This window comes from Metapseudomonas cellulosilytica, assembly GCF_049334135.1.
Classification (GTDB): Bacteria; Pseudomonadota; Gammaproteobacteria; order Pseudomonadales; family Pseudomonadaceae; genus Metapseudomonas.
Window position 1 is genome coordinate 55,845 of the sequence record NZ_JBHZGN010000003.1, and the last position, 56,921, is coordinate 112,765.

Below are 56,921 nucleotides of genomic sequence, written 5' to 3' on the forward strand. Positions count from 1 at the left end.
GACCGCCGTCGTGGCCGCCGCCGTCGCCGGCCTTGCCGCCGTCGTGGCCGCCACCGTCACCGGCATGGCCGCCATCGTGACCACCACCGTCTCCGCCGTGACCTCCGTCACCGTGGCCGCCGCCGTCACCACCGTGACCGCCACCGTCTCCACCGTGGCCTCCTCCACCACTGCTGCCATCCCTGGCAAACGCGTACGAACCTGTCGAAATGTAATCAGGCATCAACACTGTCGATGCCGAGAGGACTCCACCGATAGCCAGAGCCAGTAGGCATTTTTTGATAGGCATAATGTGCCTCCGTCTAAGTTCTCTTGGTTATCCCCCTCCCGACGAAAAGTCGACAATGTAGGGTTGAGGCGGGTCGCGCGGCGGAAGTTCATAGTCGGTAACGTTTTTCTGCCGAATGGCCCCAGGCCCGCATGCGGTTCGTTCCAGCTATGTCCGCGTTAAGTGTTGCTAGAGCGTCCTGAGCCAAGCTGATTTCGAGCGGGATACCCGTTGCGCAACCAGGCCCTTTGCACCTGGTACTCATCGAGATTGCGGTGGATGCGCAAGGCTCGCTCGCGGAGCCAGGTGCCCAGAGGAGCATTGCGCTCACTATTGTCACAAAATTTTAAGATGTGACATTATCTGTCTCCGATTGTGGATTTGTGACATTGCGGGGCGGCCCACAAGACCGCAGGCCATGACACGCAACGGAGCGAGATGAAATGAGCAAAGCACTATTGGGCCCCATCGATCAGGTCGGCTACCTGGTCGGCAATCTGGACCAGAGCATGGATCGCTGGGTGCAGCGGCTCGGCGTCGGTCCCTGGACGGTCTTTCGCAATGTCGTCCTGGACGGACGCTATCGAGGTGAGGCCGTACAGGTGGAAATGAATGTAGGGCTGGCCTACCAGGGGGATGTCCAGATCGAGCTGATCGAGGTTGTCCAGGACAGCGCGTCGCCGTACCGCGATGCTCAAGGGCGTCCGTTGCTGGGCCTGCACCACATCGCCTGGGTGGTCGACGATCTCGACCGGGAACTGGCTCGCCTGACGAGCAATGGCCTGCAGGTGGTGTTCGAAGCCCACAACCCCGCGACACGGGTTGCTTACCTGGAGGATTCGGCGGAGCCCGGCGTGCTCTTTGAAATCATCCAGGGCGCAGGGATGCGCGACCTGATCCGACACGGAATCGCCGCCACCGCGAGCTGGGACGGCAGCCAACCCATCCGCACAATCTGAGAAAACGACATGACCCATCGACTTGAAGGCAAGGCCGCCCTGGTGCTCGGCGTGGCGCCCGGCAATGTCGGCGAAGCCATCGCCCGCCGTTACCTCGACCAGGGCGCGCGCGTCCTGGTCGCCGGCCGCCGCGCCGATGCGCTGAATGCCGTCGCCGCCGACCTGGGCTGCGAAGCCCTGGTTTGCGATATCACCGTGGAAGACCAGGTGAACGCCTTGGTCGCCGACGCGGTGCAGCGCCTGGGCGGTCTCGACATCGGCGTCAACGCCAGCGGCTGGGGGTTGCTCAAGCCGTTCCTGGATCACAGCCGGGACGACCTGGAGCAGATGAACGCGATCCAGTTCACGGGGCCTTTCCAGTATTTCCAGGCACTGCTGCGGCACATGCCGGCAGGCGGTTCGATCATCCAGATCTCGTCGGTCACGGCGACCATCATGTTCGATCAGCATGCCGCCTACATGGGCACCAAGGCCGGAATCGACCACGTGATCCGCTGTATCGCCCATGAGTTCGGGCATCGCGGCATCCGCGCCAACTCGATCGCGCCCGGCGGCGTGGCCGATGCGCCGATGTCCGGCGGCGGTCTGCACCATCCGGGCATTGCCGCGCTTTACCAGCGTGAAATCCCATTGGGGCGTAGTGGACTCGCAGCCGACGTCGCGGATGCCGCGCTGTGGCTGGCGAGCGACGAATCCAGCTTCGTGACCGGACAAGTCATCCATGTGAGCGGCGGCCAGACCCTGCGACGCAACCCGTCGATGGTCGAAGTCATCGCCGCAGCAACATCCAGCTGAGGAGCACTGCAATGAAGCGATTGGAAGGCAAGGTGGCATTGATCACGGGCGGCGCCCGAGGCCAGGGCGAGGCGGAAGCCCGGCGCTTCGTCGCCGAGGGTGCGCGGGTGGTGATTGCCGATGTGCTGGATGCGGAAGGCCAGCGGGTTGCATCCGAGCTGGGCGATGCCGCCTTGTTCCAGCACCTGGACGTCACCCGCGAGGAGGACTGGAGTGCCGCGGTGCGCGTGGCGCAGCAGCACTTCGGCAAACTCGACGTGCTGGTCAACAATGCCGCGATCCTCAAGATGGCGTCCCTTGAGACCTGCTCGCTGGAGGACTATCGCCGGGTGATCGAGGTGAACCAGGTGGGCTGCTGGCTGGGGATGAAGGCCGTACTGCCGGCGATGAAGGCCGCAGGCGGTGGGGCCATCGTCAATGTCTCGTCCACCGCGGGCATGGAGGGGGTGGCCTGGGGCACGGCCTACGTGTCCAGCAAGTTCGCCGTGCGTGGCATGACCAAAGCCGCCGCCCTGGAGCTCGGCGCGTACGGCATCCGGGTGAACTCCGTCCACCCCGGTGGGATCGACACGAACATGGCGCGGCCGCCGGAGATGGCCGACATCGATCCGTCGACGATCTACCGCGGCCTGCCGATCCCGCGTATCGGGCGCCCGGACGAAGTGGCGAATCTGGTGCTGTTCCTCGCCAGCGATGAATCGAGCTACTCCACCGGCTCGGAGTTCATCGTCGATGGCGGTCTGCTGGCGGGCAAGACCTTCAACTGATTCGTCGCCCGGACTGACAAGCCTGGCCCGCGTTGCCGGCCAGGCTTGTCAGCGCCCTTCACGGCACCAGGACACGCTTCTGTGCGCCAAACCATGGGAGAATCGCGTCTCCATGTAGAGGCGGGGAGGGTTGCATGAGTCGGAAGCTGCGCTGGGGAGATGCCAGCCGGATGGAGAGTGTCGGCGAGGGTCGCGCGCTCATCCTGAAGGCGGCGCTGGACGCCATGGTTGAAGATGGTTTCGACAGTTTCTCGATCGACGATGTCGCCATGCGCGCCAACATCTCCCGCCGAACCCTTTACCGTTACTACGGCAGCAAGAAAGAGCTGATCCAGGCAGTCATCAGCGTCGAGAACAGCGTTTTTTTCGAAGAGATGCAGCGCAGCCTCGCCGAGTTCGAAGAGGATTTCGAGGCTTACCTGATCGAGTGCGTGTGCTTTTCAGTCCGATATCGCGATCAGCACAACGGCGGTTTCCACCACAGTTACCTGGCCAAGAGCGTCAATCCGGAAGTCTCCGCCTATATCCTCGAGAACATTGCGCCGATGTGGCACAACCTGCTGGAAGGGCCCTACAGGCACTACATCAAGCGCCTGTCATCCACTCCTGCCGCCCTGGAAGACATCATCGAGCTGATAAGCCGCCTCGGGTTGAGCTATTGCCTCGCCCCCGTGGAAGAGGATGACATCAGGCGCCATATTCGACTGATCCGCCTTGTGCTGGACGCCCCGCGATAACTCGGGTGAAGGGGCCCGGCCAGCCCCCTCGAACCCGGTACGCGATCACTCCGCGAATGCGCCGCCAATCACTCGGCGAGCGCGGCCCCCGAGATGTGTTTGGCCGCCTGGTACGCGAAGGTCATGGCCGGCCCCAGCGTCGATCCCGGCCCCGGATACGCCGGCAGGATCGATGCCGCGCAGTTGCCCGTGGCATACAGGCCACGGATGGCCTCGCCCTGTTCATTCCTGACCTGGGCGTTGGTGTCGATGTCCAAGCCGCCGTTGGTACCGAACTCGCCGAGGTGGATTCGCACCGCATAGAAAGGCCCACGACCGATCGGCGCGAGACAGGGGTTGGGCTTCACCGTTGGGTCGGCGTAATAGCGGTCATATTCGCTGTCGCCCCGCCCGAATTCTTCGTCCTTGCCGGCTGCGGCGAACCGATTGAAACGCTCGACCGTCGCCGCGAGTCCGGCAACGTCGATACCGACCTTGAGTGCCAGTTCCTCGAGCGTGTCGGCCTTGCTCAGGAAGGCTTCGTCGAAATAGGACTTGGGAATGCGCCAGTCCGGCATCAGCTTCGACGTCAGGATCGGGCTGACGATGTATTTCCGCCGGAAATCGGCGTCGAAGATGATCCACAGGCGGCTCGTATCCGTTCCCGCCTGATGCAGGCGATGACATTCCCGCACATACATCTGGTAGTTCATCGATTCGTTGGCCACCCGCTTGCCGCCTTTCTCCACAACGATGCTGCCGGGATAGGACTTCTCCATGATCGAGGGGTACGGATAGGGGATACCCGGCACGCGGAAGGTCGGTACCCACCACGCCCCCTGCATGCGCGCCAGGCGCGCGCCATGGCGTTTGGCGATCTCGATCGGTGCGCCGCAATTGCCCTTGTGCGTGGTCGTCCAGCTGGTGTGGGTGGGGGCGGGAAGGTAGGTCTCGCGCATCTGCTGGTTGTGCTCGAAGCCGCCGGAGGCCAGTACGACGCCACGACGGCATTGAATCGCCCGCTGGCGCCCCTCCGTCTTCACGATGATGCCGGTGACTTCACCGCGCTCCACCACCAGATCGACCATTTCGCTCTTCAGATCGAGCGCAAGCTTGCGGTCCTCCATCGACCACAGCAGGCGTGCCACACCGGCACTGCCACAGGTGGCCCGGCGCGACCGGTGCGTGCGCAGTCGCTGCGGCAAGTCCAGGACGTACTGCGCCAGCAGCTTGGCGGCCAACAGGCGCCAGCCCGGTGCCTGCACATTGAAGCTGTGCGCCTCGGTCTGCGTCATCGGTACGCGGCCGAGCATTTTCAGGATCGGGTGATGATCGCGGAGGTACTGGCCCCGCCGGCGCAGCTTCGTGATGTTCACCGGCTCGGGCTCGATGGAACGATGTCCCGGCCGCGACCCCGGCAGCGTCGAGAAGTAATCCGGATAATGCGCGAGCGACCGGTACCGCATGCGCGTACGTGCATGCAGGAAGCGCAGCATCTTCGGCGCATTCTTCAGGTAGGTCTCGATCATCTCCCGAGGGACGGTGCCTTCAGGATCGGTGGCCAGCACGTAGGCCAGGGCGTCTTCGTAACTGTCCTGGATGCCTTCGGCCTCGGCGTAGGGGTTGCCGGGAATCCAGACACCTCCACCGCTCAACGCGCTCGTCTCGCCAGCCTGGTCCGAGGACTCGATGACCAGCACGTCCTTGACGCCCATTTCGTACAGGCAGAGTGCGGCAGCCAGCCCACCATTGCCCGATCCCACTACCACCACATCACGGCTTTCTGTCCAGTTCATAGGTCTACTCGATTCAGCTCGAGGCCTAATATAGGAACCTGGTCTGGACACCCGGAATGAGTGATTTCGCATGACCCAATGCAAAAATGCCCGTGGCCCGCTCCGCTGGGATGACCTGCGGTTCTTCCTCACCGTCGCGCAAACGGGCTCCCTCCTTGCCGCAAGCAGAAGCTTGCACGTCGACCGAACCACGGTTGCTCGCCGCCTGGATGCGCTGGAGCGCTCCATCGGCAAGCGGCTCTTCACCGCTGAGGATGGCGTTACCCGGACGACCGAGGCGGGACGTGCCGTGTTGAAGGCATCGGAGCGCATCAGCGACGAGATCCGCGAACTTGAACGACTCCTGTACGGGAGCGGTGAGGCCATTGAAGGGACCGTCAAGATCGCGATCGCCAAAGGATTGGGCGACGCGTTCATCCCGGACGTCCTGGCCATCCATGCCATACACCCCGGGATCACCATCGAGATCGTCAGCGTCGCGGATCCGATGCGCGTGGTGATGGAGCGCAAGGCTGATCTCGGCATTGGCGATGCGTACGAACGCCCCGAGCGACTCGACACTGTGCTGCTGGGCAATATGGAAGTCGCCATGTATGGCGCCGCAGAACGAAACGGTAGGCCCCCGACCACCTGGATCGGTTGGAGCGAATACGCACCCAAGCCCTTCATTGACTGGGTCAACGAACATGTCGGCGAGGGCACCTCGATCAGTACGCGGGTCAACAGCTGGGAGACGATGCGAAGCGCCGTCCTGACCAGCGATGCGGCCGCGCCGCTCTGGTGCATGCTGGCCGATGGCGATCCGCGCCTCGTACGGCTCAGCGACGCCAGCGCCCATTACATCGCCCTCTGGCTGGCATCCCCGGATGGCCTCAAGAGGCAGGCGGCCCACGACGCGACTTGGCGTTTTCTCCACGAGCGAATATCCCGGCGCGTAGCGGATGCGGATCGGTCCTAGTCCACCGGGACGAAGCCATGGATTTCCCCACCGCCCTACATTGGCACCCTCAGCCCATGTAATGAGGAGACACCCATGAGCAGCAGCGAAGCCGAGATCGCCAATCTGCTGTACCGATACGCGGAGTTACTGGATGGTGGAAACCTGGAAGGTGTCGCCGAGTTGTTCCGGCATGCGCAAATCAAACTGCAGCAGGGCGACGAGCGGGTCGGCGCGGATGAGCTCCTCGGCATCTTTCGTGAGCAGGTAAGGCTCTACCCCTGCGGTACGCCCCGTACCAAGCACCTTGTCAGCAACCCGATCATCGAAGTCGATGAGGCGTCACACCGCGCCACTGCAAGGTCCTACTACACCGTTCTGCAGGCAACCGATAGCCTGCCACTCCAGCCCATCGCCACTGGTCGCTATCACGATGCATTCGAACGCATCGACGGTGCATGGCGCTTCTCGTTCAGGGACTACTCCATGCTCGACATGGTCGGCGACTTGAGCGGTCACCTGAACGGCATGGCCAATTCCTGACAGACCCGGCTCCGGACGCTTCCGCAGGGGCGATGACCTCGAAACCCAATTGGCCAAGTTCGCGGCCGTGATCGATGTGCAACTCGGTACGTTGCGCAATCTGGTTCAAGGCTCGGCCATGGAGGCTTACCGTGAAATGGGTAGGCGACTGTCAGAGCCGAAGGGGGAATGAGCGATGCAGGAATCTGTCCACCCTACAATGTCCCGAGGTTCATTCGAGAGCGCAGCATTCAGCCAAGCATGAGGGGGTTCACATGTCCGACGCACGCTATGTTCCGCCCAAGGTGTGGCAGCACCTCGCGCCGTCCGGGGGCGAATTCGCCAGCATCAACCGGCCGGTTGCGGGCCCGACCCATGACCGCGAGTTGCCGGTGGGCAAGCATCCGTTGCAGCTCTATTCGCTGGGCACGCCCAATGGGGTGAAGGTGACGGTCCTGCTGGAAGAGCTGCTGGCGCTGGGGCATGCCGATGCCGAGTACGACGCCTGGCTCATCCGCATTATGGAGGGCGATCAGTTTTCCAGCGGCTTCGTCGGGATCAACCCCAACTCGAAGATTCCCGCGCTGGTGGATTACAGCCAGGAAACACCGATCCGTGTCTTCGAATCGGGTTCGATCCTGCTGTACCTGGCGGAGAAGTTCGGCCGGTTCCTGCCCACCGATCTGGCGGGGCGTACCGAAACCCTGAACTGGCTGTTCTGGCAGATGGGATCGGCGCCCTATCTGGGGGGCGGTTTCGGGCATTTCTACGCCTACGCGCCGGAGAAGCTGGAGTACCCGATCGATCGGTTCACCATGGAGACCAAGCGCCAACTCGATGTGCTGAATCGCCGTCTCGCCGATCACCATTTCCTGGCGGGTGACGCCTACACCATTGCCGATATGGCGGTTTGGCCGTGGTATGGCCAACTGGTGCGGGGGAACCTGTATTCGGCGGCGGAATTCCTGTCCGCTCATGAATACACCCATGTGCTGCGCTGGGCCGAGGAGATTGCCGAACGACCCGCGGTGAAGCGCGGCCGGCGAGTCAACCGCACCTGGGGAGAGCTGGAGGAGCAGTGCCCGGAGCGGCATCAGGCGTCTGATCTGGACCCGGTCTGAGGCCATTCCCGGCGCCATTGGCGGTTCCCTCCGCCAACGTCTGCGCCAGCAGAACCCCGCCCTGCAAGCGAGCCGGAACCTGGAGCAGGCCGGCGGTGATCAGTTGCTTCTGGAGCACGGCGTTTCCTGACCATGACAGGGCCTCGCCGGGCTTGCCCCGGCGAGGCCCTGATGCGGTCAGAACGAGTTGGCGAGGTCGATGCCGGACTTGCCGGGCGCGAGGATGTTGTTCGGGTCCAGGGCGCGCTTGATGGCGTGTTCCACCTTGCGCTTGACGGTGCCGTAGCTCTGCGCCACGCGCTCCTGGAACGCGGTGTTGACGCGGTACACGGCATAGCCGTGCTTCTCGAACTCATCCAGCAGCTCGTGGAAGCAGGCGTTGGCGCGCCGGGTTTCCTCTGGGTTGCTGCGGTCGTAGAGCACGTCGATCACATGGTGCATGTCGCGCCAGCCGACGATGAACTCGCCGACGTAGTCCAGGCCGTGCTTGTTGAGGATCTTCTTGGCCAGCGCCTGCTGCTTGTCGCACTCGCTGCCACGGGCCTGGCTGACCGGGGCGAACCACATGGAACCACCGCCGCCACGCCAGTTGTACAGGCCGAATTCCTGCAGGTTGGGTACGCCGGACATCAGTTGGGCGCGGTACTTGAAGGGCTGGGTATCACCGGCTTCTTCCTGGGTGACGATCTTGCCTTTGCCGAGCTTGGCCAGGGCGCCGGTGACGATCTTCCAGTTCACGTCCACCTGTTCCTGGGTGCCGTAGAGGGCGGCGTAGACGTTCCAGGCGCCGAGGTTCTTGTCCTTCTGGATCTGCTTCAGGATGGTGTCCGGGGTCGCGCCCGGCTCGGTGGTGTAGTCCGAGCGGCGGGTGTTGCAGGTGGAGGCTTCCCAGAGCACGCCGGCGATCACCACCGAGTTGGGGATGACCTGGGCGATGCGCAGCGGGCGGATGAATTCGACGATTTCGCTGATGTCGGACTCGTTCTCGAACTTGATCTCGAAGGGCTTGAAAACCGGCGGCTTGGGCATCAGCCAGAAGCCCATCTTGGTGCAGATACCGTAGTTGGCCTGGGTGAACATGCCGTCCAGGGTCGGGCCGTAGCCCCACTTGAACACCTGCCAGGCGTTGTCGCCCTTAACCCCGCCCATGCCGGTGCGGTAGACGTCGCCGTTGGCCAGCACCACTTCCATGCCGCACTGCATGAGGAAGTGCTCGCCGTAGGGGGTGTAGCCGACGCCACGGTCCATGGTGTTGCCCAGGGGGCCGGCGATGGCGGACGGCGCGGAGAAGGACAGCATCAGCGGGATGTTGTTCTCCTGCAGGTAGTCGTACAGCTGCTGGTAGGTCACGCCGGGCTCCACCAGGGCGGTGCACAGGTCGGGATCGACGTGGATGATCTTGTTCATCTTCTTCAGGTCGAGGATCACCTGTCCGCGCTGGCCGGGGGCCGCCGAGCCGTAACCGAAGTTGCGCCCGGTGGAGATGGTCCACACCGGAATGCCGTGTTCGTTGCAGATCTTCACCACCCCCTGCACCTGCTCCACGCTGGTGGCGGTGACGGCGGCGGAGGGCGCGTGTTCGGCATTGTCCACGGCCATCATGATCTTGTTGTAGGGGATCAGTTGCTCGTCCTTGACCAGGACGTTGTCCTCGCCCAGCAGCTTGCGGAACTTGGCCAGGGCTTGCTGGAAGTTGGCGTCATTCACGCCACGGGGAAGCAGGGTGTTCTGGGTTTGCTCGGTCATCTGTCAGCTCCTTCAAGCCACGATCGAGAACGAAACGAATTGGCCGGCGAGCGCCGGCTGATGGCTGGCGATGCGCGGGGCTGCCGTGCTGTCGGCGGTGCCCAGGCTGGCCAGGCTGTGGCCGAGGCTGGCCGCCCATTGCGCGGAACCGCCGCTGCGCCTGGCGCCGGCCAGCTTCAGGGGCCGACCGCCCAGCGGGTTCTGTTCGCTCAGGCTGAAACCGCCGCCGCAGGCGTGCAGCTGCTGGCCCAGATGCAGGGCGCAGCCCTGGGCGCTGTCGGCGCTGAGCAGGTGGTGCCGGGAGGCGCCGCCGGTGGCGCTGTGCTGGCCGAGCCACTGCACCCGTGCGCCGCTGCTGCGGGCCAGGTCAAGGATCAGCGCGGCGCTGGCGTCATCCACCAGGCCGATGATGCGTTGCGGCTGGCCGCTGCGCAGGCGCTTCTCCAGGCCCAGGATGAAGTCCAGGCCGAGGCCGGTGCGCTGCACTTCGGCTTTACCGGCCGCCGGGCTGGAGCCGACCCCGGCCAGGAAGGCCTTGCCGGCAGCCTCGCCATCCACCAGCACCAGCGTGGGCAGCGGTTGGGCCTGGCCGCCCAGCATGGCCTTGCTCATCGCCAGGCTGGAGACGCCCATGGCGGCGCCGGCCAGGCCGCCCAGGGCCATGCCCTTGAGCAGGGTACGACGTTCGATGTTCATCGCCGGCACCTCAGGGTTTGGCCGCGGGGGCGGGCGACTTGGCGATGTACTCGCCGACTTGCTGCAGGGCCTTGTCATCGATGAACGAGGCCGGGAAGGCCGGCATGGCGCGGAAGCCATTGCGCACCACGGCGGAGATGTACTGCGGCGGCAGCTGGCGCCCGGTGATCACCGGGCCCACCTGGTGTTCGTGGCAGTGGCCGCAGACCTTCTGGTAGACGTTCTCGCCGCTTTTCCAGGTGCCGTCGCCATCGGCGAAGGCCTGGCCGGCGAGCAGCGCGAAGGGCAGTGCAAGGCCGGCCAGCAATGGCCGTTTCACAGCTTGGCTGTTGAGGAGTGTGGACATTTCGTACTCCGTTTTTTATTGGGTGGGTGCTGGGTGGTGTAGATGCGGCCGTATCAGAACGGATAGGGCCGCGGGCTGTGTTGCAGGGTGATCCAGTGGTCGGTGGTGAACTCCTCGATGGCCCATTCGCCGTTGAAGCGACCGAGGCCGGAGTTCTTCTCGCCACCGAAGGGGGCGTTGGGTTCGTCGTTGACCGGGATGTCGTTCACGTGGGTCATGCCGGCGTGGATGCGCTGGGCGAACTGCACGCCGCGTTCCAGGCTCCCGCTGAACACCGCGCTGGAGAGGCCATATTCGCTGCGGTTGGCCAGCTCCAGGGCGTGTTCGGCGTCGCGGGCGGACTGGATGCCCACCAGCGGGCCGAAGATTTCCTCGCGGGCGATCTCCATATCGGCGGTGACGTTGCCGAACACGTGGGGCGGCATGACGTTGCCCTGGGGCTCGCCGCCCACCAGCAGGGTGGCGCCTTCGGCCTTGGCGGTGGCGACCTTCTCTTTCAGACCGGCCAAATGCCGGGCGTTGATCACCGGGCCGACCACAGTCTCGGGCTTGCTCGGGTCGCCGTAGGGCAGGGTCTTGACCCGCTCGACGAAGCGCTGGGTGAAGGCGTCCACCAGGGGCGCCTCGACGATGATGCGGTTGACCGCCATGCAGATCTGGCCCTGGTGCAGGAACTTGCCCACCACGGCGGCGTGCACCGCCTGCTCCAGGTCGGCGTCGGCCAGGACCACGAAGGGGCTGTTGCCGCCCAGTTCCAGCGCGACGTGCTTGAGGTGCTCGCCGCCGCTGGCGATGCGGCCGATGTTGCGGCCCACCTGGGTGGAGCCGGTGAAGGAGATGAACGCTGGAACCGGATGCTCGACGAAGGCGTCGCCGATTTCCGCGCCCGAGCCCACCACCACGTTGAGCACGCCAGCCGGCAGCCCGGCCTCCTCGAAGATGCGCGCCAGCAGCAGGCCGCCGGTGACCGGGGTGTCGCTGGCCGGCTTGACCACCACGGCGTTGCCCAGGGCCAGGGCCGGGGCCAGGGAGCGAGCGGTGAGGTGCAAGGGGAAGTTCCACGGGCTGATCACGCCGATCACGCCCAGGGGCGCGCGGTACACGCGGCTCTCCTTGCCAGGGATGTTGGAGGCGACGATGCGCCCGTGCACGCGATTCGGCAGGCTGGCCGACTCCAGGGTGATGGCGCGGGCGGCGCCCCATTCGATTTGGGCCTTGATACGGGTGCTGCCGGACTCGCGGATGATCCAGTCGATGATCTCCTCGCGGCGCTCATCGAAGATCTTCACCGCGTCCAGCAGGACCCGGGCGCGCTCGGCTGGCGCCTTGGCCGCCCACTCCCGCTGGCTGTTGCGGGCCATGCGGTAGGCCGCGTCGAGGTCCTCGCGGCTGGCCAGGGTGATGCTCAGCAGCCGCTTGTCGTTGTAGGGGTCGAAGACTTCCAGCTGGCGACCGGTACTGCCGGCGCGCCATTGCCCGGCGAGGGGCTGCAACTCGAGGTTCTGGTAGGCAGGGCGGGTGGTGTCCATGGGTTCTCTCTTGTTTGAGCGGAAGGCTGCCGGTGGCAGTGAACCGCTGAGCGTATGGGTGCGTGGCGACACCTCAGGCGTGACGCGCGGGCGGCTGGCCTGTGGCGGTACGGTCGGGGATCAACAACGAAGCCGTGGTGCGGGCGGTCGAGCGGGATTGGTTGGCGATGGGAAGCAGTTCATGGGGCCGTAACCTGCGTTGTTGTTGTGGAGGTGCACGCGCTAGGCCATTAACAACTACCGTGCCAGTCCTGTTATTTTTTGTTTTTTTCTTTTAAAACAATGAGATATAAATTTTTTGAAAGAATGGCGGAGTGCCGTGAAGGGCTTTGCTGAGGCTTGGCGCGGAATTTTCTGCAGAGAAGTCGCCGCTGGCGCTGAAACTTCCCCGGAGCGCTGCGCCGGAGACTGTGCGGTTATCGGGTAATGGCCTGCGAAGGAGCCGGAAGGCCAATTGACCGGCCATTTCACGAGGGCATACTGAATGGCTCCTTTCCTGCCTTCCGCCCCTGACCATGACTCGCAAAACCTCGAGCAATCCCGGCCGCGCCATGGGGGATGAATTCCTCAAGCAGTTGCTCGGCCGGCAGAAGCGCCTGATCGTTGACCGCGCCAACCAGTTCGGCAGCACCGGGCTGCCGACCGCCGAGCAACTGGCGGAGACCGTCGCCTTCGCCCCCCAGGACGGCAATATCTGGCTCTGCGGCCAGCGCATGATGCTGCTGCAGGGGGCTGCCTTCGGCGCAATCCGCCACGAGTTGGTGGAAGCGCTGGGCCTGGACAAGGCGCGCGGCCTGCTGACCCGCATCGGCTGGCAGGCCGGCGCGCGGGATGCCGCCCAGGTCAGCGCGCAGTGGCCCGAAGGCGACCACGCCAGCCTCTACAGCGCCGGCCCGCGCCTGCACATGCTGGAGGGCATGGTGAACGTGGAGGTGGTGCGCTTCGACATCGACTCCAGCGTCGGCCATTTCTATTCGGAGTTCTTCTGGCACAACTCCCTGGAGGCCGACGAGCACATCGCCGCCTACGGCCTGGGCAGCGAGCCGGCGTGCTGGATGGAGGTCGGCTACGCCAGCGGCTACGCCTCGTCCCTGCTGGGGCGCCTGGTAGTGTTTCGCGAACAGGAGTGCCGCTGCATGGGCCATTCGGCTTGCCGCATCGTCGGCAAGCCGGCGGAGCTGTGGGATGACATCGACCTGGACCTGGCCCACCTGGACGCCAGCGACTTCCTCAGCCGCAGTACCTACGGCTCGGCCGACGAGACCGAAATGGCCGAGTTGGAGGAGCCGGCCGGGGACCAGGCCATGGTGGGGATTTGTGCCGCCTTCGTCGCCGCCAGCCAGCAGCTCTACCGCGTGGCGCCGACCCAGGCGACTGTGCTGCTGACCGGTGAATCGGGGGTGGGCAAGGAGCTCTTCGCCCGCACCCTGCACCAGGCCAGCCGGCGCAGCGGCACGCCGCTGGTGGCGCTGAACTGTGCGGCGCTGCCGGAAACCCTGTTGGAGGCGGAACTGTTCGGTGTGGAGCGCGGCGCCTTCACCGGCGCCGACCGTTCCAGGCCGGGGCGCTTCGAGCGGGCCAAGGGCGGTACCCTGTTCCTTGACGAGATCGCCACCCTGAGCCTCAGTGCCCAGAGCAAGATCCTGCGGGTGCTCCAGGAGGGCGAGATCGAGCGGGTGGGTGGCACCACGGCAATCCCGGTGGATGTGCGGATCATCGCCGCCACCAACCTGGACCTGCGCCGCGAGGTGGAGGCCGGGCGCTTCCGCGAGGATCTGTTGTACCGGCTGAACGTCTTCCCCATCCACCTGCCGCCCCTGCGCGAGCGGCGCGAAGACATTCCGCTGCTGATGAGCTACTTCCTGCGCACGTTCAGTGCGCGCCATGGGCTCAAGCCCCTGGGCTTCAGCACGCGGCTGGTCAACGCCCTGCTGACCTACCGCTTCCCTGGCAATATCCGCGAGCTGCAGAACCTGATCGAGCGTGGCGTGATCGCCGCAGGCAATGGTGAACTGATGGACCTGGTTCACCTGGCCGAGGCGGGCGAGCCGCTGCGTTCCAACGGTATCGGCCTGACCGTCGAAGGCCGCCTGGACGCCCCCGCTCGCGAGGTCCCGGTGGGGAGCGAGGCGCCGTCCGGCGAGCGCGTGGTGGTGGAGCCGGAGCTGGCCGACCTGCAGGCCTTCCTCAGTGGCCGCGAGCGGGTGCTGGGGACTTCCCTGAAGGAGATCGAGCAGCGCCTGGTGCACCTGGCGCTGGAGCGCACCGGCGGCAACCTCACCGCGGCGGCGCAAATGCTGGGCATGAGCCGTGCCCAGATCAGTTACCGGCTCAAGGGGGAGTGATCCCCCCTGGTCGGTCACGGGTGGCTCAGAGGGGCATGGTGAACTTCAGCCAGTAGGTCTGGCCCTCGGCGCGGTTGCGCACGCCGCTTTCGTCCTGCCACTTGGCGCTGAGGAACCAGCCATCGCCGCTGTATTGCACGGCAGGGCCGATGGAAAAGCTGCGGCCACGGTTGCCATCGTTGGCGTCCACCAGGGCGGCCGCGGCGCAGTCGGAGACGCTGCACTTGTCGTCGCTGATCTGCTTGTAGGCATGGCCGCCCACACCTACGACCCAGCCGTTGCCAAGGCCCCAGCCCAGGGTGTAGTCGGCGTGCAGCTCGCGGCCGGACTGGTAGTGGGTGTCGCGGTTCTCGAAGTTGTAGTCGTGCATCAGGCGCACATCGGCGTTGAAGCCGTTGGGGTCGCTGTAGGTCATCGCGTACACCGCCTGCACGGTGTAGTAGTTGTTGCCGAGGTTGATCAGGTCGTCCTTGTCGTAGCTGCCGGTGGGGGCCACGAAATCGACGCCGACGGCGGTGTGGAACTTGTCGCTGTGGTGGAAGCCGACCACCGGACCGAAGTGCGCGTCGCCGATGCCGCGCTTGTGGTCGTGGGGGCCATTCTTGACGTTCAGGCGGATGTCGTTGAGCGGCAACAGGGCGTGGAAGCCGAGGTTGCCGCCGAGCACCTGCTGTTCGGTGACCCAGACGAAACGCGGCACGATGGTGGTGACCCGCAGGTCGATGTCGGCGGCCTTGTCGCCGGCGTTGTCGCGCAGGGAGTCGGCCAGGTAGTTGCCGACGAACACCTGGCCGTAGGTGCCGGGCGGCGGCAGGATGCCCATGCCGTAGATCTCGATGCCCATCGGCCAGGACGACAGGCCGCCTTCGGTGGCTTGGGCCAGTTGGGTGCTGCCGGCGAGCAGCAGGCTGGTGGTGCAGGCAATGGCGGGGGTGCTGAAGGATTTCTTATTCATGAAAGGCAGCCTTGTTGTTATTGGGTGCGAGCAAGGCTGGTGACTTGCTCGAAAACTGCCCTAAACAATTAGCGTGCCAGTCGTTAAGTTCAGGTTTTTGCCGACGATGGCTTCCTGTTCGCGGCTTTTGTCGCTGGTTTGGCCAGGTGGCCTTTGGCGTCGTGACAGGCTGTTAAGAAAATTCCGCAGACTGGAGAATTCTCGACGCCGGCCCTAGGCATCGGAGCCGTCCTGGCCGCCGGCACGGCGGAAGGCATTGGGCGACTGGCCATTGAGGCGGCGGAAGAAGCGCGAGAAGTAGGTGGGGTCCGTGAAGCCAAGGCTGTCGGACACCTGGGCGATGGTCATGTTGGTGTAGATGAGGCTGCGCCGGGCCTCCAGCAGCAGGCGCTGGTGGATGATCTGCAGCGCGCTCTGGCCGGCCAGTTGGCGGCACAGGTTGTTCAGGTGGACGCTGGACAGGTCCAGGCGGTGGGCGAAGGTCTCCACCGTCAGGTGCTCGCGGTAGTGCCGCTCCACCAGCTTGATGAAGCGCCCCAGCAGCTGCCGGTTGCGTTCGTCGCGGCCGCTGGGCGGCGTGATCTGCTGGCTGCGCCGGCTGATCCAGACCATCAGCACGTTGACCAGGGAACTGAGCACCAGCTCGCGGGACGGCGCGCTGCCTTCGTACTCCCTGAGCAGGGCGGCGAACAGGGTATTGATGTAGCGGCGGTCGGCCCCCACCGGGTAGCAGCCCGAAGAGGCCAGCACCGTCAATGGCGCCCCCAACTGCGCCTCCAGTTGTTCCACCAGCGGTGCGCCGAGGGTCAGCACATGGCCCTCGATGCTTTCGGAGAACTGGAAACCATGGACACAGAGTGGCGGGGTGACCTGGATCGAGGGTTCGAGGATGTCACTGCGCCGGCCTTCCACCTCCACCACCGCCTGGCCGCGCTGCACATAGAGCAGCTGGAACAGGTCGGCGTGGCGGTGCGGCTTGATCTCCCAGTGGTGCAGGCTGCTGCGTTTTGGAATGGATTCGCAGTGCAGCAGGTCCGGGGTCGGCCAGGCCTGGTTTTCGCCATAGAGCTTGAATACGGGAACGCCTGGAATGCTGGTTTTCATGGGCTGGCCTGGGGCTGCGGGGCTGTTCAAGGCTGGTCGATAATCGGACGGTGTTTTCAAAAGTGCAATTTCTAGAAGGATTCTGACCTTCTTTTTCGATTTCTGTCAGCAAAAATGCAGGGGAACCTAAACCCATGTGCTTCGGGCCCATGCCTGCGCCCTTGGCCTGAAGCCCTTTTGCGAGACAACAACAATGAAAACTCAGGTTGCCATCATCGGTGCTGGCCCCTCCGGATTGCTGCTCGGCCAACTGCTGCACAAGGCCGGTATCGACAACATCATCGTCGAGCGCCAGACCCCTGATTACGTGCTCGGCCGCATCCGCGCCGGGGTGCTGGAGCAGGGCACCGTCGACATGCTCCGCGAGGCTGGCGTCAGCGAGCGCATGGACGCCGAGGGCCTGGTGCACGAGGGCGTCGAGCTGGTGTTCGATGGCAAGCGCGTACCCATCCACCTGACCGAACTCACCGGTGGCAAGAGCGTGATGGTCTACGGCCAGACCGAGGTCACCCGCGACCTGATGGACGCCCGCGCCGCCAGCGGTGCACCGATCATCTACTCGGCCAGCAATGTCGAGCTGCACGAGCTCAAGGGCGAGCGCCCCTATGTCACCTTCGAGAAGGATGGCCGGCTGCAGCGCATCGACTGCGACTACATCGCCGGTTGCGACGGCTTCCACGGCGTGTCGCGCAAGAGCATTCCGGCCGGTGTGCTGACCGAGTACGAGCGGGTCTATCCGTTCGGCTGGCTGGGATTGTTGTCCGATACCCCGCCGGTCAACGAGGAACTCATCTACGCCCACCACGAGCGCGGCTTCGTGCTGTGCAGCCAGCGCTCCCTGACCCGCAGCCGCTACTACCTGCAGGTGCCGCTGACCGACAAGGTGGAGGACTGGTCCGATGAGCGCTTCTGGAACGAGCTGAAGGCGCGTCTGCCCGGGGAAGTGGCCGAGCGCCTGGTGACCGGTCCGTCCCTGGAGAAGAGCATCGCGCCGCTGCGCAGCTTCGTGGTGGAGCCGATGCAGTACGGCAAGCTGTTCCTGGTGGGCGACGCCGCCCACATCGTGCCGCCCACCGGCGCCAAGGGCCTGAACCTGGCCGCCTCGGATGTGTGCTACCTGTACCGCATTCTGGTGAAGGTATACCGCGAGGGCCGTACCGACCTGTTGGAGAAGTATTCCGAGCTGGCTCTGCGCCGAGTGTGGAAGGGCGAGCGTTTCAGCTGGTTCATGACCAACCTGCTGCACGACTTCGAAGGCAACAAGGACGCCTGGGACCAGAAGATGCAGGAGGCCGATCGCGAGTACTTCCTCAACTCCCACGCCGGCTTGGTGAACATCGCCGAGAACTACGTCGGCCTGCCTTACGAAGAGGTCCTCTAGTGCGACCCGCCCCGCCGCCCGCCGGCGGGGCCGAACCCAACCTGGAGCATTAGTTCATGGGCATCTTCGATTGGAAGCACTGGCTGGTGCTGTTGCTGGTGGTGCTGGTGTTGTTCGGCGGCAAACGGCTGAAGAACCTGGGGGCCGACCTGGGCGAGTCGATCCGCGGCTTTCGCCGCTCCTTGGCGGCAGAGGACAAGGGCGAGCCTGACTCCGCCGAGGTTGATAGCGCCGCACACATCGCGGAACAGAATCCGTCCCAGCCCCGGCCCTGAGACCACGTCCCTGAGTACCCGCGCCGCGATTGCCGGCGGTCCTGGGCGTCCTTCTCGCCAGCTGCCGTCTCGCTCTTGGACGGCGGCACCCCGCAGTGTGACCCCTTGTCCAGGGTGGTCTGTTCCGGCGTCTGCTTTCGTTACCGCCCTTGCTCACGGAGCCACCGGCTTTGCGCGAGGCCAGTTTTGAACGCTGACTTGCCTGGCAAACGTCGGCAGGGGAGATGTCCTGGCGCCAGGGCTGCCCATTAGCGACGGCTTCGGCCACCTTCGGGTGGTCTTTTTGCATTGGCGGGTAATACTTCTCTGCAAAGGTGGGCGTGTTGCTGGTGGCGCGCGCCGCGGGGAGGTGTGAGGTGAAAAAGCTATCAATTGTGGGTGCCGGTATGGTGGGTGAGGCAGCGGCTCAGATCATCGCCCGGGAAGAGTTCTGTCGTGAGTTGGCGTTGATTGATGTGCAGGGTGAGTTGGCAAAAGGCAAGGCGCTGGACGTCTGGCAGGCGGCAGTTGAGTCAGGTTCCGATACCCGGGTTTACGGCGGGTCCAATGCCGAATTGCTGCAGGATTCTGACCTGGTGGTGATTACCGCGGGTGTGCCCCGCAAGCCTGGCCAGTCGCGCCAGGATGTATTGAGTATCAATCTGCCAATTCTCGATAGCATCATGCTGGATATTAATCGTCATGCTCCGGCGGCGACGGTGTTGGTGGTGTCGAACCCGGTCGACGTGCTGACCTATCGGGCTTGGTCTCTCAGTGGGCTGGGACGCGACAGGGTGTTCGGGCAGGCGGGGGTGCTGGATACAGCGCGCATGAAGTGTTTCATTGCCGAAGAGACAGGGTTTTCTGCTCGGGATATCACGGCGCTGGTGCTGGGAGGGCATGGCGATAGCATGGTGCCGCTGATGCGCTACTGTGCGGTCGGTTCGGTGCCGCTGTCTCACTTCCTGTCCAGTCAGCAGATAGAGCGGATTGTGGAGCGCACACGTCAGGGTGGCGGCGAGATTCTGGGTTTGAAGAAGCTGGGGAGCGCCTGCGATGCGCCGGGCGTGGCAATTGCACAGATGGTGGATGCTATCGCCAATGGGCGAAACCGCATTTTGCCGACGGTCGCGATTCTCGAGGGCGAGTACGGGCGAACAGGTATTGCCATGGGTGTCCCCTGTGTGCTGGCAGCGGAGGGGGTTGTGCGGGTGATCGAGTTGCCTCTGGATGCGCAGGAGCAGGCGATGTTCGACCACTCTGCAGATCAGGTGGTGCGTGATATTGCTGAAATGAAAGCTTTGTGAGCGGGGTATATGAGGGGGCGCAAGGGGGATCGTGTCCCGGGAAGTGGTTGACTGAAAGCTCAGCCTAGCGAGTTCACCGGGGACCTGTTCGCGCCGGTTCAGTCTGTGCGTGCGAGTGCGGCCATGGCCGTGATGGATGCCATACCTGGACGATAAATGAGCTCCGGCGCAATCGAGTAGCCATGAGGCCTGTCGCTTTCTCCAACTTCGCAGACAATCATTGCGACAAGATCAGTGAGCAGAGCGCGGGACTCTATTATTTTGTCGAATAGCTTTTCGTTCTGACGCAAATACTCCAGAAGTGCATCCTCTGGAAAGTCATCTGCAGCCTTGTTGGCTGTGCGCCACATCCATCGGCTTTCGCCCGGTATTGATAGTGGTCGAACAGTTTAATTGGGCCAGCCAATTTTTTCGGAAAACGAATGAATATTTTCTTTGGTGCTGGAAGCGTAAATATGGAATCTTTTATTCATTGGGAATACTTCATTCTCGGGCATCAGTTCATCTCGCACAGATGAAATTCCGTCCGTGGTCTACGTATGGCCGGTCGGATGTACTTGCTGGTTCTGGATACGAGGCGGTTATCGGACGCGGGCTCATCCTTGAGGATGAGCCCGAAATTGAAGAACGGCCCGAAGAACGGAACGTGCTCCATGCAACCTGCAAGAAGTTTCTCCTGCCATGGCCGATCAATCAGGCAGGTTGCTTTCTTTCCATACCCTAGCGCGCGGTGATCACCGCGAGCTTGGTGATTCCCGCCCGCTCGATGGAGGCCATGGCGCGGGCGACGGCGCCGTAGTCCACCTGGTCGTCGGCCTGCAGCTGCACGCGCAGTTCCGGGTCCTTGGCCTTGGCGGCCTCCAGGTTGGCCTGCAGCAGGTCGGGCTGGATCTCGTCCTTGTTGATGAACAACTTGCCGGCGCCATCGATGCTCACCACCAACGGGTCCTTCTGCTCAGGCGGGGCCACGGCCTCGGTCTTCGGCAGGTTGATCGGGATGGCGTTGGTCAGCAGCGGCGCGGTGACGATGAACACCACCAGCAGCACCAGCATCACGTCCACCAGCGGGGTAACGTTGATCTCGGCAAGGACTTCGTCGTTGTCCTGGGTGGAGAAGGCCATGTCAGGACGCCTCCTTCACAGAGCCCGCGGCGCGCGCCGGGGCGGAATTGACGATCAGCTTGAAGGCGCTCTTCTGCGCCAGCAGGTAGAAGTCGTGGGCGAAGTCGTCGAGGTCGGCGGCGGTGAGCTTCAGGCTGCGCAGGAAGTAGTTGTAAACCAGCACCGCCGGCACCGCGACGGCGATGCCCACGCCGGTGGCGATCAGCGCCGCGCCGATGGGGCCGGCGACGGTTTCCAGGCTGGCCGAGCCGGCCGCGCTGATGCCTTTGAGGGCTTCCATGATGCCCCAGACGGTGCCGAACAGGCCGATGAAGGGCGAGGTGGAGCCGATCGAGGCGAGCACCGCCAGACCCGATTCGAGGGAACGCCGCTCACGCTGGATCTGCTGGCGCAGGGCGCGTTCCAGGCGGTCCTGGTGGTTGATCGCCTGGCTCAGGTCGCCGGGCTGGCCGCCCTGCACCTGAATCGCGGCGAAGCCGGCTTGGGCCACGTGGGCGGCGGCGCCGGAATGCTGCTGCAGCTGCTCGGCGGCGCTGTCCAGGCTGGTGGCGCTCCAGAAGCGCTTCTGGAACTGGCGGTCGCGATGTTTCAGGCGGGCGAACTGGATGCCTTTGACCAGGGCCAGGCCCCAGGTGACGACGGAGAAGCCGATGAGCAGCCAGATCACCAGGTGCTCGATGGAGGCGAAGGGGTTGGTTAACAGGTCCATGGAGAAATCCTCTGATCAGTTCAATTTGAAATCGATGGGCACGCTGACCCAGCCGTCGCGGGCGACCTCGCCCTGCTTGGCCGGCACGAAGGTCCAGCGCTTGACCGCGCGTACCGCAGCCTCGTCGAGCAACTCGCGGCCGCTGCTCTTTTGCACCTGCACCTCGCTGGGCAGGCCGCTGGCCAGCACATGCACCCGCAGCAGCACGGTGCCTTCCCAGCCACGCCGTTGGGCGAGGGCGGGATACTCGGGCGCCGGGTTCTTCAGGTAGCCGGCGTTGGCCGAGGGCGGTGTCACCGGAGCCGGTGCCGGGGGTGTCGACGGCGCAGGCGGCGCCTCGGCCTTAGCCGGTGCCGGGGGGGCTTCCACCGGCTTGGGGGCCGGTTTCGGCGCGGCCTTGGGCGGCTGCGGCTTGGGCTTGGGTTTGGCGACCGGCTTGGGCGGCGGCGGCTTCACCGCCAGCTCTTCCACCACTGGCGGTGGCGGCTCGACCACGGGCTGCGGCGGCTCCGGCGGTGGCGGTTCCACTACCGGCGGGGCCGGGGCGGTGAACTCGATGGTCATGGGCGGAATCTGCGGCGGCACTTCCGGTAGCGGCGGCGTGGGCTTCTGGCCCAGCCAGTGCAGCACGGCGCCGTGCAGGACCAGGGCGAAGGCGCCCAGCAACCAGGCTTCGCGGCGGCTGAGCACGCGGCTGTTGGCGGGGCTGCGGAAGACCGTGCGGTCCAGCGCCTGGCGTACCGGGACGCCGAGGTCACGGACATCGGCCGGCCGATGCCCTTTCGACCAAGGGGATTCCGCAAGGGGAGAGGCTTGAATAGCGTTGCTCATCGCCTGACAACTCCTGTCGACGGCAAGGGATCAGGCAATCTTCCGGACTGGCGCCGGGGTGGCTCCGAAGATCGGTGCGGCGCGTTCGGCGGCCAGGGCGATGCGGGCCCGCAACGCCTCGCTGGCGATCTGGTAATTGTCGAAATCGGCCTCGGAGGCGTAGACGCCGATGGGCAGGGTCAGGGCCTGGAAGAAGCTGAACAGCGGACGCAGCTGATGGTCGAGGACCAGGGCGTGACGATCGCTGCCACCGGTGGCGGCCAGCAACACCGGAGTATCGATCAGCGCGCCCTGGTCGATCAGGTCGAACAGGTGCTTGAACTGGCCCGGGTAAGAGCCGCGATAGACCGGCGTGGCGACCACCAGCAGGTCAGCGTTTTCGATGGCACGCAGTTCGTGCTCGATGGTCTCCGGCAGCTCCTTGCGCGACAGCGCGCCGCCCACGGAGCGGACGATGTCGCCCAGTTCGATGAAGCGTGCCTCGATGGGCAGCAGGCGTTTCAGCTCGGCCACGATGGCCTCGGTCAGCGCCAGGGTTCGGGAGGGACGGAAGGTGCTGCCGGTGACGACGACCAGGTTGATGGGGTTGCTCATGATGGGGTCCTGAGTTTGCTACGCAAGGTCCCTCAGGCTTGAGCAAGACCCGTACCAATGCCCAGGGCCCAGTAAATACGCGATGTCCAGCGGGGCACTGCAGTATTTCCAGCAGTGGCTGCTGGAATACTGCTGGATAGGCAGCAGGCCGGTGCCGATCGTCCTGCGTGTGGTGCACCGCTGGCGGGACGGGCTCAGTGCCCGACCAGTTCTTCAAGAAGCTCTTCTTTCAAATGCTGCAGGAGTGGCGAATTGCGCTCGCGCGGATGCGGCAGGTCGACCCGTACCTCGTGGCGAATCCGCCCCGGACGGGGATCCATGACGATGACCCGATCACTGAGGAAGAGTGCTTCCTCGACGTCATGCGTGACCATGATCATGGTGCTGCGCTGCTGCACCCAGATGCGCTGAAGCTCGCGCTGCAGATGCAGGCGGGTCAGTGCATCCAGGGCACCGAAGGGCTCGTCGAGCAGCAGCACCTTGGGCCGGGTGATCAGCGCCCGGGCAATCGCGGCACGCTGGGCCATACCGCCGGAAAGCTGGTGTGGGTAAGCCTGTTCAAAACCGGTCAGGCCCACCAGCGCCAGATGGTCGGCCACCAGCTCCACCTTTTCCCGCTTGTTCAAGTGCTGGTTCTTGAGGGCCAGGGCGACGTTCTGTTCGACGGTCTTCCAGGGAAAGAGGCGGTGGTCCTGGAACACGATGCCGCGTTCCAGGCTGGTGCCGATGATCTGCTCGCCGTCGAGCAGGATCTGCCCGTCGTATTCGCTTTCCAGACCAACGATCAGGCGCAGCAGCGAGGATTTGCCGCAGCCGCTGGCACCGACGATGCTGACGAACTCGCCGGGCAGCACGCCGAGGTTGATCCGCTCCAGCACCGGCAGCTCCTTGCCGTCGATCCGGTAGGCCTTGCTCAGGCCTCGGATTTCCAAGGTGCCGCGCTGGGTCAGGTCGGTGTCGAGCAGTCGGGGGGAGAGTATGGCAGTCATCGGGTTCACCTATCGGAGATTGCGCCAGCGCAGCAGGTGCCGGCTCGCGCGGGAAAACAGCTGGTTCATGGCATAGCCGAGCAGACCGATAGTCAGCACGCCGATCACCACGACCTCCATGCGTGCGCCGGTCTCGGCGTTCATCATCAGGTTGCCCAGGCCTGCGCCGGTGGAGAGGAACAGCTCGCAGCCGATCGAGCTGACCCAGGCGAATGCCAGGGCGTGCAGCACGCCGTTGGCGATGCTCGGCAAGGCTGAGGGCAGCAGCACGTGGATGAACCGTTGGGTGCGACCGAGGCCGAGTACCAGGCCGGCCTCGTGGAGGCGCTTGTCCACGTGGCTGAAGCCCTCGAACGTGTTGAGCACCATGGGGTAGAAGGCGGCCAGGGAAACAATCAGCACCTTGGAAAACTCGCCGCTGCCGAACCACAAGGCAATCAACGGGATCAGGCCGAGGATCGGTACCTGGCGCAGGGTGTGGTAGAGCGGTGCGAGCACGCGCTCGACGATGGGCGAGAGGGCCATCAACGCGCCGACGACGAAGCCGCCGAGCACCCCGTAGAGGAGTCCCGCACAGGTGCGCTGCAGGCTGGCGAGCACGCTCAGCCAGAGTTCTCCGCTGTTCAGCAGTTCGACCAGGCCGCTGCCGATCCTGCTCAACGGTACGAAGGCGTAGGCATGGCTGGCGCTCTGCCGCGAGGCGAACTCCCAGGCGCCGATCAGCAGCAGCGGCAGTACCAGGCCGCGCAGTGGGCGAAAGAAGCGGACGAAGTCAGTCATGTGCGGGGTTTCCAACGGAACAGGCGTTTTTCCAGGAGGCGCAGGCCGTGGTCCAGGGTGAAGCCGATCAGGCCGGTGACCACCACGCCAACCATCACGATGTCGATGCGCAGCATCTGCCGACTCATCTCGATCATCTGACCGAGGCCGCTGTCGGCGGCCAGCAGCTCGGCAGCCACCAGCACCATCCACGAGCGGCTGAGGCTGATGCGCAGGCCCGTGAGGATCGGTGGCGCGGCGGCGGGGAAGGCAACGTCCCGGAACAGGCTGGGTAGCGGCAGGCGATAGACGTCGGCCACCTCGAAATAGCTGCGCGGAATGCCCTTGACCCCCTCGCAGGCGGCCAGCGCCACCGGGAAGAAGGCGGCCTTGGTGACGATCAGTACCTTGAAGGTCTCCTCGACGCCAAAAAACAGGATGAACATCGGGATCAGGGCGATCGACGGGATTTGCCTCAAGGTATGAAACAGCGGCGCGCAGTACGCCTCGACCGACTTCGACAGGGCCATCACGGTGCCGAACGCCAGGCCGCCGGTGGCGCCGAGGACGAAGCCGATGGCCAGGCGTGACAGGCTGCTGCGCAGGTGCTCATGGAGTTCGCCGCTGCCGAGCAGTTCGACGAAGGCCTGGTAGACGTGCTGTGGCGGGACCAGCAACTGGGTCGGGAACCAGCCGGCGTTGGCCACCAGCACCCAGGCTGCGAACAGGGCCAGCGGCGAGGCGAACCAGCTCAGGCGATTGAGGGACGGCAGGAGAAAGGAAAGCGACATATTCGACCTTCGACGGGATGACGATAGCCCGGCCGCGGGGCCCGGGACATGGCTGAAGCAGCAAGCATGCCAGCCCCTTGGCGGCCCGGCGGCGGGCAGTTGGCGAGGCGCTGGCGGGGCGATTGCTGATTGCCGGCCAGCGTTTGCTGATGGACTGCTGCTGGCGCAGCAGTCCGCGTCAGATCGCCAGTTTCACTTTGTCCAGCACGGACTCCAGCGGACGGGGGTCGATCCAGTCGTGGACGTCGAATGTCTGCGCAATGAAGCCGTGGCGTTCGAGGAAGTCGGTGATGTCCTGCAATGCGGTCAGGGATCGCTCCTCGAGCTTGGTGAACAGCCTCTGGTGGGCATCCTCACCGTAGGCTGCCGCCACCCAGTACTCGCTGGTGTTCAGCTCGCGGGCGAGGAAGCGCCGGGTTTCCTCGGGGTGGGTCCAGGCCCACTGCTCGGCGCGCAACACGGTGTCGATGATCAGCACGGCGGCATCGAAGTGTGTGTCCAGGAGGTGTTGGTCGACCGTCAGCGTGCGCGGGGTGCCGATGTTGCTGCGAATCAGCGGGTCTGGGTGCGAGCCGGTGTCGACCACCACGTGCAGGCCGAACTCGTCGGCGAGCTGGATACCGTGCGCGCCCTTGAGGAAGATCGCGTCGATATCGCCGCGCAGCAGGCCGATCAGTTCGTTGTTGCGCCGGCGCACCCGGTTGCCCTTGAGCGCCACCTGGGCGCCGAACACATGGCGCACCGGCTCGTCGCTGTAGGTGCCGCCGTAGGGGTAGTCCACCAGCTCGACGTCGGGGATGGCCAGGCCCTCCAGCTTGAGGGCGTTCTCCAGCCCGCGCAGGGCCTGGGCGCGGCTGAAATCGATCTGCACGTTAGCCCATTTCGGCACGCCGAAGCGGCGGTTGCGCAGGTCGCGGATGGTCTTCACCCCGCTTTCCGGCGAGCTGACGATCAGCTGCACTTCGTCGCTCCAGGACAGGCCGAGGGCGCGGGTGGTCTGGCCGCTGGCCCGGGCCCAGAGGGCCGGGATGTTGCCGCCGTGGCGCACCGAGTTGCGCAGGTGATGATCGAAGTGGGCCTCGCGGATCTCGCGGTCGGAAGACTCGCGCAGAGCCTGGATGTTGGTGCCGTAGGGGCGGAAGGCCTCGGCCAGGCGGCCGGATTCGACGGCGATGCCGAGTCCGGTGGGGACGGGGCTGTGGGTGTACCAGAGGGTATCGAGGCGGGCGCTCATAGAAACTCGTGAACCTGTGAAAGACTGGAACCCCTCCCGCCTGGACAGGCGGGAGGGGGGACAAACTCAACCCGCCAGCGCCGTGCGGCTGCGCAGGGCCTCCAGCGGGCGCGGGTCGATCCACTCGCGTACGGAGAAGGTCTGCGGGATGAAGTTCCAACGCTGCAGGAAGTCGGTGAAGTCCTGCAGGGCGACGATGGAGCGCTCTTCCAGCTCGGTGCGCAGGCGCTGGTGGGCGTCCTCGCCGTAGGCCTGGGTGACCCAGTATTCGCTGCTGTTGGTCTCGCGGGCCAGATAGCGGCGGGTGTCGTCGGGGTGCGTCCAGGCCCATTGCTCGGCGCGGACCACCGACTCGAGGATGCCCACGGCGGCGTCAAAGTGCTGGTCGAGCAGGTTGAGGTCGACGCTCAGGGTGCGTGGCGTGCCGTTGTTGGCCCGCACCAGCGGTTCCGGGTGCGAGCCGGTGTCGATCACCGTGTGCAGGCCGAACTGCTGGGCCAACTGGGCGGCACTGGCGCCCTTGAGGAATATTGCGTCCACCTCGCCGCGCAGCAGGCCGACCAACTCGGCGTTCTGCCCGCCACTACGGCGACCGCCGAAGGTGGTGATGCCGTTGACCTGCTGCGCCGGTTCGTCGCTGAAGGTGCCGCCGCGCAGGTAGTCGACCAGCTCCACGTCCTTGACCTCCAGGCCTTCGAGTCGCAACGCGTTCTCCAGGCCGCGGATGGCCTGAGCACGGGTGAAGTCGATTTGCGCATTGGCCCAGTTCGGCAGGCCGAAGCGGCGACCCTCGAGGTCCTTGACGGTCTTGATGCCGCTGTCCGGGGTAGTGAGGATCAACTGCACCTCGTCAGCCCAGGACAGGCCGATGACCCGTGTCTCGCGGCCGCTGGCGCGAGCCCAGATGGCCGGAATGTTGCCGCCGTGGCGTACCGAGTTCTGCAGGGTGTGGTCGAAGTGCGATTCGCGCACCGCCTGGTTGTCGGATTCGCGCAGCGACTTGATGCGCGTGCCCTGGCCAGCCAGGGTTTCCTCCAGCCAGCCTTTCTGCACGGCAATGCCGAGCCCGGTCGGGACGGGACAGCGGGTATACCAAAGCGTATCGAGTGGTTGACTCATGAAGCTCGTCTCCAGGTTGAGCGACGGCCACGTTGGCCGGGTGAGTGATGAGGGTGGCGCGGACTCGTCGGGTCGTTCCTGACCCGCAGACCGCTGCCAGGGTGAATTGCAACCCCTGTGCCATACCCCTGCTGGTGCGCGCGAAGCCCCGTCCTCCGGGGCTTGCGGACGTTCCTGGGCGTCTCGCGGCGGTGCTGCTTGCTGCCCTGGCAGCAGCCGATAAGCACTCCTGCCGCGATTGCCTGATCAGGCCGGGACATCGGCATCGGCCCCCACGTGCTGCTCGCCGCCGGCGCTCTGCCGGTAGGCCCGGTAGAGGGCGGCATAGGTGCCCTGGCGCTCCAGCAGGCCGGCGTGGTCGCCGTGCTCCACCAGCCGGCCGTCGAGAATCACGGCGATACGGTCGGCGTCGCGGATGGTGGCGAGACGGTGGGCGATGATGATCGCCGTGCGTCCCTCGCAGAGCCGCCGCAGGGCACGCTGGATACGTCGTTCGGTTTGGATGTCGACGGCCGAGGTGGCCTCGTCCAGGACCAGCACCGCCGGGTCGGCGAGATAGGCGCGGACCAGGCAGACCAATTGGCGCTGGCCGTGGCTGAGGTGGGCGCCGAGGGGACCGACCTCGGTGCGATAGCCATGCGGCAGACGCTCCAGCACCTCGTCGGCGCCCAGCTCGCGGGCGGCGTCGATCAGCTGTGCATCGTCGGCCTGGGGCGCAGCCAGGCGCAGGTTGTCGAGGATGCTGCCGGAGAACAGCACGTTGTCCTGCAGCACGACGCCGACGCTACGGCGCAGTTCGTGCTGGGCCAGTTCGCGGACATCGATGTCGTCGATCAGCACCGCTCCCCGCTGCGCTTCGTAGAAGCGCGTCAGCAACTGCACCAGGGTGCTTTTGCCGTGCCCGGACGGGCCGACGATGGCCAGCACCTGGCCGGCGGGGATGTGCAGGTCCAGATCATTGATCACCGGGCGTGCCGCGTCCGGATCGTAGGCGAAACGCACCTTGTGGAATCGCACGTCGCCGCGGGCGCGGGGCAGGGCGCGCGGCTGCGCGGCGTCGACGATCTCCGGGCGGGTGTCGAGCAGCAGGAAGATTCGCTGCGCCGAAGCCGAGCCGGTGGCGTAGCGCTCCAGCAGGTCGACCAGCTCCTGCAGCGGGCCAAGGAACAGCATGACGTAGAACAGGCTTTCAGCCACCTGGCCGACGCTTACGCTGCCGTCGGCCATGCCGCGCGCACCGACCAGCAATAGCAGCGCAATGCTCAGTGCGGAGAGCACGCCCGTGAAGGGAGCGAACCAGCCGGAGCGCAGGTTGCCGTTGATCAAGGCCCGATTGAAGTCGTCCAGCAGGCGCCGGTAGCGTGCGCGGTTGGGGACTTCCTGCACGCACTGCTGGATCATCCGTGCGCCGGCCACGGTTTCCACCAGGTGCGCGGTAAAGCGGCTACGGTTCTCCGCGACCCTGGCCCAGTTTCGCTGGGAGATGCGTTTGAAGCTCCAGGTGGCGAGGAACAACAGCGGCACGGTGGCGGCGAGGCTGAAGAAGAACAGCGGCGAGATCAGCCAGAGCATCACCGAGGCGCCCAGGCAGCGCAGCAGGGCGCCGAGGAGTTCCGGTGGCCCCTGGATCAGCAACGACTCCAGACTGTCCACATCGCGGTCGGCCCGGGAAATGATGCGCCCGGCCTTGGTCCGGTCGAAATAGCCGATGCTCAGTGCCTGCACGTGGGTGAAGACGCGGATGCGCAACTGGTTGAGCACGCGGATCGCGGCGCTGCCGGCGATGTACTGGGATATCCCGGCCAGTACGAAGCGCGCCGCCCAGGTGGCGGCCAGGCCGAGTGCCAGCCAGGCCAGCAGGGTCTGGTCCAGGGTCCAGGCATCGCCCTGTTCGACCAGCCCATTGTCGAGCAGCTCGCGGACGAACCAGGGGCGCAGGAACACCGCAAACACCAACACCAGTTCGAGGGCGATCACCGCGAGAATGTGCCGGCGCACCGGGCCGAGCAGCGGCAGCAGGCGCCTGAACATGCTGCGGTCGAGAGCCTTCCTGGCGAGCATTTCCTCGATCTCGATGTCACTGAGCGCCTTGCCGGGTAATGGATTAGCCATGGTCGACTCCCAGCAGGTCGCGGTAGATGGCGTTGCGCCCGACCAGTTGCGCATGGCTGCCGGTATCGGCGATGCGGCCGTTCTGCAGTAGCAGCACGCGGTCGGCGAGCAGGATGGTTGAGAGCTTGCTGGAGATCACCAGCAGCGTCGTGGCGCGTCCATGGGCGTGGCGCAGGGCGCGGATGTTGGCCAGAACGCGCTGCTCGCTGAGCGCATCCAGCGCGCTGGTGGCGTCGTCCAGGCAGAGGATGTCGGGGCGGGCAAGCAGTGCCCGGGCCAGGTTGATGCGCTGGCGCTGGCCGCCGGACAGGGTCACGCCGCGATCGCCGAGGGCCGTATCCAGGCCGCGCGGCAGACGTTCCAGAACGTCCTCGGCGGCGGCCATTCGCAGCGCCCAGTGCAGGTCCTCGTCGCTGGCGTCAGGGGCGGCAAGGCGCAGGTTGGCGGCCAGGGTGTCGGAGAACAGGAAGCTTTCCTGTGGCACCACCTGCACGCGGCGGCGCAGGGTGTCGAGCTGGAGTTCGCGCACGTCGTGCCAGCCGTCCTCGTCCGAACCGACCTCCACCCGTCCTTCCTGGGCGTCGGCCAGGCGTGGCAGCAGGCTGGCCAACAGGCTCTTGCCGGCACCGGTGCCGCCGACCAGCGCCACCACCTCGCCGGGCTCGATGCGCAGCGAGCAGTGTTCGAGGATGCTGCGACCGCCACCGGGGGCGTTGACCCCGACCTCGCGCAGGCGCAGGCCGAGCGGCCCTGTGGGCAGTGGCGCCGCGCCGCCGACGATTGCCGGGCGAGCGTCCAGCAACTGCCAGATACGCTCGGCCGAGGAGCGTGCGTCGGCGAAGACTTGCATGACTCGGCCGACGCCCTCGATGCGAAATACCAGGGTGGTGGCGATCAGCAGTGAGCTCACCAGTTCACCCACGCCGAGATGACCGTCGCGTACCAGCAGGGCGCCATAGCTGAGAATCCACACGTGCCCCAGCGCGACCACCACCTGCGGCACGGGAATCCGCGTGCTGGCGAAGGCCAGGGCCAGGCGCGCCTGTTCGGCGAAGAAGCCGACCTGCCAGGCGAAGCGCTCGATGCGGCTGGCCTCCAGGGCGAACGACTTGATCACCCGCACGCCGCCAATGCCTTCGCTGAGGTCCTGGTTGACCCGGTCATAGGCGGCGCCGACCTCGCGGTCGAGCACCACCAGGCGACCGGTCTGGCGGACGAAGATCCACAGGCCGATGCCGGTGAGCAGCAGCGGTACCAGGCCCAGCAGCGGGTGGTACCAGGTCAGCAGGCCAACGGCGGCCAGCACCACCAGAGGCGTCTCCACCACCTGCCGCCAGAAGCTGATCAGCGCATCGCGCAGCTTGTCGGCGTCGCGGGTGGTGCGGGTGATCATCTCGCCCATGCCGTGCTGCCAGTGATACCCCAGGTGCAGCTCCTGGACTTGCTGGAGGATTCGTTCGCGCAGGCGGGTCAGCAGTTCCTGGCTGAGCACCAGTGCCAGTGCGGCGGCTGCGTACTGCAGCACCCCGCGCGCCAGGGCGACGGCCAGCAGCAGCCACAGCCAGTGCCAGGCCACGCTGGCATCCAGGCCGCCGTCTGCCTGGCGGACCACGGCGAGGCCGGCGTTGACATCGTTGACGGCGTGGCCGACCAGCCACTGCTGGAGCGCCAGGCCGGCGTTGCCGGCAATGAACAGCAGTGCGGTGAGCAGGAAGCGCCAGGGCATCTCGCGGTAGATCGCCAGGCTGCGCAACAGGGGGTAGTGCTTGATCATCGGGAGCTCGCGACAAGGAAAGCGAAAAAAGCCCCGCCGTGCCGAGGCATGGGCGGGGCCGTGTGGAGGCGTAGCAGGGGTCAGCCGACCGCCTTGAGACCTTCACGGACGCTGGCGGGCTGGCTGGCATGCACCAGGGGCAGCACTTCCTGGCCGATGCGCAGGGCCTCTTCCAGGTGCGGGTTGCCCGCCAGGATGAAGGTGGAGAAGCCGGCGTCGCGGTATTCGGCCAGGCGTTCGGCGACGTTCTCGTGGCTGCCCACCAGGCCGATGGTCGGGCCCGGCTTGGCCTTGCCGAAGCCGGCCCAGAGGTTGGGGCCGATGATCAGGTCCTCGAAGCGCTCGGAGTTCTGGTGGTAGGCGGTCTGCCGGGCCGCACCCACCGAGTCGGAACCGCTGGCGAAGTGTTTGATGAACTCGCTGGTGCGTGCGTCGATGCGCTCGTACTGGCGGCGCAGCTCGCTCCACGCGGCCTCTTCGGTCTCGCGGGCGAACAGGTCGATACGAATGCCGAAGCGCACCTCGCGGCCCCGCTTGGCAGCCAGCTCGCGGACGCGCTCGATGTGAGGCTTGAGCTTGTCCACCGGTTCGGCCCAGTTCAGGTAAACGTCGGCATGCCTGGCGGCGACGTCCAGGGCGGCGTCGGAGAAGCCGGAGAAATACACGCCGGGCTTGCGTTCCTGGCTCAGGCCGCGCGGCAACGACCCATTCTCCAGGCGATAGATGTCGCCCTCGTAGGAGAACTGCTCGTTTTCCCAGAGGCCCTGGATGATGTCGAGGAACTCGCCGGTGCGCTGATAGCGCTTGTCATGTTCGAGAAAGTCGCCGTTGGCGCGCTGGGCGGCCGGGTTGCCGCCGGTGATGATGTTCCATTCCAGGCGTCCGCGGCTGAGGTTCTGCAGGATCGCCGCCTGTTGCGCGGCATAGGCCGGCAGTGTCCAGGTGGCCTGGAAGGCGACCAGAAACTTGATCCGCCGCGTCTCGCGGGCCAGCGCCGCGGCGGCGATCCACGGCTCCGGTCCGGTCGGCAGCAGGGCGCCTTCGAAGCCGGCGAGCTCGGCGGCCTTGGCCACCTGGGCAACGTAGTCGATGTAGGTGAAGCCGTCCGGCTCTCCGTTGGGGAGCCGGCCCGGGGCGATGTTGCCGGGGCGGTGGTAGGCGGCGCCACGGTTGTTCTTGTCTGCGGCCAGCTGTGGGCCGTCGCTGCCGAGGGGCAGGCGCCAGAAGAATTCGGTACTCATGGATCAACTCCGGATACGGTGGTGGTCCGCGCGAGGTCGCGGGCCTTGCGCTGGGCTGGGTGCAACCCCTGTGCCAGGCGCCGGAACGGCGTGCGGCGGCGTATCGGGCGTCTCCTGTGGCCGTCGGTGCTGGTGGCGCAGCAGCCCGGCAGCACCGGTTGCTGGCCGGGCAGCAGGAATGCCGCGGTTGGTGCGCGGTGTCCGCCCGGCAAGCCCGCGCTGGATCGGGGGCTCGTGGCGGTGGCACAGGAACTGCTGGGGAAGCCGCAGCGCCAGGGACGCCCCTGGTTCCGCTTATTGCCCAACGAGGATTCCCGTCATGACCAGCAGCACCCTCTCCGCCCAGCAGGCCGCCTTCGTCGAGCAGGCCCGGCAGGATTTCGCCAAGGCCTACCGCGTGCTCAAGGACAGCCGCACGTTGACCGCCACCAATACCTACCAGGCCTACCTGCGCGTGCCCGACAGCGAGCTGGTGGTCGCTCTGCACGCACCCGGCCCCTGGGCGGACGACGAACAGATCCGCGCGGTGGTCGCCAGCTACGATGGCGTGGTGGCGCTCGATGAAACCACCGAAGGCAGTTCGCCGCTCAGCGGCAGCAAGGCTGGCGGTAATGGCCGGCGCTACGCCGCGGTGTTCCGGCAGCGCCCCGAAGTCAACGTGGTGATCCATGTGCACACCCCGTATCTGGGCGGCTGGGCCAGTGCGCACCGGGTGCTGCCGATCCGCTACGCCGCCTCGCAGCGGGTGACTCTGGCCCGCGAGTTGCCGATCTACATCGACCGTCGCCAGCAGGAGGCCGACTTCATTGTCGAGAAGATCGAAGAGAACCCGCACACTCCGGCGATCCTCGAAGCCAATGGCGGCGCGACCTTCTGGGGGGCGGGGATCATCCAGGCGTCCAGGCTGATCCTGTTGATCGAGGAAGGCGCTCACTTCCAGGGGCTGGCCGAACTCTTCGGCGGATCGCAGGAATTCGGCCCGGGCGTGTTGGAGCAGCAGTGGAAGATGACCGGCCTCTGGCCGCAAGGCCAGAAGCTGCTGGAGGAGGTCGCCTGAGTCGAAGCCGATCCGGGTTGCCTCCAGGTAACCCGGAACTGCGCCCTGTTCGCGCGGCCGTCCTGCCCTTCGCGGGCCTTCAGAGGATGTCGGGGCTGAAGCGGCCCGCTGCGGCCAGGCGCTGCAGCGGTACCCGCGGGCTCGGTTGCTCGCGCGCCTGCAGGTCGTCTGGCAGGGTTTCCCGGGCGGCCTGGTGACCGATGGCCACCACGGCCTGAAGCTCATAGTCATCCGGTATTTCCAGCAGGGCTTGGCTGCGTTGGCGGTCGAAGCCACCCATGGCATGCGCCGCCAGGCCATCGTGGGCGGCCTGCAGGGCCAGGCTGGCCCATGCGGCGCCGGCGTCGAAGGCATGGCTGGCGAGTGGGGCGGGGTTGTCTTTGCCCGGTGCGGTGTAGCTGCGCTTGGAGAGCACGAACACCAGTGCCGAGGCGTTGGCCGCCCAGCGCTGGTTGAAGGGGAGCAACAGATCGAGGAAATCCGCCCAGCCGGCATCGTTCCTGAGTGCGTAGAGGAAGCGCCAGGGCTGCGCGTTGTAGGCCGATGGCGCCCAGCGGGCAGCTTCGAATAGCGCGTTGAGCTGGTCCGGCCTGATCGGCGCGCCGGTGAAGGCGCGTGGCGACCAGCGATTGACGAACAGCGGGTGGATGGTGTGGTCGGGCTGGCGATGGCTCATGGGGCGGTTCTCCTCCAGGGGATGTGAAAAGGCCCGCCCCGCAGGAGCGCGCGAGGCGGGCTGAAAGCATGGCGGCCGGTGACGTGCGCCGAGGCATGGCGCGACTTTTGTGGCGGCCTGGGACAGGAGCACGAACCGTTCCAGCTTTGCCTTTTCAGGCTTTTCCTTATGAATCAATCGGTTGGTGTGGCGGCAGTGACGCCGCGGGCAAGGTTGCTGCCAGGGCAGCAACCTTGGCGCACCGCGCTGCTGGGTCTCCAGCAGTCGCCTGCCTGCGCCCTCAGCGAGGGCCGCGGACCAGCGGCAGGACTTCCTCACCGACCCGGTAGGCTTCCTCCAGGTGCGGCGTGCTGGCGAGGATGAAGGCGTCCGCGCCGAGCCCGACCAGTTCGTCCAGGCGCTCGGCGACCTGTTCGTAGCTGCCGACGATGCCGTTGGTCTGGCCGCCGCGCAGCAGGTTGAAGCCCGACCAGACGTTGGGCTCGATGATCAGGTCGCGGTAGCCGTTGATGGTCTGCGGGCGGTTCGCGCCCTGGCGGCTGGCGCCGACCGAGTCACCCACGCCGCGCCGTTCGCCGAAGCGGGCGATGGCGGCTGGCGCAAGGCGTTCGAAGCCCTTGCGCACTTCGGCCCAGGCCTCTTCCTCGGTGGCGCGGGCGATCACGTCCACGCGAACCGCACACTTGACCTTGCGGCCCAGCCGCTCAGTGCGTTCCTTGACCCGAGCGAACTTCTCGCGCAGCTGGTCGAAGGGCTCCAGCCACGACAGGTAGTAATCGGCGTGCCTGGACGCCGAGGCCAGCGCCGCGTCGGAGGAGCCGGAGAAGTAGATCTCGGGAAAGTCCTCGTGGGAAAGCGGCTCGGCCAGACCGGCGTCGGCGACCTGGTAGAACTTGCCGTCGTAGCTGAACGGGCCGCCCCGCCAGACGCCGCGCAGCACGTCGAGGAACTCGCTGGTACGGGTATAGCGGTCGTCATGCGGCACCGAGTCGCCCCACCAGAGCTGCGCCGGGCCGCCACCGCCGGTGATCACGTTGAACAGCGCCCGCCCGCCGGTGGCGCGCTGCAGGGTGGCGGCCATGCGCGCGGCCGTCAGCGGGTCGAGGAAGCCCGGCTGGAAGGCGATCATGAAGCGGAACGTACGGGTCTGCCGGGCCAGGAACGAGGAGACCGTCCAGGGCTCGTCGGTGGAGGGAAAGGACGGGATCAAGCCGCCCTGGAAACCCGAGATCTCCGCCGCGCGGGCGATTTCGCCAAGGTAGTCGATGTAGTTGAAACCGTCGGCGCCGCTGCTGAGGCCCGGGCCGCCAGGTTGGCCGTCGCCGAAGTACCAGTCGCCACGGTACGGTTCGCGATTGCGGTGGGTGCTGGGTTCTCCGTGGGTGGGCAGGCGCCAGTGGAAGTCGATTGCCATGCTTTGGGTACTCGTTGCAATGGGGTGGGCTCAGGCGACCTGGGTGTCGCGCGGGGTATGGGTTCGCAGTTTCGGCAGCAGGTTCTCGCCGACCCTGTAGGCTTCTTCGAGATGTGGCGCGCCGCCGAGCAGGAAGCTGTGGATGCCGGCCTCGGCATAGGCCGACAGGCGCTCGGCGATCTGTTCGTAGCTGCCCACCAGGGTGGCCCTGGCATCGGTATGGGGCGCGTTCAGGCCGAGCCACAGTCCGCCCTTGTCGAAGCCACCCTGCCAGTGGGTCTGTTCGGCCAGGCGCCGGGCGTCGAACTCGGCTTCTTCCTGGCTTTCGCGGGCCAGCAAGTCGACGCGCAGGCCGAACTTCAACTCCCGCTTGCGGCTGCGGGCGATGCCGGCCAGTTCCTCGATCCGTTGCGCCAGGCGGTCGAGGGGCTGGATGTCGAACAGGTGTACATCGGCCTGGGCGGCGGATAGCTGCAGGGCTTGCGCGCTGTCGCCGGACAGGTAGACCTGCGGGGCGGGGTGCCCGCCCAGCGGACCGCTGAAGCCGCCGTCCTGTACCTCGAAGAAGCGCCCCTTGAAGTTGAAGCCGGTCTGGCCGATCACCCCTCTGGCCACGCTCAGGAACTCATCGATGCGCGGTAGCAGGTCGGCGTCCTGCGCGCGGTCGCCCAGGCGGCGACGCAGTTGCGGGTCCGCCACGCTGCCGATCTGCCAGGCGAAGCGATTGCCGGAAAAACGCTGGAAGCTGATGGCGTTCTTCGCGGCGTAGACCGCCGAGCCACGCGCGGCGTCGAACTCCGCGATCAGCTTCAGGCGGCGCGTGGCGGCGGCCAGGTAGCCGGCCAGTATCCAGGGTTCGTCGCCTTCAGGGGTGTTGCGGATGCGGATGCCGTCGAATCCGGTGAGCTCGGCCGCGCGGGCGACCTGATGGAGGTAGTCGATGTAATTGAAGCGGTTGCCGCGTGGGTCGCTGACCCCCTCGGCGAAGGGCGCGCGCTCGCGTTGCAGGCGCTCGCCCCGTTTGCGCGGCGTGGCATCGGCATAGCGCGCGTCGCGGTCGTTGGGCAGTTGCCAGATGAATTCGCTCATGTGAAAGGCTCCCGGTGGGTGGGGGCGGGCCTGAAGGCCCGAAGCTTGTCCCCGGGACTGGAGCAGGGAGTGTGCCAAGCGCCCGGCGAGGCTGGGGCGGGCACGATTCGCGCCTCGGCCACGAACGGGCGCCGCTGGAGTGCTGGGGAGGCAGCAGGGCATGTTGCCGCGTTGCTGCCAGGGACGCAGCGTGCCGCGGAGCCCCTTCAGTCCGGTAGGGGGGCGCTGGCCCTGCGCCTGGCAAGGGCGAGGCGCAGGCGCTGCAGGGTCAGGTACACCACCGGTGTGGTGTAGAGGGTCAGCCACTGGCCGATCAGCAGGCCGCCGACGATGGTGATGCCCAGGGGCCGGCGCAGTTCCGAACCGTCGCCCAACGCCAGGGCCAGCGGCAGGGCGCCGAGGGCGGCCGCGAGGGTGGTCATCAGGATCGAACGCAGGCGCAGCACGCCCGCCTGGTGGATCGCTGCGCGCGGGCACAGGCCCTGCTCACGTTCCAGCATCAGGGCGAAGTCGATCATCATGATGGCGTTCTTCATCACGATGCCGATCAGCAGCAACAGACCGATCAGGGCGATGAGGCTCAGTTCGGAACCGCTGGCCCACAGCGCCAGCAGCGCGCCGACCGTCGCCGAGGGCAGGGTGGAGAGGATGGTCAGCGGATGCAGCGTGCTTTCGTAGAGCATCCCCAGCACGAGGTAGGCGCTCAACAGGGCGGCCAGGACCAGCCAGGGTTGATTGTCCAGCGATGCCTGGAATACCTGGGCGGTGCCTGCCAGGCCGCCACGCACTGACGCCGGCGGGGCCAATGCGCTGAACGCCGCATTCACCGCATTGGCCGCTTCTCCGAGGGACACGCCGGGCGCCAGGTTGAACGACAGGGTACTGGCGGCGAACTGGTCCTGATGGTTGACCAACAGCGGGGCCCTGGTCGTCTCGAAACGGGCGAAGGCTGCCAGCGGCACCATGCTGCCGTTGTCGCTGGCGATCCGCAGATGGCGCAGAGCCTGGGCGTCGCGGGTGAAGTCCGGATCCAGGCCGAGCACCACATGGTATTGGTTGAGCGGCTCGTGGAGGATCGACACCAGGCGCTGGCCGAAGGCATCGCCCAGGGTCGTGTCCAACTGCCGGGCGCTGACGCCGAGCCGGGTGGCGGCCGCGCGATCGATATGCAAGCGGGTCTGCAGGCCGCTTTCCTGCCAGTCGCTGGCGACGTCGGTGAGCTGCGGCAGCTTGCGCAGGGCGTCGTGCAGGCGCGGCGCCCAGCGGCGCAGGTCATCGAAGTCGCTCGCGTAGAGGGTGTACTGGTACAGCGCCGAGCCCTGTCGGCCGCCGACGTTGATGTCCTGCTGGGGCGTCAGCAACAGGGTGGCGCCCGGCACGCTGGCCAGCTTGGGCCGCAGCCGGGCGACAATCTCCGCGGCGCTGGCCTGGCGCTCATCGCGCGGTTTGAGGCGGGCGAACATCATGTTGCCGCCGCCCTGGCCGGTGTACTCGTAGAAGGTGTCGATATCCGGGTCCTGGCTGACGATCGCCATCAGCCGCTCGACCTTGTCGCGCAGGGCGCCGAAGGACAAGCCCTGGTCGGTCTGGAAAGCACCCTGCAGGCGCCCGGTGTCCTGGTGGGGGAAGAAGCCCCTGGGCAGGCTGCCGAGCAGGTAGAGATTCAGGCACACCGCAGCGAGCAGCAGGCTGAGCATGGCGCCGCGGTGGTCCAGCGCCCAGCCCAGGGAGCGGCGGTAGCTGCGGGTCAACTGCTCCAGCAGGGCCTCGGTGCGCGAGGGCCGGGCCGGGACGTGCGGGCGCAGCAGCTGGGCGCAGAGCACCGGGGTGGTGGTCAGCGAGACGACCAGCGAAATCGCCACCGCCACTGCCAGGGTCACCACGAATTCCTGCAGCAGGCGGCCGACGATGCCACCCATGAACAGCACCGGGATGAATACCGCGAGCAGGGCCAGGGTCATGGCCAGCACGGTGAAGCCAACCTCGCGAATGCTGCGCAGGGCTGCCGGCAGTGGCCGCATGCCCTGCTGGAGATGGCGTGCGGTGTTCTCCACCACGACTATGGCGTCATCGACTACGAAGCCGGTGGCGATGATCAATGCCATCAGCGACAGGTTGTTCAGGCTGTAGCCGAGCAGGTGGATCACCATCAGGCTGCCGAGCAGCGACGCCGGGATCGCCAGCAGGGGGATCGCCGTGGCACGGCCGCTGCGCAGGAACAGATGGACCACCAGGATCACCAGGACGATGGAGATCAGCAGGGTGTGCCTGATCTCCGCCAGGGTGGCGCGCACGGTGGTCGAACGATCCATGTTGACCTTGACCTGGATGTCGGCGGGGATCGCGTCGCGCAATTGCGGCAGCAGCGCGACGATGGCGTCCACGGTGGCCACCACGTTGGCGTCCGGCTGGTTGAAGACCGACAGCATCACTGCTGGCTGGCCATTGGCGGTGCCGGCATTGCGCAGGTCCTGCAGGGAATCGCGGACCTGCGCCACCTCACCCAGGCGAACTGGCGCGCCGTTGCGCCAGGCGATGATCAGGTCCTGGAAATCGGCCGCCCTGTGCGCGCGGTCGTTGACCTCTATCAGCCACTGCCGCCGGTCGTTTTCCAGGGCGCCCTTGGGCCGGTTGAGGTTGGCGCCGGCGAGGGCGGCGCGGACCTCTTCGAGGCCGATGCGGTAGTGGCTCAATGCGGTGGGGTTGACCTCGACCCGCACCGCCGGAAGGCTGCTGCCATTGACGTTGATCTGGCCGACGCCGGGCACCTGGGCGATCTTCTGGCCGAGCAGGGTGAAGGCGACGTCGTAGAGCTGCTCGCGGGTGTGGGTCGGCGAGGTCAGGCCGATGGCGACCACGGGCGCGCTGGCCAGGTTCACCTTGCGATAGGTTGGTACGCCGGGCATGTCGGGCGGTAGCATCGTCCGTGCCGCGTTGATTGCCGCCTGCACTTCGCGCGCGGCGGTTTCCACGTCCTTTCCCAGTTCGAACTGCAGGCTGATGCGGGTCGCGCCCTGGCTGCTGCTGGAGGTCATCTCGGTGACCCCGGCGATGCGCCCCAGGCTGCGCTCCAGGGGAGTGGCCACGGTGGCCGCCATCACCTCCGGGCCGGCGCCGGGCAGGCTGGCCTGCACGCTGATGGTCGGCATGTCCACCTGCGGCAGGGAGGCGATCGGCATGCGCAGCAGGGCCACCGCGCCAGCCAGGATCAGCGCCAGGGTCAGCAGGCAGGTGGCCACCGGGCGCTGCAGCAGGTGTTCCAGTGCTCTCACCCCGGCTCCCCCGTCAGCGATGCCGGCCGCAGCGCTGGTCGGATCAGGCGGCCCAGGCGGTCGAACGCCAGGTAGACGACCGGGGTGGTGAACAGCGTCAGTACCTGGGAGAGCAGCAGCCCGCCGATCAGCGCGATGCCCAGAGGCTGGCGCAGTTCGGCGCCGACACCACCACCGATCACCAGGGGCACGGCGCTGAACAGGGCGGCCAGCGTGGTCATCAGGATCGGTCGCAGGCGCAGCAGGCAGGCCTGCCGGATCGCCTCGAGCGGCGCCTTGCCCTCCAGACGCTCAGCCTCCAGGGCGAAGTCGATCATCATGATCGCGTTCTTCTGCACGATGCCGATCAGCAGGACGATGCCGATGATGGCGATGACGTCCAGCTCGTAGCCGCTCAGGTACAGCGCCAGCAATGCGCCCACCAGTGCCGAGGGCAGCGTGGAAAGGATGGTCAGCGGGTGCAGGTAGCTCTCGTAGAGCACGCCGAGGACGATGTACAGGGTCGCCAGCGAGGCCAGCACCAGTAGCAGCGAATTGCCCAGGGCCGCGCGGAAGGCCAGGGCGCTGCCCTGGAAGCGTGCCTGCACCCCGGCCGGCAGTTCCAGCGCCCGGCGTTCGCGCTCTATCGCCGCGACCGCCTCGCCCAGGGATACGCCGGGGGCGAGATTGAACGACAGGGTGGCGGCGGGGAACTGTTTCTCGCGCTGTATGTTCAGCGTGGCGCTGCGCTCCTCGAGCCGGGCGATGGCGCCAAGCGGCACCAGGGTTCCGTCGCCGCCCTCGTCCGGGGCGATGCGTAGCCTGGCCAGGGCGAGGGGGTCGTGGCGGAACTGCGCGGCCACTTCCAGGACCACCCGGTATTGGTTGGACTGGGTGAACAGGGTTGAGACGAAGCGCTGGCCAAAGGCGCTGTAGAGCGCGTCGTCGATTGCCGCCATGCTGATGCCGTGGCGTGCGGCGGCATCGCGGTCCACGTGCAGGTAGACCTTGCGTCCCGCGTTCTGCAGGTCGCTGGCCAGGTCGGTCAGCTGCGGCAGTGCCTGCAGGCGCTCGAGCAGTGACGGCAGCCATCGCTCCAGCTGGGCGCGGTCGCTGGCCTCGACCCGGTAGCGGTAACGGGTGCGGGCGATGCGGTCGTCGATGGTCAGGTCCTGCACCGGCTGCAGGTGCAGGTCGATCCCCGGCACCTGCCGGGCCCGCTGCTGCAGGCGTTCGATCACCGTTCCGGCGGCGTCGCGCTCCCCCAGGGGCTTCAGATTGATCAGGAGGCGGCCGGTGTTGAGCGCCGGGTTGACGCCGTCCACGCCGATGAAGGAGGACAGGCCGGCCACGGCGGGATCGGCGAGGATGGCCCGGGACAGCGCCTGCTGGCGCTCGGCCATGGCGGCAAAGGACACCCACTGCGGAGCTTCCGAGATGCCCTGGATCACCCCGGTATCCTGGGTGGGGAAGAAGCCCTTGGGTATCCACCAGGCCAGCGCCAGGGTCAGCGCCAGGGTCGCCGCGGTGACCAGCAGAGTGGCGCGGCGGCGCGCCAACACCCAGTCCAGGGCGCGGCCGTAGCCGCTCTCGAGGGTGGCGAAGATGGCATCGCCGTAGCGCTGAAAGTGGTTGCGGCGGCGCTCGTCGTGGCGGCGCAGCAGGCGCGCGCAGAGCATCGGGGTGAGGCTCAGGGACACCGCCGCCGAAATCAGGATCGCCACCACCAGGGTGACCGCGAACTCGCGGAACAGCCGTCCCACCACGTCGTCCATGAACAGGAGCGGGATCAGCACGGCGATCAGCGAGAGCGTCAGCGACACAATGGTGAAGGCGATCTGCCGCGAGCCCAGCAGGGCCGCCGCCAACGGACCCTCGCCCTGTTCCACGTGGCGGGCGATGTTCTCGATCATGATGATGGCGTCGTCGACCACGAAGCCGGTGGCGACGGTGAGCGCCATCAGGGTCAGGTTGTTGAGACTGAAGCCGCACAGGTACATGGCGGCGAAGGTGCCCACCAGCGAGAGCGGGACGGCGATGGCGGGGATCAGGGTCGCGGTCAGGCTGCGCAGGAACAGAAAGATCACCATCACCACCAGGGCGACGGCCAGCGTCAACTCGAACTGCACGTCGCGCAGCGCCGCGCGGATGGCGTGGGTGCGGTCGCTGAGCACCTCCAGGTGCACGCCATCCGGCAGGTCGGCGCGCAGCTCCGGCAGGCGGGCGTGGATGCGTTCGACCAGATCGACGATGTTGGCGCCCGGCTGGCGCTGCACGTTGACCAGGATCGCGGGTTGTTCGCCGGCCCAGGCGGCCTGGCGCAGATCCTCCGCGGCCTCTTCGACACGGGCCACCTGGTCCAGGCGGATCGGCGCGCCATCGCGCCAGGCGATGATGGCCTGGCGGTATTCCGCGGCGGACTGCAACTGGCTGTTGGCGTCGATGCTGGAGGCCAGCAGCGCGCCGTCGAAACTGCCCTTGGCCTGGTTGGAATTGGCCGCCACCAGCGCCTCGCGGACCTTGTCCAGCCCCAGTCCGTAGGCCGCCAGGGCATTCGGGTCGAGCTGGACGCGCAGCGCCGGACGCTGGCCGCCGCCGAGGCTGACCAGGCCCACGCCGGGCACCTGGGCGATCTTCTGCGCCAGGCGGGTTTCCAGGAGATCCTGCACTCGGATCAGCGGCAGGCTGGAGGAGGTCGCCGCCAGGGTCAGCACCGGGGTGTCGGCCGGATTGACCTTGCTGTACACCGGCGGTGCGGGCAGGTCCGCCGGGAGGAAGGTGCTGGCGGCGTTGATCGCCGCCTGCACCGTCTGTTCGGCAATGTCCAGGCGCATGTCCAGGGTGAACTGCAGGGTGATGGTGGCCATGCCGAACGCGCTGCTGGAGGACATCTGCTGGAGGCCGGCCATCAGGCCGAACTGGCGTTCCAGCGGTGCCGTCACCGTCGCTTCCATCACCTCGGGGCTGGCGCCGGGGTACAGGGTCGTCACCTGGATGGTCGGATAGTCAACCTGGGGCAGGGCGGCCATCGGCAGCAGGCGGTAGGCCAGGGCGCCGACGATCAGCAGTGCCGCCATCAGCAGCGAGGTGGCGACAGGCCGTTCGATGAAGAGGCGCGATGGGTTCATGGCGTGGGCAATTGCACGGTGCGTGACAGCGTGTCGGCCTGGGGGGCGACCAGGGTGCCGCTGCGCAAGCGGTCGATGCCGTCGAGCACGACCCGGTCGCCGGCCCGCACGCCGTTCTCCACTGCCACCCGGCCGGCATCCGCTGCGCCGAGGACGACGGCCTGCCGGCGCACGCGGTTCTGGTCATCGAGCGCATAGACGAAGGTGCCGTCGGTGCCGCGCTGGATCGCTTCGGTGGGCAGCAGGACTGCGTTTTCCAGGGTCTCCAGGCCGAGCCGGACATTGACGAACTGGTTGGGGAACAGCGCGCCGTCGGCATTGGCGAACTCGGCCTTGAGCTTGACGGTGCCGCTGCTCGCGTCGATCTGGTTGTCCAGGCTCTGCAGCTCGCCCAGGGCGAGGCGTTCGCGCAGCGAGCGGTCGTAGGCCTCGACGACGAGGCGCTTGCCGCTGGCCAACCTGGGCAACAGGCGCGGCAGTGCGTCTTCCGGCAGGGTGAACAGCACGTGCATCGGTTGCAGCTGGGTAATCCGCACCAGCCCGGAGGTGTCGTTGGCCTGCACCACATTGCCGGGGTCGACCAGTCGCAGGCCGACGCGACCGGTGATGGGCGCGGTGACGCGCGCATAGTCGAGCTGCAGGCGGGCGTTGTCCACCTGGCTGCGGCTGGCCTCCACCTGTCCCTCGTACTGCTGCACCAGGGCTTCCTGGGCATCCAGCAATTGGCGGGCGATGGCCTCCCGGCGCCAGAGTTCGCGGTAGCGTTGCAGGTCGAGGCGGGCATGCATCAGCAGTGCCTCGTCCTTGATCAGTTGGCCACGGGCCTGGGTCAGCATGACCTCGAAAGGTCTCGGGTCGATTTCCGCCAGCAGCTGGCCGGCCTTGACCTGCTGTCCCTCGGTGAAGTGCAGGCGCAGCAGTTGGCCGTCGACGCGTGGGCGCACCAGCACGCTGTTCGCCGGCACTACGCTGCCGAGGGCATCCAGGGACAGCGTCAGCGAGCCGCTGTGGGCTTCCGTTGTCGCGACGGGCACTGCCAGTTCTGCCCCTTGCCGGGCTGGTGCGGCCGCGGGTTGCGCGGCGCTGCCCGACCACCACCAGAGGCCGGCGGCAACGGCGGCCGGTAACGCGCCCAGCCAGCGCCAACGGTGGCGTGGCGAAAAATGGGGCGTGGCGGGCAGAGGTTGGTTCATGGCGGGGGGCTCGTGGCGACAGTGTGGGTCGGGTGGGTAAAGCACGGGGTGTGCCAGGCGCGGCGGACCAGTGCCGGGGCCGGGTGAAGGGCTGCTGGCCGTTGCCCTGGTGGGCGCGCGTGGCCAGACCTGCTGGCCAGGCAGCAGTGCTGCGCGACGGTTGCTGAACGCGGCGCAGCGCTTCGGCAGGCGTCCTAGCTCGCCAGCAGGGGCCGGCCCTGGGTCTGCAGGGCGAACAGGTAGGCGTAGAATCCGTCCTCCCGCGCGGCCAACTCGCTGTGAATGCCGCGTTCGACCACTTCGCCATTGCGCAGGACCAGGATCAGGTCGGCATTCATCACGGTACTCAGGCGGTGGGCGATGATCACCGAGGTACGCCCGCTGGTGAGCTGGTCCAGGCCTTGCTGCACCTGATGCTCGGATTCGGAGTCCAGGGCGCTGGTGGCTTCGTCGAGGATGATCAGTTGCGGGTTCTTGAGGATGGCGCGGGCGATGGCGACCCGTTGCTTCTCCCCTCCGGAGAGTTTGACCCCGCGCTCGCCCACCAGGGTGTCGTACTGCGCTTCCATGCGCCGGATGAAGTCATCGGCGTGGGCGGCCCACGCGGCCTCGCGGACATCCTCGAGCGTGGCGCCAGGCCGGGCGAAGGCGATGTTCTCGCCGATGCTGTCGTTGAACAGCGCCACGTCTTGCAGCACCACGCCCATCAAGGCGCGGATGCTGCGCTGCTGGTAGTCGTGCAGGTCGCGGCCGTTGATCAGGATGCGCCCGGCACTGGCGTCGTAGAAGCGCATGAGCAACTTGACGATGGTGGTCTTGCCGCTGCCGCTGCTGCCGACCAGGGCCAGCGTATGTCCCGCTTCCAGGTGGAACGAGAGGTTCCTGAGCGCATAGTCCTCTTTGCCGGGGTAGCGGAAGCTGACGTTGTCGAAGGTGATGCTGTCCAGGCGGGTCAGGGGGATGGCGTCGGCGCGGTCGGCCTGTTCCGATTCGATGTCGAGCAGTTCCACCAGGCGCTCGGCGTTGCTTTCGATCTCGCCGGCCTGGTTGATCTGCCGGGCGATCGGTCCGATGGTGTTGATCAGGTTCTGGGTGAGCGTCAGCACCAGCAGGATGTCACCAACGCTGAAGCGGCCGTGCAGGGCACCGTGCACGGTCAGGGCCACGGCGACGAAGACGCCGAAGGTGTTGAGCAGGTTGAGCGCTTGCTCCGAGCGCCATTCGGTGATGTGCAGCTTGCCGCGGGTAACCATCCACTCGGCCTGGGTGTCGTCGTAGCGTTGCTTGACCGCTGGCTCGCCACCGAAGCTGCGCACGGTGGAAATGTTGCTCACCATTTCCGCCAGCAGCCCGGTCATGCGCCCGGCCAGTGCCTGCCAGCCGCGTCGATAGGGACGGGTCCAGCCCACGGTGCGGTAGGAAATCCAGAAGTTGGCCAGCAGTACCAGCCCCATCAGGGCGCCTACCAGCGGTGCCTTGAGCAGCAGCACGGTGATGATGAAAAACATCTGCAGGATGTTGGCCAGGGTGCCCTCGGTCAGTGAGGACAACCACATGGTGATGCTGGTGATGTTGCCGAAGCGGTCCATGATCTCGCCGACGCGGGTCTTCTCGAAGTAGTCGATGGACTTCTGCGTCATGTTGTCGAACACCCGCTGGCGGAAGGTGCTTACGGTGTCCAGCCAGAGGTCGTCGGCCTGCTTGTTCTGCAAGGCGCCGAACACCACGACGCCCAGGCGCAGGGCGAAGAACAGCGCCAGCAGGATACCGACGCTCAGGGTCGCCTGCTCCTGGGTGATGTCGCCGGAGAGCATCCGCGCGATGGCGTCGACTATCAGTTTGTAGAGGTACGGTGTGGCGGTGCCGATGAAACCGAGGATGGTGCCGACGGCGATTACGCCGATCACGCGCCCGCGGTATTCCGGGATGAACTGGATGGTGCGCCAGAGGTTCTTCATGGTCTTCTTCGGATCAGGTGTCAGCAGGTGCCGGTAGCGGCCCGGTTCAGGTTGCGTCGAAGGCGAACAGGCCTTCGGCGACGAGTTCGCGCAGCGGCCTGCGCTGGGTCGGCCGTTCCCGCTCCAACTGCTCCGGCGACAGGCTCGCCGGGTCGGCGCGCCTGCCGATGGCGATGGCGACCTCGATGCGATAGTCCTCGGGGATGCCCAGCAGGCTGCGGGCCCGATCACGATCGAAGCCGCCGATCGCGTGGGTCTGCCAGCCGAGCTGCTCGGCCTGGAAGGCCAGGCTCGCCCAGGCGGCGCCAGCGTCCAGGGAGTGGCTGCGCAACGGTGTCGCCTCGCTGGCGCCTGCGCGCAGGTGAACGGTCCTGGACAGCAGCACGACCAGGGCCGAGGCCTGGGATGCCCATGCCTGGTTCTTCTCGTTGAGCAGGCCGAACAGTCGCGGCCAACTGGCCGAACCCTGCTTGGCGTAGATGAAGCGCCAGGGTTGCGAGTTGTTGGCCGAGGGTGCCCAGCGGGCGGCCTCGAACAGGCGCAGCAGGAGGTCGTCGCCGATTGCGGCAGGGCTGAAGGCGCGTGGCGAACGACGGTCGAGGAACAGCGGGGCGATGGCGTGGTCGGCGTTACGGGAATGGCTCATGGCGATGTCCTTGGGCGAGGGCTGGGGTCAGGGGCGGCTGGCCAATCGGGGCGGGTTGGCCGTGGTGTCCCACCAGGTGCCGATCACCCATTCGTTGGCGCCGTAGTAGAGCGGCAGGGTGTCGGGGGCATGCAGGCGCTGGTGGTAGATGAGGTAGTGCTTGTCCAGGTAGCGCCAGGGGATCACGTAGTGGTTGTGAATCAGCACCCTGTCGAGGGCGCGGGCGGCCACCTGCAGCTCGGCCTGGCTGTTGGCCTCGAGCAGGTGGGTGATCAGCGCGTCGACCACCGGGGATTTCAGCCCGAGGATGTTTTCCGAGCCGGGCCGGTCGGCGTCCGCGCTGTTGAAGTTGCGCCAGAGCTCGTCGCCCGGCATGCGCGCCTCACGCAGGGCCAGGGAGGCGTAGTCGTAGTCGAACTGGGCCATGCGCCGGCGGCTGGTGGCGGCGTCGGCGAGCTTCTTCCTGACCACGATGCCGATCTTGCTGAGGTTCAGGTAGATCGGATCGGTGAAGGGGCTTTGCGCCCGGGTGCCGGCGACTTCGAGCACGAAGGGCTCGCCCTTGGCATTGCGCAGCACGCCGCCGCGGTTGTGCCAACCGGCCTCGGCGAACAGTTCCAGGGCCTTGGCCAGGTTGTCACGCAGGCGGGCCGGGGGAACGGTCGTGGGCTGCTCGAACATCGGCCCGAACACATCGGCCGGCAGGTCGCTCCTGTAGGGCTCCAGCAGTTTCAACTCGTCGGCGCTGGGCAGGCCTCGTGCCGCCAGTTCGCTGTTGGCGAAATAGCTGTCGACCCGCTTGAATTCGCCATCGAAGATCTTGTCGTTGATCCATTCGAAGTCCAGCGCGTAGTTGAGCGCCTCGCGCACCCGACGGTCCTGGAAGCGTTCCTTGCGCAGGTTGAGCACCCAGCCGTTCATGGCGGGCGGATTCTTGTGGACGAACTCGCGCTTGATCAGCTCGCCGTCGTCGAAGCGCTGGCCGATGTACTGGCAGCACCAGTAGCGCATCTGGTTTTCGCTGAGGAAGTCGTAGTCGCCTGCGCGCAGGGCCGACACCTGGGTGGCGCGGTCCTTGTAGAGCTTGTAGACGATGCTGTCGAAGTTGAACTGACCGCGCCGCACCGGCTGCTCCCGGGCCCAGTAGTCGGGGTTGCGGCGGTAGACGATGCTGCGTCCGCTGATGCCTTTCTCGATGCGGTAGGGGCCGCTGGCGATGGGCTCCTCGAAACGCAGTTCGCCGAAGCCCAGGCGCGTACCGTCCGCCTGCAGCCCCCACTTGGCGGAGAACACCGGCAGGCTCCCGGCGATGAACGAGAGGTCGCGGCCGGCGCGCTTGAAGGTGAAGCGCACCTCCAGGGGACCCAGCACCTGCACCCCGGCGATTTCCGCGAAGTAGGCCTTGAAACGCGGGCTGGCCTGTTCCCCGGTCAGTGTCTGGTAGGAATGCAGCACATCGTTGGCGGTCACCGGGTCGCCGTTGGAGAAGCGCGCCCTGGGGTTGAGGCGGAAGGTCACCGAAGTGAGGTCATCGGCCACCTGGATCTGCTCGGCAAGCAGCCCGTACTGGGTGTTCAGCTCGTCCAGGCCATTGACCGTCAGGGTCTCGAACACCAGTTCGATCAGACCCGGAGCCGGTGTGCCGCGCAGGCTGTAGGGGTTGTACTTGTCGAAGCTGCTGTTGGTGGTGACCAGGGACATGGCCAGGCTGCCGCCCTTGGGCGCGTCCGGGTTCACGTAGGCGAAGTGCTGGAAGTCGGCTGGGTACTTCGGTTCGCCGAAGTAGGCGATGGCATGCGCGGCCGTCGCCGACGGCTGGGCCAGCAGGGTAGCGGCGAACAGGAGAGGGGCGAGAAGGCTGGGGATTCTTGGCATGGGGGATGGCTTACAGGGAGGCGTGGACCAGACGTTGGGTGTAGGGGTGGCGGGGATGGGCGATGACCGCTTCGGTGTCGCCCGTCTCGACTATCACGCCGTCCTTCATCACATAGAGGCGGTGGGCAAGGGCATTGACCACCGTGAGGTCGTGGCTGATCAGCACATAGCTGAGGCCGTGCCTGCGCTGCAGGCCGACCAGCAGTTCGAGGACCTGGTTCTGGATCGACACGTCCAGCGCCGAGGTCGGTTCGTCCAGCACTACGACCCTGGGCTTTAGCACCAGGGCGCGGGCAATGGCGATGCGCTGGCGTTGCCCGCCGGAGAATTCGTGAGGGTAGCGGGTCAGCGCCGACGGCGGCAGGCCGACCTCGCCCAGGACTTCGGCGATGCGTTGGCGGCGCTGTTCCTCGTCCAGCTCGGGAAAGTGCAGGGCCAGCCCTTCGCCGACTATCTGGGCCACGTTGCGCCGGGGCGACAGCGAGCCGAAGGGGTCCTGGAACACCACCTGCAATTGCGCGCGCAGTGCGCGCCTGGCCCGCCGGTCGAGCTTCGCCAGGGGCGTTCCGGAGAACTCCAGCTGCCCCGATTCGTATGGGATCAGGTTGAGGATGGCCTGGGCCAGGGTGGATTTGCCCGAGCCGGATTCGCCCACCACGCCAATGGTTTCGCCGGCGCGCAGCTCGATGTGCGCGCCGGCGAGGGCGACGAAGGCGTCGTGGCCGAACCAGCCACTCCAGCCTGCGCGCTTCCTGGCGTATTCAACGCGCAGTTGCCGGGTCTGCAGCAGGGTGGCGGCATCCGCCTTGACCGGTTCGATGCGGCGCTGGGGAATGCTGTTGAGCAGCTTCACCGTGTACGGGTGGCGTGGCCTGGCGAAGAGTTCCTCGGTGCTGGCCGTTTCCACCAGCTTGCCGTGCTCCATCACCGCCACCCGCTGGGCGAAGCGACGCACCAGGTTCAGGTCGTGGGTGATCAACAGGATCGCCATGCCCTGGCCGTCGCGGCTTGCCTCTTCGGCTTGCAGGTCCAGCAACAGTTGCACGATGCGAGCGCGGATCGTCATGTCCAGGGCAGTGGTCGGCTCATCGGCGATGAGCAGCCTGGGCCGGCAGGCCAGGGCCATGGCGATCACCGCGCGTTGCAGCTGGCCGCCCGAGAGCTGGTGCGGGAAGCTGTCCACCCGTCGCTCGGGGTCGCGAATGCCGGTGCGGGCGAGCAGGGCGATGGCCTTGGCGCGCGCTTCGCGGGGTGAAAGCGACTCGTGCAGCACCAGGGTCTCGATGATCTGGTCGCCGATGCTGTACAGCGGATTGAGGGCCGACATGGGTTCCTGAAACACCATGGCCACATCGGCGCCGCGAATCCGGCGAATGTCCGCGTCCGACTTGGTCAGCAGCTCCTCCCCCCGTAGGCGGATGCTGCCGCTGATGTGCGCTTGGGGCAGCAGGCGCAGGATCGACTGCGCGGTGACGGTCTTGCCGGAGCCGGATTCGCCAACCAGGGCCAGGCGTTCACCGGCCTCCATCCGTAGCGAGATATCGTCCACGACACGGCGGCCGCCCAGTTGGATCGAAAGGTTTTCCAGCGACAGCAGGGGACTGTTCATCGGCGGGTCTCCGTATGCGCCGTGGCCAGGTTGCGGGTATCCAGCGCATTGCGCAGGGCCTCGCCCATGAAGGTCAGCAGCAGCAAGGTAAGGACCAGTGCGCCGAACGCCGACACGGCGATCCACCAGGCGTCCAGGTTCTCCTTGCCCTGCAGGAGCAACTGGCCGAGGCTCGGCGCCGGGGCTTCGACGCCCAGGCCGAGGAAGTCCAGGCTGGCCAGTGCCATGATCGCCGCGCTCATGCGGAACGGCAGGAAGGTGATCACCGGGGTCAGGCTGTTGGGCAGGATGTGCCGCCAGATGATCTGGGCATGGGACAGCCCCATGGCGCGCGCCGCCTTGACGTACTCCTGCTGGCGGTTGCGCAGGAATTCGGCGCGTACGTAGTCGGACAGGTAGATCCAGCCGAACAGCGAGAGCAGGACGAACAGCAGGATCAGGCTCGGCTCGAACATCGAGGCGAAGATGATCAGCAGGTACAGCTCGGGCATCGAGCCCCAGACCTCGATCAGCCGTTGCGCGATCAGGTCCACCTTGCCGGCGAAGTAGCCTTGCAGGGCGCCGACCAGCACGCCGAGCACGGTGCCGATCAGGGTCAACGCCAGGCCGAAGGTGACCGAGACGCGAAAGCCGTAGAGCAGGCGCGCGGTGATGTCGTAGCCGGCGATATCAGTGCCCAGCCAGTTGTCCGCGCTCGGCGGCCCGGGGTGGTGCGCGGCGTCTGCGTAGTAGCTGAGCGTGTCGTAGTAGTAGGGGTTGAAGGTGTAGAGCACGAAGGTGCCGGGCTGCGCGAGCTGCTGGCGGATGAAGGGGTCGTTGTAGTCGGCCTGGATTGGCAGCCTGCCGCCGAATACGGCTTCCGGGTAATCCTTGAACAAGGGGAAGAACCACTGGTCCTGGTAGTGGACCAGCAGGGGCCGGTCGTTGCTGACCAACTCGCCGGCCAGGCTCAGGGCATAGAGCGCGACGAACAGCACCAGGCTCCAGTATCCCAGGCGGTTGCGCTTGAAACGCAGCCACAACTGCTTTCCGGGGGAAAGCGGGGCGTTCGCGGCGGGCTGCGGCCGGCGCACCCAGCTGCCGACCCGCTGCAGGGGGATGCGCCACAGCCGGCTGCCCGGGGTGAGTGAAGCGAGAGTCTGGGAAGTCATCAGGCCACCTGTGCGTCGAATTTGATGCGTGGGTCCACCAGCACATAGGCCAGATCGCCGATCAGCTTGGTGACCAGGCCGATCAGGGTCAGCAGGTAGAGGCTGCCGAGCACCACCGGGTAGTCGCGGCTGTTGATCGACTCGTAGGAAAGCAGGCCCAGTCCATCCAGCGAGAACAGGGTTTCGATCAGCAGGCTGCCGGTGAAAAAGGCCGCGATGAAGGTGCCGGGAAAGCCCGTCACGAGGGGGATCAGGGCATTCCTGAAAACGTGCTTCCACAGCACGCGCCTTTCCGACAGGCCCTTGGCGCGGGCGGTCAGCACGTACTGGCGGTGTATCTCCTCGAGGAAAGTGTTCTTCGTCAGCAGGGTTTTCAGGGCGAAGGTGCTGACCACCGACGCCGTGACGGGGAGGGTGATGTGCCAGAGGTAGTCGGTGACCTTGCCGAACGCGCTCAGCTCGTCCCAGTCGTCCGAGGTCAGGCCCCGCAGCGGGAAGATGTCCCAGAACGAGCCTCCGCCCAGCAGCAGGATCAGCAGCACACCGAGGACGAAACCCGGAACCGCGTAGCCGATGAGGACCAGCAGGCTGGTGATGAAGTCGAAGCGGCTCCCGGCTCGTACCGCCTTGGCCACGCCCAGAGGTACCGATACCAGATAGGTGAAGAGGAATGTCCAGACGCCGAGGGACACCGATACGCCGAGCTTGGACTGGATCAGTGACCACACGCTTTCATTGCGGAAGTAACTGTCGCCCAGCTCGAAGCAGAGGAAGTTCTTCACCATGGACAGGTAGCGGTCGAGCAGGGGCTGATCGAATCCATAGAGTTCGGTCAGGTGTTCGACCTGCTGGGCGTCTATGCCCTGGCGTCCGCTGTAGCTCCAGCCGCCGCTGGCCACGCCGCCCTCGACCCCGGAACGGGCGCTTTCCGCGTCGAAACGGCTCAGGGCATGGTCGACGGGGCCGCCGGGGACGAACTGGGTGACCAGGAAGGTCAGGGTCAGGACACCCAACAGGGTAGGGATCATCGCCAGGAGTCGCGTGATCAGGTAGCGCAGCATGGGTGTTGGTTCCGGATTCAGTGAACAGGAGCTCCCTGCCGCCGGCTGGCTGCGAGGGCTACTACTTCCATTGCAGAAAGCGAACCAACTTCGACGGGTTTTGCTTTGGTTGATAACATCCTGTTTTTAAAGGGAAAAAATCAACGAATCGAAACTCCGGGAGCGTGGATGCGATGGCCTGCCGAGCGGTTGCTGGCCAGGCAGCAAGTCATCAGTAACCGCTGCTGCAGCCGAGACAGCCGATTCGGTGGTAATGCCCGACTTGCAGGATGAAGTCGGAGTTTCTGTAGGAGCGTAAATTCCGTAGCCCAAGCCGCAGAGCGCCGGAGTCGGCCGGGTAGGGGCAAGTGCGTGGCCTGCGGCCTGTCGACGTCCCAAACGAACGGGCCCGCGCATGGCGGGCCCGGTGTATTTCAGGGTGCGGTCAGGCGTGGCGGGGGTCGCGGGGATTGGCCGGGCGATCCAGGCCCAGGTTCTCGCGGAAGGTGCTGCCGCTGTATTCGGTGCGGAATATGCCTCGGCGCTGCAGTTCCGGCACCACCAGTCGGGTGAAGTCCTCGAAGCCTTGCGGCAGGTAGGGCGGAACCACGTTGAAACCGTCGGCGCCACGTTCGACGAACCACTGCTCGATCAGGTCGGCGACGGTCTTCACCGAACCCACGGCCTGCAAGTGACCGCGGGACACGCGGAAGCGCAGTACCAGTTGGCGGATGCTCAGGTTTTCCCGGCGTGCCAGCTCCAGCTGCTGGCGGAATCGGCCCTTGCCGTTAGCGTCCTCCTGGTAGGGCAGGTCGGGCAACGGGCCATCCACCGGATAGCCGGAAAGATCAAAGCCGCCGAAGCTGACGTTGCTGACATCGACCAGTTCCTGCAGCTCGCCGAAGCGGTCCTGGGCCTCCTGGTCGGACTCGCCGACCACTACCGAGAGGCCGGGGGTGATCTTCAACTGGTCCTCGGCGCGTCCGTACTTGGCCATGCGGCCCTTGACGTCGGCATAGAAGGCCTGCGCGACGTCGAGTGATTGCGCCGAGCAGTAGGTCATCTCGGCAACCCGCGCGGCGAACTCGCGGCCGGTGTCGGAGTTGCCGGCCTGGACGAACACCGGATAACCCTGGATCGGCCGCGGGAAGTCGAGCAGGCCGTCGGAGCTGAAATACGTGCCCTGGTGCTGCACCGGATGCGCGGCGTGGGGCTCGAAGAAGACGCCGTCCTGGCGGCGCGGGTGGTCGAAGGCGTCATCGTCCCAGCTATCCCAGAGTGACTTGGCCAGCTCGATGAACTCGGCGGCCCGCTCGTAGCGCTGTTCATGGGTTGGCTCGTGGGTGTAGCCGAAGTTCTTCGCGGTGTGGGCACCGAACGAGGACACCACGTTCCAGCCGGCGCGGCCGCCGCTCAGGTGATCCAGCGAGGTGAACTTGCGCGCCACGTGGTAGGGGTGGTCGAAATTGGTGTTGACCGTTGCCACCAGGCCGATGTGCCGGGTCACCGCGGCGATCGCCGAGAGGAGGGTGAAGGGTTCGAACTGGTAGTTCGGCGCCGAGCGTCCGGTCTGCGCGGTGATCTCGCCGGAGCGGCCGATGAAGTCGGCCATGAAGAAGGTGTGGAACTTGGCCTGTTCGGCCAGTTTGGCGGCCTTGATCCACCAATCCAGGTTCGGTCGGCCGTCGTCGGTGGAGCTGGGATGGCGCCATGCCTCGGGATGGTGGCCGAAACGGTGGAGAAAAATGTTCAGCACCAGTTGGCGTTTCTGCTCGCTCACGGGTGGTGGTCCTCATGGGGTGACGGCGGGCGGCCGCGACGGCCGCCGCCCGGAGGAAGGCTCAGCCTTCGTAGTTCTTGGCTTTTTCCAAAAGGCCGGTGCGCTTCCACTGCAGCTCCAGCGCGCCTGGGGTGTACAGCTGGGCGCCACCGATCTGCTCGGCGATGGCCTGGAAGCGCGCCGCTTCCTCGACGAAGAGGATGGTCTCGGCGGTCTTGAGGATGCCCTTGCCCCAGAAATTGGCGCCGCCGTTGGACTCCAGCAGAGCCGGCGGCGGGGCGAGTTCGGGGTGTTTGTCCAGACGCTCGCTGATCACCTCCAGCACGCTGCGGGTGCGCTCCAGGTGGTTGGGGATGGTGCGGGCCAGCAGATGGCGCGCGGCGGCGACGTAGAGAATCGGGAAGTCCTTGTGCGCCAGCGACCAGGCCGACAGCCAGGCGGTGTGCACGTGAATGGCGGTGTCGGCTTCCAGGCGCGCCTCGTGCAGGATCGAGCCGCGGTTTTCGGCGAACGACGACAGGCTCACCTTCGGCGACTGGTCGCGGGCCAGGCCGCCGGGAAAGCGGATCGCCAGCAGGTGGTCGGTGCCCGGAATGCGGTGCGAGATATGGAAGGTCAGGCTGGCGGAGAGGGTGCCGTTGGCGCGCAGCGTCTCGAAGGCGTGCACGGCGTCGGCGCGCGCCTGGTCGATGTAGGCGAGCAGTTCGGCGTCTTGGGTAATGTCGGTCATGGAATAGGTCCTGGTGGATTGAATGATCAGGCGGCTGCGGCCCGGGCGTGTTCCTGCTCGACCAGCTTGCGGGCCTGCTGCAATGGCTCGTGGACGATCCAGTCGTTCACATCGAAGTCATGCTTGAGGTAGCCCCAGTCGCGCAGGAAGTTCTTCTGGACGGTCAGGCCGTCGATGTAGGTCGGGGTGAGCTTGGGGGTGAACGACAGATGCACGTCCGCGCCATGGGCGGCGAACACGTCGGCGGGCGAGGCGCCGCGGCTTTCGGTCAGCAGCAGCTGAGCCACCTCATTGCGGTTCTTCGTCGCCCACTCGGCGGTGCGCAGCAACACGGCGAGGTAGCGCACTACCAGATCCGGGTGGCTGTCGAGGAACGCCCGGTCAACGGTGATTGGCCGCGGCGTGCCGTTGCCGACGCGCAGCAGCGGGTCGGACAGGTCGTTGAGGTTTACCAGCTGGCGCAGGCGCGGTTCCTGGGCGACGCGATACCCGCGAGCGAAGCGGATGAATATGGCGTCCACCTCGCCTCGGTCGAGTGCCTGCAGGGCCACGTCGGGGCGTTCGCTGAGCTCGGGGCGCGGGCCGTCCCGCAGGTCGTGGCTGGGGGCGTCGAGATCAACCAGCGTGGCATCGGTGGTACTCAGGCCGACCAGCGACAGTGCGGTGACAAAGCCGTGCTGGGCGGCGCCGCGCTGGAAGTCGATCAGCGCGTCGCGGTGGCGCGGGATGCCCAGTCGTTTGCCTTTGAGGTCGGAAAGGTCACGGATATCGCTGTCGGCGCGAACCAGGATGCCCTGGTACTCGTCGAGCCAGGTGATGCCCAGCACCACGGTGTCCTGGCCGTTGCCCCTGGCCCAGATCGGCGGGATGTTGCCGCCCTCGCGGAACAGGCCGGTCTGGCCGTGGTGGTAATGCGAGTTGCGGATTTCCAGGCTGTCGGAGTCGCGTAATGAGTGCAGCACGGTACCGGGCTGGGCGAATTCTTCCTGTAGCCAGTTCTTGCGTATCGCCAGGGCGGAGGCGGTGGCGGCGCCGCAACGGGTGTACCAGAGCTGAACGGGTTGTGCCGCGGTGGAAGACATGACAGGACCCTCTAAGTTGATGGAGTTGTTTGGCCAAGGCTGTAGAGCAGCTTCCATGCCAGCTCGTAAAGTTTCAGTTACTTAATGGAGGAAGAGGGAGTCTGGATCTTTTCAAGATTCCCTAAAGTTCAGGAGGATATTGATATTGCAGAGTTTTCCTGGTGTCTCTGATAGTTTGTCGGAGTGCCGATGCGCACAGGGTGAAGTTGCCGGTTACTGGCTGGGTTGTTGGCCGGACAGCATTGCTGCTGGCGGCCTGCTGCCAGGCCAGCAATGCCAGTGCGACGGGCGTTTTCCCCTGTCTTGAGCATCCCTTGGCGGGGGTGTTGCTGTAGAGGCCATATATCAGCAACTTGCTGTTCGTACATCAGCATAAAGTCGCTGGCTGGCTCTTCGGTCGTTTTGTCGTAATTGCCTGAGTTC

48 protein-coding genes (1 of these 48 only partly in view) are annotated in these 56,921 nt (G+C 66.2%); 12 read left to right on the forward strand and 36 right to left on the reverse strand.

From position 1 onward, the window contains the following. A protein-coding gene (locus ACFW0H_RS04525; RefSeq protein ID WP_422912704.1) for a hypothetical protein crosses the window boundary here: on the reverse strand, positions 1-289 show its start. The gene continues 785 nt to the left of window position 1, outside the view; the window shows 289 of its 1,074 coding nt (coding positions 1-289); it begins with the start codon at positions 287-289; its stop codon lies beyond the left edge, outside the window. 422 nt (positions 290-711) lie between these two features. Here ACFW0H_RS04525 and ACFW0H_RS04530 point away from each other — a divergent pair, with 422 nt between their 5' ends. From ACFW0H_RS04530 to ACFW0H_RS04545, 4 genes are all read left to right on the forward strand, one after another. Continuing rightward, positions 712-1,227: a VOC family protein gene (locus tag ACFW0H_RS04530; RefSeq protein WP_422912705.1), complete on the forward strand. Its 516-nt coding sequence runs from the start codon at positions 712-714 to the stop codon at positions 1,225-1,227. Positions 1,228-1,236: 9 nt separating this feature from the next. Continuing rightward, a complete protein-coding gene (locus ACFW0H_RS04535) occupies positions 1,237-2,022 on the forward strand; it encodes an SDR family NAD(P)-dependent oxidoreductase (protein WP_422912706.1) in 786 nt (261 codons plus the stop codon). Positions 2,023-2,033: 11 nt separating this feature from the next. Next, entirely contained in the window at positions 2,034-2,789 is a 756-nt protein-coding gene (locus ACFW0H_RS04540) for a glucose 1-dehydrogenase (RefSeq protein ID WP_422912707.1), read from the forward strand. Positions 2,790-2,923: 134 nt separating this feature from the next. Beyond that, positions 2,924-3,526 (forward strand): TetR/AcrR family transcriptional regulator, encoded by a 603-nt coding sequence (locus ACFW0H_RS04545; RefSeq protein ID WP_422912708.1) that lies wholly within the window; start codon positions 2,924-2,926, stop codon positions 3,524-3,526. 68 nt (positions 3,527-3,594) lie between these two features. Here ACFW0H_RS04545 and ACFW0H_RS04550 read toward each other — a convergent pair whose 3' ends face one another. Then, on the reverse strand, positions 3,595-5,301 hold the full coding sequence (locus ACFW0H_RS04550) for an FAD-dependent oxidoreductase (protein WP_422912709.1): 1,707 nt from the start codon (positions 5,299-5,301) through the stop codon (positions 3,595-3,597). Between the two features lie 70 nt (positions 5,302-5,371). Here ACFW0H_RS04550 and ACFW0H_RS04555 point away from each other — a divergent pair, with 70 nt between their 5' ends. The 3 genes from ACFW0H_RS04555 to yghU all read left to right on the forward strand — a co-directional run bounded on the left by ACFW0H_RS04555 (position 5,372) and on the right by yghU (position 7,881). Next, a complete protein-coding gene (locus tag ACFW0H_RS04555) occupies positions 5,372-6,259 on the forward strand; it encodes a LysR family transcriptional regulator (RefSeq protein WP_422912710.1) in 888 nt (295 codons plus the stop codon). A gap of 75 nt (positions 6,260-6,334) precedes the next feature. Further along, positions 6,335-6,781 (forward strand): nuclear transport factor 2 family protein, encoded by a 447-nt coding sequence (locus ACFW0H_RS04560; protein ID WP_422912711.1) that lies wholly within the window; start codon positions 6,335-6,337, stop codon positions 6,779-6,781. 254 nt (positions 6,782-7,035) lie between these two features. Further along, on the forward strand, positions 7,036-7,881 hold the full coding sequence (yghU, locus tag ACFW0H_RS04565) for a glutathione-dependent disulfide-bond oxidoreductase (RefSeq protein WP_422912712.1): 846 nt from the start codon (positions 7,036-7,038) through the stop codon (positions 7,879-7,881). Positions 7,882-8,058: 177 nt separating this feature from the next. Here yghU and ACFW0H_RS04570 read toward each other — a convergent pair whose 3' ends face one another. The 4 genes from ACFW0H_RS04570 to pchA are packed head-to-tail and all read right to left on the reverse strand — an operon-like array spanning position 8,059 to position 12,198. Beyond that, entirely contained in the window at positions 8,059-9,627 is a 1,569-nt protein-coding gene (locus ACFW0H_RS04570; RefSeq protein WP_422912713.1) for an FAD-binding oxidoreductase, read from the reverse strand. Between the two features lie 12 nt (positions 9,628-9,639). Continuing rightward, a complete protein-coding gene (locus tag ACFW0H_RS04575) occupies positions 9,640-10,323 on the reverse strand; it encodes a hypothetical protein (protein WP_422912714.1) in 684 nt (227 codons plus the stop codon). Between the two features lie 10 nt (positions 10,324-10,333). Beyond that, entirely contained in the window at positions 10,334-10,669 is a 336-nt protein-coding gene (locus ACFW0H_RS04580; RefSeq protein WP_422912715.1) for a c-type cytochrome, read from the reverse strand. Between the two features lie 53 nt (positions 10,670-10,722). Further along, complete coding sequence (gene pchA / locus ACFW0H_RS04585) at positions 10,723-12,198, reverse strand: 4-hydroxybenzaldehyde dehydrogenase (RefSeq protein WP_422912716.1); 1,476 nt, start codon at positions 12,196-12,198, stop codon at positions 10,723-10,725. 515 nt (positions 12,199-12,713) lie between these two features. On the opposite strand from pchA, the gene ACFW0H_RS04590 reads away from it, so the two are divergent. Further along, complete coding sequence (locus tag ACFW0H_RS04590; RefSeq protein ID WP_422912717.1) at positions 12,714-14,543, forward strand: sigma 54-interacting transcriptional regulator; 1,830 nt, start codon at positions 12,714-12,716, stop codon at positions 14,541-14,543. A 25-nt stretch (positions 14,544-14,568) separates the two neighbouring features. On the opposite strand, the gene ACFW0H_RS04595 is transcribed toward ACFW0H_RS04590, so the two are convergent. Continuing rightward, the gene (locus ACFW0H_RS04595) at positions 14,569-15,498 is read right to left on the reverse strand and encodes a SphA family protein (protein WP_422912718.1); all 930 of its coding nucleotides are present in this window, start codon (positions 15,496-15,498) and stop codon (positions 14,569-14,571) included. Positions 15,499-15,711: 213 nt separating this feature from the next. Then, on the reverse strand, positions 15,712-16,602 hold the full coding sequence (locus ACFW0H_RS04600; RefSeq protein WP_422912719.1) for a helix-turn-helix domain-containing protein: 891 nt from the start codon (positions 16,600-16,602) through the stop codon (positions 15,712-15,714). Between the two features lie 193 nt (positions 16,603-16,795). Here ACFW0H_RS04600 and pobA point away from each other — a divergent pair, with 193 nt between their 5' ends. The 3 genes from pobA (at position 16,796) to ACFW0H_RS04615 (ending at position 19,544) form a co-directional block, all read left to right on the forward strand. After that, on the forward strand, positions 16,796-17,983 hold the full coding sequence (pobA, locus tag ACFW0H_RS04605) for a 4-hydroxybenzoate 3-monooxygenase (RefSeq protein WP_422912720.1): 1,188 nt from the start codon (positions 16,796-16,798) through the stop codon (positions 17,981-17,983). Between the two features lie 56 nt (positions 17,984-18,039). Beyond that, positions 18,040-18,258 (forward strand): twin-arginine translocase TatA/TatE family subunit, encoded by a 219-nt coding sequence (tatA, locus tag ACFW0H_RS04610; protein WP_422912721.1) that lies wholly within the window; start codon positions 18,040-18,042, stop codon positions 18,256-18,258. 356 nt (positions 18,259-18,614) lie between these two features. After that, positions 18,615-19,544, forward strand: a complete 930-nt coding sequence (locus ACFW0H_RS04615; RefSeq protein ID WP_422912722.1) for a malate dehydrogenase — start codon at positions 18,615-18,617, stop codon at positions 19,542-19,544. Positions 19,545-19,642: 98 nt separating this feature from the next. On the opposite strand, the gene ACFW0H_RS04620 is transcribed toward ACFW0H_RS04615, so the two are convergent. The 13 genes from ACFW0H_RS04620 to ACFW0H_RS04680 form a co-directional block, all read right to left on the reverse strand. Further along, on the reverse strand, positions 19,643-19,894 hold the full coding sequence (locus ACFW0H_RS04620) for a hypothetical protein (protein ID WP_422912723.1): 252 nt from the start codon (positions 19,892-19,894) through the stop codon (positions 19,643-19,645). A 370-nt stretch (positions 19,895-20,264) separates the two neighbouring features. Continuing rightward, a complete protein-coding gene (locus ACFW0H_RS04625) occupies positions 20,265-20,666 on the reverse strand; it encodes an ExbD/TolR family protein (RefSeq protein ID WP_422912724.1) in 402 nt (133 codons plus the stop codon). Between the two features lies 1 nt (position 20,667). After that, positions 20,668-21,375 carry a MotA/TolQ/ExbB proton channel family protein gene (locus ACFW0H_RS04630; protein WP_422912725.1) on the reverse strand — a complete coding sequence of 236 codons (708 nt, stop codon included), beginning with the start codon at positions 21,373-21,375 and terminating at the stop codon, positions 20,668-20,670. A gap of 15 nt (positions 21,376-21,390) precedes the next feature. Then, on the reverse strand, positions 21,391-22,206 hold the full coding sequence (locus ACFW0H_RS04635; RefSeq protein WP_422912726.1) for an energy transducer TonB: 816 nt from the start codon (positions 22,204-22,206) through the stop codon (positions 21,391-21,393). Between the two features lie 30 nt (positions 22,207-22,236). Next, the gene (gene msuE / locus ACFW0H_RS04640; RefSeq protein ID WP_422912727.1) at positions 22,237-22,800 is read right to left on the reverse strand and encodes an FMN reductase; all 564 of its coding nucleotides are present in this window, start codon (positions 22,798-22,800) and stop codon (positions 22,237-22,239) included. A 194-nt stretch (positions 22,801-22,994) separates the two neighbouring features. Beyond that, the gene (locus ACFW0H_RS04645) at positions 22,995-23,789 is read right to left on the reverse strand and encodes an ABC transporter ATP-binding protein (protein WP_422912728.1); all 795 of its coding nucleotides are present in this window, start codon (positions 23,787-23,789) and stop codon (positions 22,995-22,997) included. Positions 23,790-23,798: 9 nt separating this feature from the next. Next, complete coding sequence (locus ACFW0H_RS04650; RefSeq protein ID WP_422912729.1) at positions 23,799-24,569, reverse strand: ABC transporter permease; 771 nt, start codon at positions 24,567-24,569, stop codon at positions 23,799-23,801. Continuing rightward, positions 24,566-25,339 carry an ABC transporter permease gene (locus tag ACFW0H_RS04655; RefSeq protein WP_422912730.1) on the reverse strand — a complete coding sequence of 258 codons (774 nt, stop codon included), beginning with the start codon at positions 25,337-25,339 and terminating at the stop codon, positions 24,566-24,568. Before ACFW0H_RS04655 ends, ACFW0H_RS04650 begins: the two co-directional genes overlap by 4 nt. Before the next feature lie 178 nt (positions 25,340-25,517). Further along, positions 25,518-26,573, reverse strand: coding sequence for an ABC transporter substrate-binding protein (locus ACFW0H_RS04660; protein ID WP_422912731.1), 1,056 nt, complete (start codon positions 26,571-26,573; stop codon positions 25,518-25,520). Positions 26,574-26,639: 66 nt separating this feature from the next. Next, the gene (locus ACFW0H_RS04665; RefSeq protein WP_422912732.1) at positions 26,640-27,692 is read right to left on the reverse strand and encodes an ABC transporter substrate-binding protein; all 1,053 of its coding nucleotides are present in this window, start codon (positions 27,690-27,692) and stop codon (positions 26,640-26,642) included. 246 nt (positions 27,693-27,938) lie between these two features. Further along, positions 27,939-29,804: an ABC transporter ATP-binding protein gene (locus ACFW0H_RS04670; protein ID WP_422912733.1), complete on the reverse strand. Its 1,866-nt coding sequence runs from the start codon at positions 29,802-29,804 to the stop codon at positions 27,939-27,941. Then, on the reverse strand, positions 29,797-31,578 hold the full coding sequence (locus ACFW0H_RS04675) for an ABC transporter ATP-binding protein (RefSeq protein ID WP_422912734.1): 1,782 nt from the start codon (positions 31,576-31,578) through the stop codon (positions 29,797-29,799). Before ACFW0H_RS04675 ends, ACFW0H_RS04670 begins: the two co-directional genes overlap by 8 nt. Before the next feature lie 80 nt (positions 31,579-31,658). Next, positions 31,659-32,819: an LLM class flavin-dependent oxidoreductase gene (locus ACFW0H_RS04680; protein WP_422912735.1), complete on the reverse strand. Its 1,161-nt coding sequence runs from the start codon at positions 32,817-32,819 to the stop codon at positions 31,659-31,661. A 319-nt stretch (positions 32,820-33,138) separates the two neighbouring features. Here ACFW0H_RS04680 and ACFW0H_RS04685 point away from each other — a divergent pair, with 319 nt between their 5' ends. After that, the gene (locus tag ACFW0H_RS04685; RefSeq protein WP_422912736.1) at positions 33,139-33,876 is read left to right on the forward strand and encodes a class II aldolase/adducin family protein; all 738 of its coding nucleotides are present in this window, start codon (positions 33,139-33,141) and stop codon (positions 33,874-33,876) included. Positions 33,877-33,955: 79 nt separating this feature from the next. On the opposite strand, the gene ACFW0H_RS04690 is transcribed toward ACFW0H_RS04685, so the two are convergent. The 15 genes from ACFW0H_RS04690 to ACFW0H_RS04760 form a co-directional block, all read right to left on the reverse strand. Next, positions 33,956-34,552: a nitroreductase family protein gene (locus tag ACFW0H_RS04690; RefSeq protein WP_422912737.1), complete on the reverse strand. Its 597-nt coding sequence runs from the start codon at positions 34,550-34,552 to the stop codon at positions 33,956-33,958. A 280-nt stretch (positions 34,553-34,832) separates the two neighbouring features. Next, a complete protein-coding gene (locus ACFW0H_RS04695) occupies positions 34,833-35,966 on the reverse strand; it encodes an LLM class flavin-dependent oxidoreductase (protein ID WP_422912738.1) in 1,134 nt (377 codons plus the stop codon). Positions 35,967-35,996: 30 nt separating this feature from the next. Further along, positions 35,997-37,055: an LLM class flavin-dependent oxidoreductase gene (locus tag ACFW0H_RS04700; protein ID WP_422912739.1), complete on the reverse strand. Its 1,059-nt coding sequence runs from the start codon at positions 37,053-37,055 to the stop codon at positions 35,997-35,999. A gap of 206 nt (positions 37,056-37,261) precedes the next feature. Then, positions 37,262-40,327, reverse strand: a complete 3,066-nt coding sequence (locus ACFW0H_RS04705; RefSeq protein ID WP_422912740.1) for an efflux RND transporter permease subunit — start codon at positions 40,325-40,327, stop codon at positions 37,262-37,264. After that, the gene (locus ACFW0H_RS04710; RefSeq protein WP_422912741.1) at positions 40,324-43,434 is read right to left on the reverse strand and encodes a multidrug efflux RND transporter permease subunit; all 3,111 of its coding nucleotides are present in this window, start codon (positions 43,432-43,434) and stop codon (positions 40,324-40,326) included. The genes ACFW0H_RS04705 and ACFW0H_RS04710 overlap by 4 nt, the downstream gene beginning before the upstream one ends. Continuing rightward, positions 43,431-44,627 carry an MdtA/MuxA family multidrug efflux RND transporter periplasmic adaptor subunit gene (locus ACFW0H_RS04715; RefSeq protein WP_422912742.1) on the reverse strand — a complete coding sequence of 399 codons (1,197 nt, stop codon included), beginning with the start codon at positions 44,625-44,627 and terminating at the stop codon, positions 43,431-43,433. The genes ACFW0H_RS04710 and ACFW0H_RS04715 overlap by 4 nt, the downstream gene beginning before the upstream one ends. 194 nt (positions 44,628-44,821) lie before the next feature. Further along, entirely contained in the window at positions 44,822-46,585 is a 1,764-nt protein-coding gene (locus ACFW0H_RS04720) for an ABC transporter ATP-binding protein (protein ID WP_422912743.1), read from the reverse strand. Between the two features lie 46 nt (positions 46,586-46,631). Continuing rightward, the gene (locus tag ACFW0H_RS04725) at positions 46,632-47,231 is read right to left on the reverse strand and encodes a nitroreductase family protein (protein WP_422912744.1); all 600 of its coding nucleotides are present in this window, start codon (positions 47,229-47,231) and stop codon (positions 46,632-46,634) included. Between the two features lie 27 nt (positions 47,232-47,258). Then, complete coding sequence (locus tag ACFW0H_RS04730) at positions 47,259-49,106, reverse strand: extracellular solute-binding protein (RefSeq protein WP_422912745.1); 1,848 nt, start codon at positions 49,104-49,106, stop codon at positions 47,259-47,261. A gap of 10 nt (positions 49,107-49,116) precedes the next feature. After that, complete coding sequence (locus ACFW0H_RS04735) at positions 49,117-50,715, reverse strand: ABC transporter ATP-binding protein (RefSeq protein ID WP_422912746.1); 1,599 nt, start codon at positions 50,713-50,715, stop codon at positions 49,117-49,119. Next, positions 50,712-51,866: an ABC transporter permease gene (locus ACFW0H_RS04740; RefSeq protein ID WP_422912747.1), complete on the reverse strand. Its 1,155-nt coding sequence runs from the start codon at positions 51,864-51,866 to the stop codon at positions 50,712-50,714. The genes ACFW0H_RS04735 and ACFW0H_RS04740 overlap by 4 nt, the downstream gene beginning before the upstream one ends. Next, complete coding sequence (locus ACFW0H_RS04745) at positions 51,866-52,927, reverse strand: microcin C ABC transporter permease YejB (RefSeq protein WP_422912748.1); 1,062 nt, start codon at positions 52,925-52,927, stop codon at positions 51,866-51,868. Before ACFW0H_RS04745 ends, ACFW0H_RS04740 begins: the two co-directional genes overlap by 1 nt. A gap of 424 nt (positions 52,928-53,351) precedes the next feature. Further along, positions 53,352-54,686 carry an LLM class flavin-dependent oxidoreductase gene (locus ACFW0H_RS04750; protein WP_422912749.1) on the reverse strand — a complete coding sequence of 445 codons (1,335 nt, stop codon included), beginning with the start codon at positions 54,684-54,686 and terminating at the stop codon, positions 53,352-53,354. Positions 54,687-54,747: 61 nt separating this feature from the next. Further along, positions 54,748-55,416: a class II aldolase/adducin family protein gene (locus tag ACFW0H_RS04755; RefSeq protein WP_422912750.1), complete on the reverse strand. Its 669-nt coding sequence runs from the start codon at positions 55,414-55,416 to the stop codon at positions 54,748-54,750. A 26-nt stretch (positions 55,417-55,442) separates the two neighbouring features. Continuing rightward, complete coding sequence (locus tag ACFW0H_RS04760) at positions 55,443-56,498, reverse strand: ABC transporter substrate-binding protein (RefSeq protein WP_422912751.1); 1,056 nt, start codon at positions 56,496-56,498, stop codon at positions 55,443-55,445. Between the last annotated feature and the right edge of the window lie 423 nt (positions 56,499-56,921).

Bases quoted from the DNA above. Each gene is read 5' to 3' on its own strand.
- ACFW0H_RS04530 (WP_422912705.1), top strand. From the start codon at position 712: ATGAGCAAAGCACTATTGGGCCCCATCGATCAGGTCGGCTACCTGGTC.
- ACFW0H_RS04535 (WP_422912706.1), top strand. From the start codon at position 1,237: ATGACCCATCGACTTGAAGGCAAGGCCGCCCTGGTGCTCGGCGTGGCG.
- ACFW0H_RS04540 (WP_422912707.1), top strand. From the start codon at position 2,034: ATGAAGCGATTGGAAGGCAAGGTGGCATTGATCACGGGCGGCGCCCGA.
- ACFW0H_RS04545 (WP_422912708.1), top strand. From the start codon at position 2,924: ATGAGTCGGAAGCTGCGCTGGGGAGATGCCAGCCGGATGGAGAGTGTC.
- ACFW0H_RS04550 (WP_422912709.1), bottom strand. From the start codon at position 5,301: ATGAACTGGACAGAAAGCCGTGATGTGGTGGTAGTGGGATCGGGCAAT.
- ACFW0H_RS04555 (WP_422912710.1), top strand. From the start codon at position 5,372: ATGACCCAATGCAAAAATGCCCGTGGCCCGCTCCGCTGGGATGACCTG.
- ACFW0H_RS04560 (WP_422912711.1), top strand. From the start codon at position 6,335: ATGAGCAGCAGCGAAGCCGAGATCGCCAATCTGCTGTACCGATACGCG.
- yghU (WP_422912712.1), top strand. From the start codon at position 7,036: ATGTCCGACGCACGCTATGTTCCGCCCAAGGTGTGGCAGCACCTCGCG.
- ACFW0H_RS04570 (WP_422912713.1), bottom strand. From the start codon at position 9,627: ATGACCGAGCAAACCCAGAACACCCTGCTTCCCCGTGGCGTGAATGAC.
- ACFW0H_RS04575 (WP_422912714.1), bottom strand. From the start codon at position 10,323: ATGAACATCGAACGTCGTACCCTGCTCAAGGGCATGGCCCTGGGCGGC.
- ACFW0H_RS04580 (WP_422912715.1), bottom strand. From the start codon at position 10,669: ATGTCCACACTCCTCAACAGCCAAGCTGTGAAACGGCCATTGCTGGCC.
- pchA (WP_422912716.1), bottom strand. From the start codon at position 12,198: ATGGACACCACCCGCCCTGCCTACCAGAACCTCGAGTTGCAGCCCCTC.
- ACFW0H_RS04590 (WP_422912717.1), top strand. From the start codon at position 12,714: ATGACTCGCAAAACCTCGAGCAATCCCGGCCGCGCCATGGGGGATGAA.
- ACFW0H_RS04595 (WP_422912718.1), bottom strand. From the start codon at position 15,498: ATGAATAAGAAATCCTTCAGCACCCCCGCCATTGCCTGCACCACCAGC.
- ACFW0H_RS04600 (WP_422912719.1), bottom strand. From the start codon at position 16,602: ATGAAAACCAGCATTCCAGGCGTTCCCGTATTCAAGCTCTATGGCGAA.
- pobA (WP_422912720.1), top strand. From the start codon at position 16,796: ATGAAAACTCAGGTTGCCATCATCGGTGCTGGCCCCTCCGGATTGCTG.
- tatA (WP_422912721.1), top strand. From the start codon at position 18,040: ATGGGCATCTTCGATTGGAAGCACTGGCTGGTGCTGTTGCTGGTGGTG.
- ACFW0H_RS04620 (WP_422912723.1), bottom strand. From the start codon at position 19,894: ATGTGGCGCACAGCCAACAAGGCTGCAGATGACTTTCCAGAGGATGCA.
- ACFW0H_RS04625 (WP_422912724.1), bottom strand. From the start codon at position 20,666: ATGGCCTTCTCCACCCAGGACAACGACGAAGTCCTTGCCGAGATCAAC.
- ACFW0H_RS04630 (WP_422912725.1), bottom strand. From the start codon at position 21,375: ATGGACCTGTTAACCAACCCCTTCGCCTCCATCGAGCACCTGGTGATC.
- ACFW0H_RS04635 (WP_422912726.1), bottom strand. From the start codon at position 22,206: ATGAGCAACGCTATTCAAGCCTCTCCCCTTGCGGAATCCCCTTGGTCG.
- msuE (WP_422912727.1), bottom strand. From the start codon at position 22,800: ATGAGCAACCCCATCAACCTGGTCGTCGTCACCGGCAGCACCTTCCGT.
- ACFW0H_RS04645 (WP_422912728.1), bottom strand. From the start codon at position 23,789: ATGACTGCCATACTCTCCCCCCGACTGCTCGACACCGACCTGACCCAG.
- ACFW0H_RS04650 (WP_422912729.1), bottom strand. From the start codon at position 24,569: ATGACTGACTTCGTCCGCTTCTTTCGCCCACTGCGCGGCCTGGTACTG.
- ACFW0H_RS04655 (WP_422912730.1), bottom strand. From the start codon at position 25,339: ATGTCGCTTTCCTTTCTCCTGCCGTCCCTCAATCGCCTGAGCTGGTTC.
- ACFW0H_RS04660 (WP_422912731.1), bottom strand. From the start codon at position 26,573: ATGAGCGCCCGCCTCGATACCCTCTGGTACACCCACAGCCCCGTCCCC.
- ACFW0H_RS04665 (WP_422912732.1), bottom strand. From the start codon at position 27,692: ATGAGTCAACCACTCGATACGCTTTGGTATACCCGCTGTCCCGTCCCG.
- ACFW0H_RS04670 (WP_422912733.1), bottom strand. From the start codon at position 29,804: ATGGCTAATCCATTACCCGGCAAGGCGCTCAGTGACATCGAGATCGAG.
- ACFW0H_RS04675 (WP_422912734.1), bottom strand. From the start codon at position 31,578: ATGATCAAGCACTACCCCCTGTTGCGCAGCCTGGCGATCTACCGCGAG.
- ACFW0H_RS04680 (WP_422912735.1), bottom strand. From the start codon at position 32,819: ATGAGTACCGAATTCTTCTGGCGCCTGCCCCTCGGCAGCGACGGCCCA.
- ACFW0H_RS04685 (WP_422912736.1), top strand. From the start codon at position 33,139: ATGACCAGCAGCACCCTCTCCGCCCAGCAGGCCGCCTTCGTCGAGCAG.
- ACFW0H_RS04690 (WP_422912737.1), bottom strand. From the start codon at position 34,552: ATGAGCCATCGCCAGCCCGACCACACCATCCACCCGCTGTTCGTCAAT.
- ACFW0H_RS04695 (WP_422912738.1), bottom strand. From the start codon at position 35,966: ATGGCAATCGACTTCCACTGGCGCCTGCCCACCCACGGAGAACCCAGC.
- ACFW0H_RS04700 (WP_422912739.1), bottom strand. From the start codon at position 37,055: ATGAGCGAATTCATCTGGCAACTGCCCAACGACCGCGACGCGCGCTAT.
- ACFW0H_RS04710 (WP_422912741.1), bottom strand. From the start codon at position 43,434: ATGAACCCATCGCGCCTCTTCATCGAACGGCCTGTCGCCACCTCGCTG.
- ACFW0H_RS04715 (WP_422912742.1), bottom strand. From the start codon at position 44,627: ATGAACCAACCTCTGCCCGCCACGCCCCATTTTTCGCCACGCCACCGT.
- ACFW0H_RS04720 (WP_422912743.1), bottom strand. From the start codon at position 46,585: ATGAAGAACCTCTGGCGCACCATCCAGTTCATCCCGGAATACCGCGGG.
- ACFW0H_RS04725 (WP_422912744.1), bottom strand. From the start codon at position 47,231: ATGAGCCATTCCCGTAACGCCGACCACGCCATCGCCCCGCTGTTCCTC.
- ACFW0H_RS04730 (WP_422912745.1), bottom strand. From the start codon at position 49,106: ATGCCAAGAATCCCCAGCCTTCTCGCCCCTCTCCTGTTCGCCGCTACC.
- ACFW0H_RS04735 (WP_422912746.1), bottom strand. From the start codon at position 50,715: ATGAACAGTCCCCTGCTGTCGCTGGAAAACCTTTCGATCCAACTGGGC.
- ACFW0H_RS04740 (WP_422912747.1), bottom strand. From the start codon at position 51,866: ATGACTTCCCAGACTCTCGCTTCACTCACCCCGGGCAGCCGGCTGTGG.
- ACFW0H_RS04745 (WP_422912748.1), bottom strand. From the start codon at position 52,927: ATGCTGCGCTACCTGATCACGCGACTCCTGGCGATGATCCCTACCCTG.
- ACFW0H_RS04755 (WP_422912750.1), bottom strand. From the start codon at position 55,416: ATGACCGACATTACCCAAGACGCCGAACTGCTCGCCTACATCGACCAG.
- ACFW0H_RS04760 (WP_422912751.1), bottom strand. From the start codon at position 56,498: ATGTCTTCCACCGCGGCACAACCCGTTCAGCTCTGGTACACCCGTTGC.